The organism is Undibacterium sp. TJN25, from assembly GCF_049339885.1.
GTDB lineage: Bacteria > Pseudomonadota > Gammaproteobacteria > Burkholderiales > Burkholderiaceae_D > Undibacterium.
In genome coordinates this window covers 226976-284646 of sequence record NZ_JBMPPM010000003.1, presented here as the reverse complement: position 1 = coordinate 284646, position 57671 = coordinate 226976, and the positions used below count along the sequence as shown (strand labels likewise).

45 protein-coding genes and 1 tRNA gene (1 of these 46 cut by a window edge) are annotated in these 57671 nt (G+C 57.8%); 33 read left to right on the top strand and 13 right to left on the bottom strand.

Features of this window, described 5'->3' with window-relative positions; translation table 11 throughout:
* Window positions 1-358, top strand: the final stretch of a protein-coding gene (locus ACO0LO_RS08265; RefSeq protein WP_422963730.1) for an urea transporter. The gene continues 554 nt to the left of window position 1, outside the view; only the last 358 of its 912 coding nucleotides appear in the window; its start codon lies beyond the left edge, outside the window; it ends in the stop codon at window positions 356-358.
* Window positions 359-381: 23 nt separating this feature from the next.
* Here ACO0LO_RS08265 and ACO0LO_RS08260 read toward each other — a convergent pair whose 3' ends face one another.
* Window positions 382-2079 (bottom strand): methyl-accepting chemotaxis protein, encoded by a 1698-nt coding sequence (locus ACO0LO_RS08260; protein ID WP_422963729.1) that lies wholly within the window; start codon window positions 2077-2079, stop codon window positions 382-384.
* Between the two features lie 396 nt (window positions 2080-2475).
* Here ACO0LO_RS08260 and ACO0LO_RS08255 point away from each other — a divergent pair, with 396 nt between their 5' ends.
* The 7 genes from ACO0LO_RS08255 to ACO0LO_RS08225 all read left to right on the top strand — a co-directional run bounded on the left by ACO0LO_RS08255 (window position 2476) and on the right by ACO0LO_RS08225 (window position 8579).
* Complete coding sequence (locus ACO0LO_RS08255; protein ID WP_422963728.1) at window positions 2476-4050, top strand: ABC transporter ATP-binding protein; 1575 nt, start codon at window positions 2476-2478, stop codon at window positions 4048-4050.
* A gap of 10 nt (window positions 4051-4060) precedes the next feature.
* A complete protein-coding gene (locus ACO0LO_RS08250) occupies window positions 4061-5164 on the top strand; it encodes an ABC transporter permease (protein WP_422964112.1) in 1104 nt (367 codons plus the stop codon).
* Window positions 5165-5193: 29 nt separating this feature from the next.
* On the top strand, window positions 5194-6108 hold the full coding sequence (locus ACO0LO_RS08245) for an ABC transporter permease (protein ID WP_422963727.1): 915 nt from the start codon (window positions 5194-5196) through the stop codon (window positions 6106-6108).
* Window positions 6109-6176: 68 nt separating this feature from the next.
* Window positions 6177-7328 (top strand): BMP family ABC transporter substrate-binding protein, encoded by a 1152-nt coding sequence (locus ACO0LO_RS08240; protein WP_422963726.1) that lies wholly within the window; start codon window positions 6177-6179, stop codon window positions 7326-7328.
* Window positions 7329-7433: 105 nt separating this feature from the next.
* Complete coding sequence (locus ACO0LO_RS08235) at window positions 7434-7667, top strand: hypothetical protein (RefSeq protein ID WP_422963725.1); 234 nt, start codon at window positions 7434-7436, stop codon at window positions 7665-7667.
* A 61-nt stretch (window positions 7668-7728) separates the two neighbouring features.
* Window positions 7729-8298 carry a DUF5655 domain-containing protein gene (locus tag ACO0LO_RS08230; protein ID WP_422963724.1) on the top strand — a complete coding sequence of 190 codons (570 nt, stop codon included), beginning with the start codon at window positions 7729-7731 and terminating at the stop codon, window positions 8296-8298.
* A gap of 26 nt (window positions 8299-8324) precedes the next feature.
* A complete protein-coding gene (locus ACO0LO_RS08225; RefSeq protein WP_394778163.1) occupies window positions 8325-8579 on the top strand; it encodes a DUF2164 domain-containing protein in 255 nt (84 codons plus the stop codon).
* A gap of 11 nt (window positions 8580-8590) precedes the next feature.
* On the opposite strand, the gene ACO0LO_RS08220 is transcribed toward ACO0LO_RS08225, so the two are convergent.
* Window positions 8591-9802 (bottom strand): LysR family transcriptional regulator, encoded by a 1212-nt coding sequence (locus ACO0LO_RS08220; protein WP_422963723.1) that lies wholly within the window; start codon window positions 9800-9802, stop codon window positions 8591-8593.
* Between the two features lie 256 nt (window positions 9803-10058).
* Between ACO0LO_RS08220 and ACO0LO_RS08215 the strand changes: the two genes are divergently transcribed.
* From ACO0LO_RS08215 to ligK, 6 genes are all read left to right on the top strand, one after another.
* Window positions 10059-10931, top strand: a complete 873-nt coding sequence (locus tag ACO0LO_RS08215; protein ID WP_422963722.1) for an amidohydrolase family protein — start codon at window positions 10059-10061, stop codon at window positions 10929-10931.
* Window positions 10928-11836, top strand: coding sequence for a hypothetical protein (locus ACO0LO_RS08210; protein WP_422963721.1), 909 nt, complete (start codon window positions 10928-10930; stop codon window positions 11834-11836). Before ACO0LO_RS08215 ends, ACO0LO_RS08210 begins: the two co-directional genes overlap by 4 nt.
* A 95-nt stretch (window positions 11837-11931) precedes the next feature.
* On the top strand, window positions 11932-13272 hold the full coding sequence (gene dctA / locus ACO0LO_RS08205) for a C4-dicarboxylate transporter DctA (protein ID WP_422963720.1): 1341 nt from the start codon (window positions 11932-11934) through the stop codon (window positions 13270-13272).
* A gap of 124 nt (window positions 13273-13396) precedes the next feature.
* Entirely contained in the window at window positions 13397-14419 is a 1023-nt protein-coding gene (locus ACO0LO_RS08200; RefSeq protein WP_422963719.1) for a porin, read from the top strand.
* A gap of 23 nt (window positions 14420-14442) precedes the next feature.
* A complete protein-coding gene (locus ACO0LO_RS08195; protein ID WP_422963718.1) occupies window positions 14443-15471 on the top strand; it encodes an amidohydrolase family protein in 1029 nt (342 codons plus the stop codon).
* A 2-nt stretch (window positions 15472-15473) separates the two neighbouring features.
* Window positions 15474-16169, top strand: a complete 696-nt coding sequence (gene ligK, locus ACO0LO_RS08190) for a 4-carboxy-4-hydroxy-2-oxoadipate aldolase/oxaloacetate decarboxylase (protein WP_422963717.1) — start codon at window positions 15474-15476, stop codon at window positions 16167-16169.
* A 16-nt stretch (window positions 16170-16185) separates the two neighbouring features.
* Here ligK and ACO0LO_RS08185 read toward each other — a convergent pair whose 3' ends face one another.
* On the bottom strand, window positions 16186-17172 hold the full coding sequence (locus ACO0LO_RS08185) for a LysR family transcriptional regulator (protein WP_422963716.1): 987 nt from the start codon (window positions 17170-17172) through the stop codon (window positions 16186-16188).
* 210 nt (window positions 17173-17382) lie between these two features.
* Window positions 17383-17481, bottom strand: a complete 99-nt coding sequence (locus tag ACO0LO_RS08180) for a hypothetical protein (protein ID WP_422964111.1) — start codon at window positions 17479-17481, stop codon at window positions 17383-17385.
* Between the two features lie 889 nt (window positions 17482-18370).
* On the opposite strand from ACO0LO_RS08180, the gene ACO0LO_RS08175 reads away from it, so the two are divergent.
* The 4 genes from ACO0LO_RS08175 to ACO0LO_RS08160 all read left to right on the top strand — a co-directional run bounded on the left by ACO0LO_RS08175 (window position 18371) and on the right by ACO0LO_RS08160 (window position 24524).
* Window positions 18371-19054, top strand: coding sequence for a hypothetical protein (locus ACO0LO_RS08175; RefSeq protein WP_422963715.1), 684 nt, complete (start codon window positions 18371-18373; stop codon window positions 19052-19054).
* A 460-nt stretch (window positions 19055-19514) separates the two neighbouring features.
* A complete protein-coding gene (locus tag ACO0LO_RS08170; protein ID WP_422963714.1) occupies window positions 19515-21773 on the top strand; it encodes a type I secretion system permease/ATPase in 2259 nt (752 codons plus the stop codon).
* A complete protein-coding gene (locus ACO0LO_RS08165; RefSeq protein WP_422963713.1) occupies window positions 21770-23107 on the top strand; it encodes an HlyD family type I secretion periplasmic adaptor subunit in 1338 nt (445 codons plus the stop codon). Before ACO0LO_RS08170 ends, ACO0LO_RS08165 begins: the two co-directional genes overlap by 4 nt.
* 37 nt (window positions 23108-23144) lie before the next feature.
* Window positions 23145-24524, top strand: coding sequence for a TolC family protein (locus ACO0LO_RS08160; RefSeq protein ID WP_422963712.1), 1380 nt, complete (start codon window positions 23145-23147; stop codon window positions 24522-24524).
* Between the two features lie 122 nt (window positions 24525-24646).
* Here ACO0LO_RS08160 and ACO0LO_RS08155 read toward each other — a convergent pair whose 3' ends face one another.
* On the bottom strand, window positions 24647-25417 hold the full coding sequence (locus ACO0LO_RS08155; RefSeq protein ID WP_422963711.1) for a class II glutamine amidotransferase: 771 nt from the start codon (window positions 25415-25417) through the stop codon (window positions 24647-24649).
* A 403-nt stretch (window positions 25418-25820) separates the two neighbouring features.
* Between ACO0LO_RS08155 and ACO0LO_RS08150 the strand changes: the two genes are divergently transcribed.
* Window positions 25821-27122: an NCS2 family permease gene (locus tag ACO0LO_RS08150; protein ID WP_422963710.1), complete on the top strand. Its 1302-nt coding sequence runs from the start codon at window positions 25821-25823 to the stop codon at window positions 27120-27122.
* A gap of 89 nt (window positions 27123-27211) precedes the next feature.
* Here the strand turns inward: ACO0LO_RS08150 and ACO0LO_RS08145 are convergent, their stop codons facing one another.
* Both ACO0LO_RS08145 and ACO0LO_RS08140 read right to left on the bottom strand, forming a co-directional pair.
* Window positions 27212-27565 carry an energy transducer TonB gene (locus ACO0LO_RS08145; protein ID WP_422963709.1) on the bottom strand — a complete coding sequence of 118 codons (354 nt, stop codon included), beginning with the start codon at window positions 27563-27565 and terminating at the stop codon, window positions 27212-27214.
* An 84-nt stretch (window positions 27566-27649) separates the two neighbouring features.
* Entirely contained in the window at window positions 27650-29419 is a 1770-nt protein-coding gene (locus ACO0LO_RS08140) for a methyl-accepting chemotaxis protein (protein ID WP_422963708.1), read from the bottom strand.
* 618 nt (window positions 29420-30037) lie between these two features.
* Between ACO0LO_RS08140 and xdhA the strand changes: the two genes are divergently transcribed.
* The 5 genes from xdhA to ACO0LO_RS08115 all read left to right on the top strand — a co-directional run bounded on the left by xdhA (window position 30038) and on the right by ACO0LO_RS08115 (window position 36352).
* On the top strand, window positions 30038-31519 hold the full coding sequence (xdhA, locus tag ACO0LO_RS08135) for a xanthine dehydrogenase small subunit (RefSeq protein ID WP_422963707.1): 1482 nt from the start codon (window positions 30038-30040) through the stop codon (window positions 31517-31519).
* 18 nt (window positions 31520-31537) lie between these two features.
* Window positions 31538-33910 (top strand): xanthine dehydrogenase molybdopterin binding subunit, encoded by a 2373-nt coding sequence (gene xdhB / locus ACO0LO_RS08130; RefSeq protein WP_422963706.1) that lies wholly within the window; start codon window positions 31538-31540, stop codon window positions 33908-33910.
* 189 nt (window positions 33911-34099) lie between these two features.
* Window positions 34100-35407, top strand: coding sequence for a guanine deaminase (gene guaD, locus ACO0LO_RS08125; protein ID WP_422963705.1), 1308 nt, complete (start codon window positions 34100-34102; stop codon window positions 35405-35407).
* An 18-nt stretch (window positions 35408-35425) separates the two neighbouring features.
* On the top strand, window positions 35426-36154 hold the full coding sequence (locus ACO0LO_RS08120) for a class II aldolase/adducin family protein (RefSeq protein ID WP_422963704.1): 729 nt from the start codon (window positions 35426-35428) through the stop codon (window positions 36152-36154).
* Window positions 36155-36163: 9 nt separating this feature from the next.
* Window positions 36164-36352: a 4-oxalocrotonate tautomerase gene (locus ACO0LO_RS08115; protein WP_422963703.1), complete on the top strand. Its 189-nt coding sequence runs from the start codon at window positions 36164-36166 to the stop codon at window positions 36350-36352.
* Between the two features lie 62 nt (window positions 36353-36414).
* Here the strand turns inward: ACO0LO_RS08115 and ACO0LO_RS08110 are convergent, their stop codons facing one another.
* From ACO0LO_RS08110 to ACO0LO_RS08100, 3 genes are all read right to left on the bottom strand, one after another.
* Entirely contained in the window at window positions 36415-37569 is a 1155-nt protein-coding gene (locus ACO0LO_RS08110; RefSeq protein ID WP_422963702.1) for an MFS transporter, read from the bottom strand.
* A gap of 60 nt (window positions 37570-37629) precedes the next feature.
* Entirely contained in the window at window positions 37630-38028 is a 399-nt protein-coding gene (locus tag ACO0LO_RS08105) for a cupin domain-containing protein (RefSeq protein WP_422963701.1), read from the bottom strand.
* A 175-nt stretch (window positions 38029-38203) separates the two neighbouring features.
* Window positions 38204-39352, bottom strand: coding sequence for an alpha-D-ribose 1-methylphosphonate 5-triphosphate diphosphatase (locus tag ACO0LO_RS08100; RefSeq protein WP_422963700.1), 1149 nt, complete (start codon window positions 39350-39352; stop codon window positions 38204-38206).
* Between the two features lie 163 nt (window positions 39353-39515).
* Between ACO0LO_RS08100 and ACO0LO_RS08095 the strand changes: the two genes are divergently transcribed.
* From ACO0LO_RS08095 to ACO0LO_RS08085, 3 genes are all read left to right on the top strand, one after another.
* The gene (locus ACO0LO_RS08095) at window positions 39516-40847 is read left to right on the top strand and encodes an alpha-D-ribose 1-methylphosphonate 5-triphosphate diphosphatase (RefSeq protein ID WP_422963699.1); all 1332 of its coding nucleotides are present in this window, start codon (window positions 39516-39518) and stop codon (window positions 40845-40847) included.
* A gap of 26 nt (window positions 40848-40873) precedes the next feature.
* On the top strand, window positions 40874-42166 hold the full coding sequence (locus tag ACO0LO_RS08090) for a DUF1045 domain-containing protein (protein ID WP_422963698.1): 1293 nt from the start codon (window positions 40874-40876) through the stop codon (window positions 42164-42166).
* 458 nt (window positions 42167-42624) lie between these two features.
* A complete protein-coding gene (locus ACO0LO_RS08085) occupies window positions 42625-45201 on the top strand; it encodes a TonB-dependent receptor (protein ID WP_422963697.1) in 2577 nt (858 codons plus the stop codon).
* A 109-nt stretch (window positions 45202-45310) separates the two neighbouring features.
* Here ACO0LO_RS08085 and ACO0LO_RS08080 read toward each other — a convergent pair whose 3' ends face one another.
* Window positions 45311-46237: a LysR family transcriptional regulator gene (locus ACO0LO_RS08080; protein WP_422963696.1), complete on the bottom strand. Its 927-nt coding sequence runs from the start codon at window positions 46235-46237 to the stop codon at window positions 45311-45313.
* Between the two features lie 323 nt (window positions 46238-46560).
* Here ACO0LO_RS08080 and ACO0LO_RS08075 point away from each other — a divergent pair, with 323 nt between their 5' ends.
* The 3 genes from ACO0LO_RS08075 (at window position 46561) to ACO0LO_RS08065 (ending at window position 51791) form a co-directional block, all read left to right on the top strand.
* Window positions 46561-46941, top strand: coding sequence for a DUF4148 domain-containing protein (locus ACO0LO_RS08075; RefSeq protein ID WP_422963695.1), 381 nt, complete (start codon window positions 46561-46563; stop codon window positions 46939-46941).
* Window positions 46942-47390: 449 nt separating this feature from the next.
* Complete coding sequence (locus ACO0LO_RS08070; protein ID WP_422963694.1) at window positions 47391-49382, top strand: alpha/beta hydrolase family protein; 1992 nt, start codon at window positions 47391-47393, stop codon at window positions 49380-49382.
* 414 nt (window positions 49383-49796) lie between these two features.
* Window positions 49797-51791 (top strand): alpha/beta fold hydrolase, encoded by a 1995-nt coding sequence (locus ACO0LO_RS08065; protein ID WP_422963693.1) that lies wholly within the window; start codon window positions 49797-49799, stop codon window positions 51789-51791.
* Between the two features lie 136 nt (window positions 51792-51927).
* On the opposite strand, the gene ACO0LO_RS08060 is transcribed toward ACO0LO_RS08065, so the two are convergent.
* Window positions 51928-52494, bottom strand: coding sequence for a c-type cytochrome (locus ACO0LO_RS08060; RefSeq protein WP_422963692.1), 567 nt, complete (start codon window positions 52492-52494; stop codon window positions 51928-51930).
* Window positions 52495-52817: 323 nt separating this feature from the next.
* On the opposite strand from ACO0LO_RS08060, the gene ACO0LO_RS08055 reads away from it, so the two are divergent.
* The 3 genes from ACO0LO_RS08055 to ACO0LO_RS08045 all read left to right on the top strand — a co-directional run bounded on the left by ACO0LO_RS08055 (window position 52818) and on the right by ACO0LO_RS08045 (window position 56558).
* Window positions 52818-52892: transfer RNA gene (locus ACO0LO_RS08055), tRNA-Arg, on the top strand.
* A 260-nt stretch (window positions 52893-53152) separates the two neighbouring features.
* Window positions 53153-55948, top strand: a complete 2796-nt coding sequence (locus ACO0LO_RS08050) for a M16 family metallopeptidase (RefSeq protein ID WP_422963691.1) — start codon at window positions 53153-53155, stop codon at window positions 55946-55948.
* Between the two features lie 244 nt (window positions 55949-56192).
* On the top strand, window positions 56193-56558 hold the full coding sequence (locus tag ACO0LO_RS08045) for an RcnB family protein (protein WP_422963690.1): 366 nt from the start codon (window positions 56193-56195) through the stop codon (window positions 56556-56558).
* Window positions 56559-56662: 104 nt separating this feature from the next.
* On the opposite strand, the gene otnI is transcribed toward ACO0LO_RS08045, so the two are convergent.
* Complete coding sequence (gene otnI / locus ACO0LO_RS08040) at window positions 56663-57433, bottom strand: 2-oxo-tetronate isomerase (RefSeq protein ID WP_422963689.1); 771 nt, start codon at window positions 57431-57433, stop codon at window positions 56663-56665.
* Window positions 57434-57671 lie beyond the last annotated feature (238 nt).

Here is a 57671-nt window from a genome sequence, read left to right as displayed (position 1 = left end):
GCTGGTGCTGGCCGCTGTAACGCGACGGCATAGGCAGGCAGCAGTCTGGGCAGTGGCAGCGGGTTTGTCCGTATGGTGCGCCAGCACGCCGGGTACGGGGCTGGATGCCTACCTGACGGGCATTACGCTCAACTGCATGCTGAGCGCCATCTGCCTGACTGAAAACCGGCGCGGGTTGAATGGCCGTATCGGCGGTATTGCCGCCACAGCCGGCATCGGCCTGTTGTGCGCAAGCCTTGAGCTGCGGGTATTTACCTTGCCGTTTGTCGCCGCATGCTGGGTTGTATTAAGAAGCACGCGCGAAGAACGGGCATTCGCAGCACTGCCGGAGCAGCCGCATGCGGCACAGCTCCGGTAGCTGACACCAAGGCTGGGGAAAGATCAGAACTCTTCCCAATCGTCGCTGGAAGCCTTCGTACCGGCAGTTTTTACAGGCGCTGCCTTGGCTGCGGGGCGGCTCGCGGCCAGCATGGGCTGTTTCAGTTGCACCGGCGGGCTGACGCGGGCACTCGCAGCCCTGGGAGCGGCTTGCACATTCTGCACCAGCTTGAATACGCTGACGACCTCCGCCAGCTTGGCAGCCTGTTCCTGCATGCTGGCGGCTGCGGCAGCGGCCTCTTCGACCAGCGCCGCATTTTGCTGCGTGACCTGGTCCATCTGCGTGATGGCCTGGTTCACCTGCTCGATGCCGGTGCTTTGTTCGCTGCTGGCAGCGGCGATCTCGCTCATGATGTCGGCCACCTGCTTGACCGATGTCACGATCTCATTCATCGATACGCCGGCATCGTCCACCAGCTTGCTGCCGACATCGACTTTTTCCACCGAATCGTTGATCAGTTCCTTGATTTCCTTGGCTGCACCCGCTGCGCGTTGCGCCAGGTTACGCACTTCGGAGGCCACCACGGCAAAGCCGCGGCCCTGCTCACCGGCGCGTGCCGCTTCCACGGCCGCATTCAGCGCCAGGATATTGGTCTGGAAGGCAATCCCGTCGATCACACCGATAATGTCGACGATCTTGCGCGAACTTTCCTTGATCGAGCCCATCGTATCCACAACCTGCTCTACCACCTTGCCGCCCTTGGTCGCGTAGTCGCTGGCGGACACCACCAGCTGGTTGGCCTGCCGCGCATTATCGGCATTCTGGCGCACGGTGGACGTCAGCTCTTCCATCGAGGACGCGGTTTCTTCCAGGCTGGAGGCCTGTTCCTCAGTGCGCTGCGACAGATCCAGGTTGCCGCTGGCGATTTCGCCGGATGCGGTCGCAATGGTGTCGGTGCTGAGGCGCACTTCCGATACGGTCGTGATCAGGCTGTCGTTCATTTCCTTCAGCGATTGCAGCAGCTTGCCTGTCTCGTTGGTGGAATCGACGATGATATCCTGGGTCAGGTCGCCGCCGGCGACAGTTTGCGCAATACGGACCGCATAATCGAGCGGCTCGGAAATACTGCGTATCAGCCAGTAGCCAACTACCACGCCCAGCAACAGGCCCAGCGCAATGGCAGTAATGGACAGCATGCGGAAGGTGCTGAAGTTCTGCTGCGATTTCGTATATTCGCTCTGGCCCACGTCCAGCTGCACCTTGATCAGCGCATCCATATTGCTAAACAGCGGCACGGCCAGCCGGCTCATGGTGCCGTTCATCAATTCGATGGCCTTGGCGACGTCCTTGCCATGCATCGCGGCCAGCGCGGGCTTCAGACCCTCGCTGGAAAATTTATTGCGGCCTTCCGTGTACTGGTCGGCCAGTTTCTTTTCTTCCGGCGTCAGGTAGGTGGCCAGATATTCAGCCCATATCTTGTCGCCCTGCTCCATCAGTTTCTCTACATCGCCGGCGTGCTGGTCCAGCATGGCCGGATCTTGCGTCATCGCCTTGGCCACGCCCAGCTGCTCGCGGTTCATCAGCCGCGCGACCGCATCCAACTGGCCGAGCGCAATCAGGCGGTCTTCATACAGGGTTTTCAGCGACGCATTGGTCGTGCCCAGGCTGTACAGGCCGCTCAGACCGATAGCAGCAAGCAGCACAGACAGGAAGGCAATGACAAAAATGAGGCGGGATTTAATGGTGGTATTTTTGAACATCCGGGTCACCTTGTTGGCTGGCGTTACGAAATCGGCGGGTGGGGCGACAGAAAACTATGCACGGGACGTGCCAGAGACGATACATTGCTATGGCACAACCATATCACGCAGCCTCCGGCATGCTTTTCTATTTATCGATTTTTAACAATCAAACCCACACAATGTAAAGATTTTGCCTGGAGCAATTCTTGCTCTTGTTCTGTTTTCGGCCAGCAGGCCTATCCAGGCGCGGCAGGTTCACAACTATCTTATGAATCATTTAGCGTATTTACCTGGTAACAGCCTTGCACAACTTATAATGGAATGAGCATATTGAGCATCATGTATCGATGACGGCAGGTGCACCGCTTGCCCCTACTCTCAACCCTAAACAGACCTGAAAGTCCCATACCCGTCATGTCCGCCACGTCCAATACGACGCTTCCGCCCCGACTGCAACTGTCCGGCATCTGCAAGAGCTATCCGGCCGTTGTCGCCAACGACAATGTGAGCCTGACGGTCGCTCCCGGAGAGATCCACGCGGTGCTGGGCGAAAACGGCGCCGGCAAATCGACGCTGATGAAAATCATCTTCGGCGCCGTCAAGCCGGATGCGGGGACGGTGCGCTGGAATGGTGCTGAAGTACATATCGCCACGCCGCAGGATGCACGCAAGCTGGGCATCGCCATGGTATTCCAGCATTTTTCACTGTTCGATACGCTGACAGTGACGGAAAACATCGCGCTGGGCCTGCCTGCGGGCGTCAATATGGCGGAACTGGCGCAGCAGATACAGCAGACCGGCAAGAACTACGGGCTGGAGCTGGAACCGCACCGGCACGTGCATACATTGTCGGTCGGCGAACGGCAGCGGGTGGAGATCGTCCGCGCGCTGCTGACCCGGCCGCAGCTGCTGATCCTGGATGAGCCGACGTCAGTGCTGACGCCGCAGGCAGTGCAGAAGCTGTTTGTCACGCTGCGCAAGATTTCGGATGAAGGCTGCAGCATCCTGTATATCAGCCACAAGCTGGACGAAATCCGCGAACTCTGCCATACCGCGACCGTCATGCGCGGCGGCAAGGTGACCGGCCAATGCGATCCATCGCAAGAAACTGCCGCCAGCCTGTCTCGCCTGATGATAGGCGCCGAACCCGAACAGGAAGCGGCCCCCGCGCCGCATGTGCCCGGCGAAGTCCGGCTGCAGCTCAGCCGCCTGAGCCTGCCACGCGCGCATGCATTTGCGACGCCGCTGGATGGCATCAGCCTGGAAGTATGCAGCGGCGAGATTGTCGGCATCGCCGGCGTATCCGGCAACGGCCAGCAGGAGCTGCTGGCGGCGTTATCCGGTGAAGACCGGCGCGCCAGCCCGGGCATGGTCGTGCTGAAAGGCAAGGCAGTAGGTCACCAGGGGCCGAACGCGCGCCGCGCACTGGGCCAGAGCCTGGTGCCGGAAGAACGCCTGGGCCGCGGCGCCGTGCCGGACATGAGCCTGGCCGACAATATGCTGCTGTCGCACCAGAGGCCACCCTTCGTCGTCAACGGCATGATACGGTTCCGGCATGCAGTGCAGGCAGCCGGCGACATCATCAGCCGTTTTCGCGTCAAGGCCTCCGGCCCGGCGGCACTGGCTCGCAGCCTGTCCGGCGGCAACCTGCAAAAATTTATCGTCGGCCGTGAAATCATGCGCCGACCGGATGTCTTCATCGTTGCCCAGCCTACCTGGGGCGTGGATGTCGGTGCGGCGGCGCAGATCCACCACGAGATACGCCTGCTGAAAGAGGCCGGCTGCGCGGTACTGATCATTTCTGAAGAGCTGGATGAGCTGTTCCACCTGTGTGACCGGCTGCATGTCATCGCCAAGGGAAAGCTATCGCCGTCCATCACCAGCCGGAAAGCAACGCGGGAACAGATAGGATTATGGATGAGCGGACTGTGGGACGCGGAAGGCAGCAGCATGAGCACCGTTGCCGGGGAGCTGGCCAGTGCTGAATAAATCGTCTGCAATGTCGTCCGTGCTATGGCCCGCCAGGCTGGAACTGCGCGCCAGCCCTTCCCGCCGCATGGCATATCTGTCGCCGTTGCTGGCGCTGGTGCTGACCTTGCTGTTCGGCGCCCTGCTGTTCCTGGCGCTGGGCAAGAATCCGCTGACCGGGCTGCAGGTTTTTCTGCTGGAGCCGCTGAAGAGCCGCGCCGCCATCTCCGAACTGCTGCTGAAGACCACGCCGCTGGTGCTGTGCGCGCTGGGCCTGTCGGTATGCTACCGCGCCAACGTGTGGAATATAGGCGCGGAAGGCCAGCTGATTGCCGGTGGGCTGGCGGCAGGCAGTACGATACTGTTTTTTGACAATGGTTCGTCTGTGCTATCCGGCGCTGCAGTGCTGGTGCTGGCCAGCCTCGCTGGCATTGTCGGCGGCGCGCTGTGGGCCGGCATTACCGCGCTGCTGCGCGACCGTTTCAACGCCAATGAAATCCTGGTGTCGCTGATGCTGACCTATATCGCGCAGCTACTGCTGATGTATATGGTCAACGGCCCGTTGAAAGACCCGCACGGCATGAATTTTCCGCAGTCGCGCGTGTTCTCGGCAGAGTTCCTGCTGCCGCGGCTGTTCAGCGGCAGCAGGCTGCATATCGGTTTTGCCGTGATGCTGGCCGCCACCGCGGTGATGTCGGTTTTCATGTTCCGCAGCTTTGCCGGCTACCGGCTTACCGTGGGCGGGTTGGCGCCGCTGGCGGCTCGGTATGCGGGATTTTCCAGCCGCCGCGCGCTATGGACGTCGCTCCTGATTTCCGGCGGCTTTGCCGGCATTGCCGGGGCGTTTGAAGTGGCCGGGCCGATAGGCCAGGTACTGCCGTCGATCTCGCCGGGCTACGGCTTTGCCGCGATCATCGTCGCTTTCATCGGCCGGCTGAACCCGGTGGGCGCGATCTTCGGCGGCCTCGTGATGTCGCTGTTCTACCTGGGTGGCGAGATGGCGCAATCGCGGCTGGGCCTGCCTTCGGCCATTACCGGGCTGTTCCAGGGCATGCTGCTGTTCCTGCTGCTGGCCTGCGACACACTGATCAATTATCGGCTGCGGCGGACTCCGCGCATGCCCGGCATTTCCTGAGAAGTAGAACAGACAGAGAAAAGACAGACATGGAAAATATTGCAGCGCTGGTCGCCGCCTCCATCAACTCCGGCACCCCCTTGCTGATCGCCGCACTCGGCCTGCTGATCAATGAGCGTGCAGGCGTACTGAACCTGGGCGCTGAAGGCATGATGCTGGTCGCCGCCATTGCCGGTTTTGCAGTGGGCTACCATACGCACAGCCCGCTGCTGGGTTTCGCCGCCGGCGCACTGGCCGGCATGCTGATGTCCAGCCTGTTTGCGTGGCTGGCGCTGGTGCTGGCAACCAATCAGGTGGCGACCGGGCTGGCGCTGTCCATCTTCGGCGCCGGCTTGTCGGCTTTTGTCGGACAATCGTTTGTCGGCATGTCGCTGGCGGGCAAGCTGACCCCCATTCCTTACCTGTCCGGCCTGCCTTTTGTCGGCACGGCGCTGTTCAGCCATCACTGGATCGTGTATTTCAGCCTGCTGCTGTGCGCGGCCATTGTCTGGTTCCTGTACCGCACACGCGCCGGCCTGATATTGCGCTCGGTCGGCGAATCGCCGGAATCGGCGCATGCACTGGGCTACCCGGTGCGCAGCATACGCTTTGCCGCGCTGCTGTTCGGCGGCGCCTGCTGCGGCATTGCCGGCGCCTATCTGTCGCTGGTGTACACGCCGATGTGGGTCGAAGGCCTGGTGGCCGGGCGCGGCTGGATCGCGCTGGCGCTGACCACTTTTGCCACCTGGCGCCCCGCGCGGGTCTTGCTCGGCGCGCTATTGTTTGGTAGCGTAACCATATTGCAATTCCATTTCCAGGCGATAGGCATAGCGATACCCTCGCAGATCCTGTCGATGCTGCCGTATGTCGCTACTATCGTGGTGCTGGTGCTGATCTCGCGTAATCCCGACTGGATACGCCTGAATATGCCGGCTTCGCTGGGCAAGCCTTTCCGTCCGGGTTAGGTCCCACTCCTTTTTGAGTCCGTCGTACATTTGGGTAGTCCCATTTATCTATTACAAGGAAAGCATCCATGAAATTCACCCGTCGACATACGCTGGCAGCCGCACTGTCGGTCGCCGCGCTCAGCCTGTTCGGCTGCGGCCAGAAAGAGGAAGCCAAGCCTGCCGCTTCCGCCGCGCCGGCCTCTGCTGCCGCTGCTCCCTCCGATAAAAAAGCCGAGCCGCTGAAAGTGGCCTTCGTCTATGTCGGCCCGGTGGGCGATGCCGGCTGGACCTTTGCGCATGATGCCGCGCGCAAGGCTGTGGAAGCCAAGTATGGCGACAAGGTGCAGACCTCGTTCGTGGAAAATATCCCGGAAAGCGCGGCCGATGCGGAACGTGTGATGCGCGATCTGGCCAGCCAGGGCAACAAGCTGATTTTCGGCACGACCTTCGGCTACATGGAAGCCATGCTGAAAGTGGCCAAGGATTTCCCGGACGTGAAGTTCGAGCATGCCACCGGCTACAAGACCGCCGACAACCTGGCGCAATACGATGTGCGTACCTATGAAGGCGCCTACCTGGCCGGCGTGGCCGCAGGCAAGCTGACCAAGTCCAACAAGCTGGGCATCGTCGGATCGGTGCCCATTCCTGAAGTGCTGCGCAATATCAACTCCTTCACGCTGGGCGCGAAATCAGTCAATCCAAAAGTGACAACACGGGTGGTCTGGGTCAATAAATGGTTTGATCCGGGCAATGAGCGCGAAGCGGCGATCACGCTGATCGGCCAGGGCGTGGACGTGTTGATGCAGAACACCGATTCCGCCGCCGTGGTGCAGACCGCGCAGGAAAAAGGCGTCTATGCCTTCGGCTGGGACAGCGACATGAGCAAGTTCGGCGACAAGGCCCATGCGGCGGCATCGGTCATCGACTGGAGCGTGTACTACAACAAGCGCGTGGGCGAAGCACTGGCCGGCACCTGGAAAAGCGACACGACGTGGTGGGGCCTGAAGGAAGGCATGATAGACCTGAAAGCCTTTAATGCCAGCCTCAGCGAAGACATCAAAAAGAGCATCGCCAACAAGCGCCAGGGCGTCATCGACGGCAGCGCGCCTATCTGGAAAGGCCCGATCAAGGACAATACCGGCAAGGAAGTGCTGCCCAAGGATAAAGTCGCCGACGACAAATTCCTGCATGACATCAATTTCTACGTAGAAGGCGTGGAAGGCAAGGTACCGGGCTGATACCAGCTGCTTGTTTACCGGAACGGCCGGCTGTTGCAGCCGGCCGTTTTTGTTTGCCGGCCTATCGTTTATACTGCCCATATGGCAAGCCAACAGGAAAAAATAATGTCAGACAATGAAGCAGCAACGGAACAGGCCCGGCAAACCCTGATTGAATACCATCAGTTGCTGCTGGCACAACTGCAGCACGAACGCGCACGCACCAGCCCCGATGACGAGACCCTGGCCGAGCTGGAGGAACACCAGCAGGAAGTGCTACGCGAACAAGAGTCGCTGACGCCGGCCGTCATCAAGAAAGCGCTGACCGTGTATGCGCCTTTCCTGCAGGCCATGCAGTAAATAGTCTGGATAGTCTGAAGATTAATTCGCAGAATAATTTAAGATTCACAGGGAGAACAGCATGGGAAAAGTAGAAGACGCCGTCGCCACGCAACTCGCCAATATCCAGCAGCGCACCGGAAAATCGCTCGCGCAACTCAGCAGGATCGCCAAAGACAGCGGCTATGCCAAACACGGCGAAATACGCGATTACCTGAAGACCACGCTGGGCCTGGGCCACGGCGACGCCAACACGCTGACCCACCATGTGCTGAAGGCGGATACCGCATCCGCTGAGGAAAGCGGCGGCAGCGACAACTCGGCCGACGAGCTCTACATCGGCCCCAAGGCAGCACTGAGGCCCATCCATGATGCTGTCATGGAAAAGCTGGCGGCATTCGGGGAATTTGAAATCTCCGCCAAGAAAACCTATCTGAGCCTGCGCCGTAAAAAGCAGTTCGCCATGCTGGGACCCGCCACCAATACCCGCGTGGAACTGGGCCTGAACATCAAGGAACTGCCACCCAGCGAACGGCTGGTGGAACAAGCCGCCGGCGGCATGTGCAACTACAAGCTCAGGCTGGGTACGCCTGAAGAAGTGGATGCAGAGCTGGTCGCATGGATGAAGCAAGCCTACGCGAATGCAGGCTAAACCGATCACCCATTACCTTTATACCAATGAGCATCAAACTTGAAAAAGAAGTCGAAGATCGCCTGATCGCATCGATACAGCGCTACGTCGGCGAAAACATGGACGAACGCATAGGCGAACTCAAAGCCCGGCTGTTGCTGGATTTTTGCGTCAGGGAGATAGGCGCCAGCGTCTACAACCAGGCGATCCGCGATGCGCAGTCGCATATGCAGGACAAGGTCGCCGAGATGGACGGCAACTGCTATGAAAGCGAATTTTCCTATTGGAACAAGAAGTCCTAGTCCGTTCGATGTCAGTGATCCCGCCGGCACTGCTCCTTCAGGTATTCGATGAAGGCATGCTGCACCGGCGTTGCCAGCCAGTCTGTCCGCGTAGTGTAGCCGACGGTGCGCTCTGCTTCGGGCGTGTCGATATTCAGCGCCACCACGTCGTTCCGGTAGCTGCCATACAGGATGTGCGAGCGCGATAACAGGGAGATGCAATCGTTTTCTTCCAGCATTGCCATCATCATCGCCAGCGAACTGGTTTCCACGACGACGCGCGGCCGCTGCGGCAAGGTTGCCAGCATCGTTTCAACAACGCGACGGCGCGGCATGTTCTTTTGGGGCACGACCCAGCCGTAGGCAATCAGATCCTTGGCACTGATGCGCGCGCGGCCGGCAAGTGCATGGCCACGGCGCACGACCACTGCATAAGGGTCGGTGAACAAATCGGATTCGACCACGCCTCCCTGCAGCCGCGGCTCGCGCAATGCACCGACGATGACATCGATGGCGCCGAACTGCAGATCGTCCATCAGCCGCGCGTGCGAACCTTCATGGATGGTCACCGCGACATCGGGGTAATCCTCGCGCAGCCGGCCTATCACGCGCGCCAGCAAACGCTGCGGCAACAAGGGCAACATGCCTACCGACACCTGGCCGCTGGCAAGGCCGCGTGCCGACGCCAGGTCGCTGACGGCCTGGCCGATCTCCTGTAGCGCCAAGCTGAGCCGGCGGGCAAATTTCACGCCGACCGGATTTGCCGCAACGCTCTGCACGCGCCGCCGGTATAGCGTCACCCCGACCGTCTCTTCCAGTTCGCGCGCCGCCTTGTGCACGGCCGGCTGTGAAATGCCCAGCTTGCGCGACGCCTCCACCGCCGAACCCAGCTGGGCAATGGCGATATGGCAGCGTATCTGCGCATCCGTCAGGTGCCGGCACACCGCGCCGGCGTCCAGCGCACGCGCCTTGGCCCCGCTCAGCAAATCAGCCACGGCGGCCTCCATCTGGTCCAGCATCCTGCGCACCCGGCGATGCAGCAAGGAACCTTCCATCGTCAGTTCGCTGCCGCCGTAACCGCGTTCAAACAAGACCGCGCCAAAGCTGTCTTCCAGTTTCTTTATGGCCAGACTGACGGCCGGCTGGGTCAGCCCTATCGCTTCAGCCGCATGGCTGATTCCCCCTTCGCGGCATACGGCATCGAAAAAAAACAGGCGCCGCAGGCGAACACCTTCATCGTTCATATCGCTCTTCCTTGTCGTACAAGCTACTGACACAAAATATAAGCTTAACTTAAATTTATGCCAAATGGCGTAGTTAAAATTGGTTTAAAAAATGTAGCTCACATACACTCCACTGCAATTTATAAGAAGCTGCAGCAAAACCACGCTGGCTAGGCGCAACGACGAAGACGGTAGGCTAGTACGGCTAGGAGAAGCAACAACGCCAGCGTGGTTTTGCTGCAGCTTCCACGTGAAAAATTTATGGGAGCTTCACAATATGTACGACATTATCGACACTCACACCCATGCGATTTCACCCGATCATGTGCGTTTTCCTCTGGCCCCGGTCGGCGGACACCAGTCGGACTGGTCGGCACACCGTCCAGCGGATTACGACACGCTGCTGGCGGCAATGGATGAGGCAGGAATCGCACGCGCCATGGTAGTGCAGGCGTCCACTGCCTACGGCAACGACAACCGCTATGTTGTCGAAGCGATAAAGGCCCATCCAAACCGTTTCAACGGCGTATTTTCCATCGACGTGCTGGCGCCCGATGCGGTGACAACATTGAAATACTGGCTGGACCAGGGCCTGAGCGGGCTGCGCCTGTTCACCACCGGCACGACAATGCCGGGCCAGGCTGGCTGGCTGGACGATGAGCGTTCATTCCCTGTGTGGGAATATGCGCAGGACAACAACGTGTCTATCTGCCTGCAAATGACAGCAGCCGGCATCCCCAAGCTGCTGAACATGCTGACCCGCTTTCCGCGCAGCCGTGTACTGCTGGATCATCTGGCCCGTCCCGACCTCGCCGGCGGCCCTCCTTACGACGCAGCCGCACCGCTGTTCAGCCTGGCCAGCCATCCCGGCGTCCACCTGAAGCTGACCAACCGCACCATTGCCGAATCGGCACGCGGCGCATCCACGCCGGAAGCTTTTTTCCCGCGCGTCCTTGCCGCCTTCGGTGCGCAGCGCATAGCCTGGGGTTCCAATTTCCCGTCTGCCGAGGGTTCACTGGTCTCGCTGCTGGCGGAGGCCAGGGCCGGCCTGGCAATGCTGTCCGATGCAGACCGTGCCTGGATCTTCGGCGACACCGCCCGCGCGATCTACCCTGAACTGAAACGCCCATGGGCAGGAGCGCGGCCATGAGGATGGACAATGGCGTATTGCACCTGGACACGGCGATCAAGCATTATGCGCATACGGACAGGCTGATTTCGGGCGCAATCAGCGATCCGCTGGTGAAGCTGGATTGCGTCAAGGTAGAGCCCATCCACCGTGCATTTGCGCCGATGGCGCGCAAGCAGGCGTATGACGTGAGTGAAATGGCAATTGTCACCTACCTGCAGGCGAAAGCCTATAACAAGCCGCTGATCATGCTGCCCACCGTGGTTGCCGCGCGCCTGCAGCAGGGTTGCATCGTGTACAACGCCAAGCGCGGCCACATGGATATCTCCGACCTGGCCGGCGCCAGGGTGGGCGTGCGTGCTTACACGCAGACCACCGGCATGTGGGTGCGCGCCATCCTGGCGCAGACCTACGGCATGTTGTCGGAGAACATCAACTGGATTACCTTCGAGGGCAGCCACCTGGCGGAATACGAAGATCCGGCCTTCGTCACCCACGCTCCGGAAGGCAAAAACATGCTGGACATGCTGCTGGCCGGAGAGCTGGATGCCGCCATCTTCGGCAACGACCTGCCCGGCAACGAAGGCATTGTGCCGCTGATTCCCAATCCCGTGGAGGCAGACAGGATATGGTATGAACAGCATCGTTTTGTGCCGATCAACCACGTCATCGTCATGCACCGCGAAGTCGCTGAAAAAACCCCGCACAGCGTAAAATCGGTGTACCGGATGTTCAAGCAGGGCAAGGCCGACGCCAAGCCTACGCCCGGAATACCGAACAAGCTGCCCGATGGCATAAGCGGAATACGCCAGCCGCTGGAAATGATCCTGGATTTTTGCAATACGCAGCAATTGTTGCCGCGCAAACTGGGACTGGACGAAATTTTTGCAGACAGCATCGCATTCCTGGGCGAAGACGCACAGTAAGCGCCCCGCCGCCCCCGGCATGCAGCCTGCGCAGTAAAAGCCGCCATTCAAGAGCGGTGCAGCAATACAATTAAATTATTCGAGGAGAATTCAACATGGACATGCAAGTTACGCCCGTCCTGCGTTCCAAGCGACGACGGCCGTTTTATCAGGACTTGTCCTTCCAGGTGTTTTTCGGCATTGCTATCGGTATCGCACTAGGCCACTTTTATCCCAACGTCGGCAAGTCCATGCAGCCGCTGGGCGATGCGTTCATCCGCATCATCCAGATGGTCGTCGGCCCCGTCATATTCTGCACCGTTGTCAGCGGCATCGCCAACGTCGGCGACATGAAAAAAGTGGGCCGGGTCGCCATCAAGGCGCTGATCTATTTCGAGGTCATCACCTCGCTGGCGCTGGTGCTGGGATTGCTGACAATCAATATCCTGCAACCGGGCGTCGGCATGAATATCGATGCGGCTTCGCTTGATACCACTGCAGCCAGTTCGTATATCTCCCACGCGAACCAGTTCGTGTCGATGAGCGAATTCCTGCTGAACCTGATCCCCAAGACGCTGGTATCCGGTTTTGCCAGCGGCGATATCCTGCAGATCCTGTTCTTCTCGGTGCTGTTCGGTTTTGGCCTCGCCGCCGCCGGCGACCGTGCCAAACCGATGCTCAACATCATCGACAGCTTTTCGTCGGGACTGTTCTGGATTATCGGCCTGGCCATGAAGATTTCCCCGATTGCCGCCTTCGGCGCAATCGCTTTCACTGTCAGCAAGTTCGGCGTCGGCTCCCTGCTGTCGCTAGGCAAGCTGCTGGGAGAGTTCTACCTGACCTGCGGCCTGTTTTTCATCCTGATCCTGTTGCCGATCACGCACTTCAGCGGTTTCAGCCTGTTCAAGCTGATGCGCTATATCCGGGCTGAACTGCTGCTGGTCATCGGCACCAGTTCGTCTGAAAGCGTATTTCCGCAGCTGCTGCAAAAACTGGAACAGCTGGGCTGCGAAAAATCGGTGGTGGGCCTGGTGCTGCCGGCCGGCTATTCGTTCAACCATGACGGCACCTGCCTGTACTTTGCCGCGGTGGCAGTGTTCCTGGCGCAGGCAACCAACACCGCGCTGGGCTGGGAACAGCAACTGTCGCTGCTGGTTGTGCTGCTGATTACCTCAAAAGGCGGTGCGGGCGTGGCGGGATCCGCAATTGCGGTGCTGGCGGCAACGCTGGCGGCAACCAATACAATACCGGTATCGTCCATCGCGCTGATCCTGGGCATACATCGCCTGCTGTCGGCCGGATTTGTGTTCGTCAATATCACCGGCAATGCAGTGGCAACCGTTGTCGTTGCAGGATGGGAACGGGCGCTGGACCGCGACAAGATGCGCGCCGAACTGGACTCCGGCTACAAGGAACCTGAAATCACGATCCACAAAAAAGTAGTTATCGGCCAATAAGTTACTAAGCACGGCCTTCTTCACAGCAAACCATGCCGGATCCGCCTTCAAGGGATTCGAACAAGGTTTCGAGACCACATTACAACAACATTTAATGTCATTCCGATATGACAGGAGACTTCTCATGAAAAAATTTGCTCACACCTTCGTTTTGCTGGCTTCCGCAGCAGGCTCAAGCGCCTATGCACAGTCCAACGTCACCATCTACGGCGACCTTGACGGCGGCATCCGCACCCAGACCAACGCCAACGCTGTCGGCGGCACCAAGGTTTTCATGGGCTCCAACGGCTTCTACAATTCGAACAAGCTGGACTTTGCCGACCGCGAAGACTTGGGCGGCGGTCTGGAAGCGCACTTCCTGCTGGAAAGCGGCTTCAACCTGGCGACGGGCTCCTACGACAACACGACCGGCACGCCATTCCAGCGGCAGTCCTACATGGGACTGAAGGGTTCGTTCGGCTCCATCGATTTCGGCCGCCAATATACGATTTCGCACGATTTCATTCTTGAGTACGACCCGTTCGGTTTCCGCTACACGCCGCTGATCCCGCTGACGCAGGCTTCCAGCGGCACGCGCTTTTCCAATGATGCCAAATACACCGGCAAATTCGGCCCCTTCAAGCTGGAACTGGAAAACTCGTTCGGCGAAACCGCCGGCAGCTTCAACGACGGCTCGGCGCGCGGCGTCGGTCTGCAATACTATGTCGGCGACCTGACCATAGGCGCCTCGTATAACCGCCGCAGCATCGCGTCCGGTACCGCATTCTTCAACGAGAACTACTATCTGGTCGGCGCTGCCTATAACATCGGCGCCTTGAAAATATCGGGCGGTTACATGTCCGACACCCTGAAGAACAAGGTGCCCGCGCCCGACCAGGTCACACACAACACCTTCGGCGGCGTCAGCTGGAACATCACTGAGCTGATGAACCTGACCGGCGGCTACTACCAGACCAGGGTGTCCACCGACAAGGCAAGGCGCAAGGGCCTGACCATTGTCGGCCTCGATTATTCGCTGTCCAAGCGCACCAAGCTGTACATCGAGTTCGACAACACGCAATACAGGAACGCCGTTGTCAGTACGCTGAATGCCTTCGGCGTGCCGGATTCGAATGCATTCACCTTCGGCGTCAACAGCAGGTTTTAGGATTTGTAAAAAAGGAGTTTTTCATGATCATCGACTGCCACGGCCACTACACGACAGCGCCCAAGGCGCTGGAACAGTGGCGCAACCGTCAGATCGCCGGCATCGCGGACCCGGTATTGATGCCGGCTGTTTCGGAACTGAAAATCAGCGACGACGAGTTGCGCGAGTCCATTGAGTCCAACCAGCTGCGCCTGATGAAGGAACGCGGCTCGGACCTGACGATCTTCTCGCCGCGCGCCAGTTTCATGGCGCACCACATCGGCGATTTCAGCGTGTCGTCGACGTGGGCAGCGATCTGCAATGAGCTATGCCACCGCGTGGCGCAGCTGTTTCCCGAGCATTTCGTCGGCGCCGCCATGCTGCCGCAGTCGCCGGGAGTCGATCCGCGCACGAGCATCCCGGAGCTGGAAAAGTGCGTCAAGGAGTATGGCTTTGTTGGCATCAACCTGAACCCGGACCCGTCGGGTGGCCACTGGACCTCGCCTCCGCTGTCGGACCGGCACTGGTACCCGATCTATGAAAAAATGGTGGAATATGATATCCCGGCGATGATCCATGTCAGCACCAGCTGCAATGCCTGCTTCCACACGACCGGCGCGCATTACCTGAACGCCGACACAACCGCCTTCATGCAATGCCTGACGTCGGACCTGTTCCAGGACTTTCCCACGCTGAAATTCCTGATCCCGCATGGCGGCGGCGCGGTGCCCTACCACTGGGGCCGTTTCCGCGGCCTGGCGCAGGAAATGAAAAAACCGCTGCTGCAGGATCATCTGCTGAAGAATATTTTCTTCGATACCTGTGTTTACCATCAGCCGGGCATCGACCTGCTGAGCAAGGTCATCCCTGTAGACAATATTCTGTTCGCCAGCGAGATGATAGGCGCGGTGCGCGGTATCGATCCCGAGACCGGCCACTATTTCGACGATACCCGGCGCTACATCGACAACACGCCCCATCTGGACGCCGCAGCGCGCCACAAGGTGTACGAGGGCAATGCCAGGCGGGTATTTCCGCGCCTGGATGCAGCACTCACATTGAAAGGACTGTGATCATGACTACTGCGATGAACAACCTGGGCATCGTCAAGCGCAATATCGTGCGCGCCGACCGTGCAGCAGTGGACAAGCTGGCGCGCTTCGGCGTCGCCACCATCCATGAGGCGATGGGCCGCGTGGGCCTGATGAAAACCTATATGCACCCGGTGTACACCGGCGCCGCCCTCTGCGGCACCGCTGTTACCGTCTTGCTGCAGCCGGGCGACAACTGGATGCTGCACGTGGCAGCGGAACAGATACAGCCCGGCGATGTGGTCGTTGCGGCTTGCACGACCGACAATGAAGATGGATTTTTCGGTGACCTGCTGGCCACGTCTTTCCGCGCGCGCGGCGCGCTGGGCCTGGTTATTGACGGCGGAGTGCGCGACGTCAGCGAACTGGCCGACATGGATTTCCCGGTGTTTGCGCGTGCGGTCAGCGCCAAGGGCACCGTGAAGGCGACCCTGGGTTCTGTCAATATTCCGGTGGTTTGTGCGGGTGCGTCCATCCATCCCGGCGATGTCGTCATTGCCGATGCGGACGGCGTGGTCGTCGTGCCCGCAGCCATAGCACAGCAGGTGGCCGACGCGGCGGAAGCGCGTGAAAATAATGAGACGGACAAACGCGCCAAGCTGGCATCCGGCGTGCTTGGACTGGATATGTACAATATGCGCGGCGCGCTGGCCGCCGCCGGCCTGACCTACGTAGACTAGCGAACTGAAACAGCCGCTATTTCCACCATGCGGCTTTCAGTTCATTCAGCATGCCGCCGGTCAGCTCTTCGGCCGAGCGGCCCATGATTTCCCGCGACGAATCCGATACCAGCTTGCGCAGCCATTGCACCTCGGCCGCCGCATGCGAACGTTCATGCCACAGCATGAAGAAGCGCATCTTCGGCATGGGTACCGGCATCGGCAATACCGCAATCGGCCACTGGCCGGCGAAGTGCATCGCAAAGCTGCGGCTGGTGGTAAAGATCAGGTCGGTCTTCGACAGCACATAGGGCACCATGCCAAAATACGGGATCGTCATCTTGATCTGCCGCTTCAGGCCCTGTTCGGCCAGCGCGCTGTCGATGATGCTGCGGTGGCCCATCATATAGGGCGTCGGCGCCAGGTGCGCCATCTCCAGGTAGTATTTCAGCGACAGCCCTTTCTTGACGACCGGATGCTCGCGGTTCAGCATGCAGACCAGCTCGTCTTCAAACAGGTGCGCCAGGTGCAGGTGCTGCGGTAAGTCCGGCCAGTTGCCGATCACCACATCCAGTTCGCCGCCTTCCAGCGCTGAAGAATAATCGAAGCCGGCATTCAGCGAGTGCACGACCAGCCCTGCATGCGGCGCCTGCTCACGCACTTTCTCCATGATCAGCGGAATCAGCAGCACGCTCAGGTAATCAGGTGCGCCCAGGTGGAACACCCTCTGCGTCTGCGCCGGCAGGAAGGCCGGCGCAGGGCTGGAAATGCTTTCCATCACACTCAGGCCCTGCTTGGCCAGCAACAGCAACTCTTCACCACGCTCGGTGGCCGTCATGCCGTTCTTGCCCCTGACCAGGATGGCGTCGCCGGTAATCTCGCGCAGGCGCTTCAGCATATTGCTGATCGCCGGCTGCGATTGCCCCAGCTTCATCGCGGTGCGGGTCACGCTGCGCTCCACCAGCAAAGTGTGCAGCACACGCAGCAAATTGGTGTCAAGATGGTCGTGCGGTCGGTTGCTCATTATTCAGGTGTGTCGGTTGATGGGCATTCAGCCCAACAAACACAGATTTATGGGGCAGATGAAATATGTACTAATTAGCCTAAACCAAATTTCTGCATGTGAACAGCCTTAATTGCAACGTCGCTAGGCCAACGATGCAGGCACAGGGAGGAACTACTACATCATTTTCCGTGTCAGGTATGACAACACGAAAAATGCGTCAATCCAGACTCATATGGCGCACGCCGCTCCATCCACGAACACCTTCAGTTCGCAGGGCTGGAACTGGGTCCAGCCTTCATTGATGGCCAACGGTTCGGCGACAATCACAACCACACAGTTGCATTTCGCGGATCACACAGGAGCCGTCGTAACCCCTTCACGTTCAGCATGAACGGCACAGACCACTCCCAGAATTTGAAGGCTGGTGAGTCACTTGAGATCAAACTGTCGCCGCGTTTCCATACCCGGTAATCGCTGAGACCGGTGTCAAAATCCGGTATCCGTTTCGGTTATCGAAAATACCTTCGTCTGTCCACCTAGACCTATTTCACAGAACATTCCTCGCTAGGCGCAACTCTACTTTCGTTATAATTTAGCTCTCCTTTTTCGTAGCTACTTTGCGATCGTTACCTTTAAGCTAGCCCCCATGCACCGCGTTTATTATTTACGCAACGTAAGTCATTCAAGCCCATTCCTTCACGATACTTTTCTTCGATTTGCGATCCATTCAATGGCAAGCCCCTTAAGCTCAAAGGCGTCGGATTTAGGTTCCACCGCGACAAACGTGACGTTTGTTACGGCGACCGATTTCGGATACAAGAACCGATGCATATGCGTCGGCCTTTCAGTTCAATCGAGTTTTTATGCTCGAAACAAAAACCGTTTCCCGATGACAAACTAGCGAATGTTTCTTTCCACCTGCTTTAACAGAAATCGACATTTGCACAGATTCCATTGCAAAAAATTATTTGTTTATTACGTTTTATTTACTTTTAAAATTTTGTTTATTAACGATTTAAGCTTTGTTGTCAAAAATTGTACTGGCACACTACGTTACATTTTGTTAATTGATTTTCTTTTAACACAATATATCATTCAAACGTTAAAGATTATTAATTTGATAATCCTTAATGCCTCATGCGCCGCATTGTGCATATACGCGATGCTTCTGCACTAGTCACTTTAACTGATTCAATTATCTTATTTCGGAGGAACAATGCCTGGATTCACCGATTACTTTACGGAGAATATGCAAACCTTAGGAATGCCAGTGCCATCTTCGGTATTCACCTCGGTAGCCGCAACCCTTTCCAATGCTGCAGCCATCACCAATGGAATCAAGACTTTCGGCCCAGATGTAACAATCCAAGAGCTGATAGGTGCTGGCTTTCTCTCAGATGCACTCTCAGCGGCAGCAGCATATACCGCCGCTGCCTACGTCGGGGCGGTCATCGGAAGCACTGCAGTCGCTATCGGAAGAGTGATAAGCGGAGGCACTTCGTTATCCGATGTGCTGCTAGGTGTTGCTGATCTGCCTGACCAAGTACCACCGTGGTGGCCTTCTGCACAGTACCCGGGGGGCTATGCAATCGCGGAGGCAGGCGCGGGTGGTGGTGGTGGTGGTGGTGGTGGTGGTGGTGGTGGTGGTGGTGGTGGTGGTGGTGGTGGTGGTGGTGGTGGTGGTGGCGACGGTGGAGGTGGAATTATTCAAGATCCCTACCCGATAGAGGAAGCGGTCATCATCCGTAAAGGCGGCTTTACGGAAACTAGTGTCAAGCAAACCAATCCTGAGCAATTGGTGCATGCAATGGCCAGCTTCGCCATACCGGCCAGCACAACTGTAGCCGCTGCACATCCACTACATGTCCCCGTAACGCTCATAGCACACTCGGTACAATAATCTGAGTCTTGCAAACGATATTTTGTTTGCAAGATTTTCTTCTAAAGAAGAGGCCATATGAAAATGAATTCGACTTTTAAAGACAATGCATTGCTATTAACTATTGCTGTCATTTGTGCAATCTCTTCCTGGATTTTCTGGGCGTATTTTAAAACCACCGGATTCGACATTCTTTATATATGTAGCATTGCTGCCCTATTTCTTGAAAATAGGAAATTACGCACCGCCTTACGAAAAAAAGAGAAAAATATCCAATAAAGACAAATACGTGGAAGATGAAACATGACTGACCAAAGTTAGAAAAAGCTTACAGCGCGAACTTTTAACGCTTTCATAATAAATAACTAATATTTATTTCCGATTTTTACGTTAGTAAATTCATGGTTTTTCTCCAGTTGATTTCTCTATTTATGGAATGTGGTTTTGCTTGCCGAAATGTTAGTAACCTGCTCGGATATCAATGAATAATTACGGAGATAGTAGCGCGCTCGGCACAGAATCAACCGTAACAGACCAGCCTCCGGGCGGCGACAGCGGCCTGCTATCGCTAATTTTAATGTCCAGCTTGCATGGAATCGCCGCCGATGCCGATCAATTGCTGAACGCATATGGCCATGAGCCCTTTACTAACCAGACAATAGTACTGGCAGCAAGAAAACTGGGAATGACAGCCAAGGTAGTGCTGCAGGAAACTACCCGTCTGCTTTTTGCACCCCTACCGGCTATCGGCATCGACGATCACGGCAACTATTTTATCGTCGCCAAATTCGACGACGCCAACAAAGATGCGATCCGGGTTTTGATTCAGCGGCCGTTGCAACCTCCTGCCGTACTAGGTTTAGACGAGTTCCTAGCAGCCTGGAATGGCTATCTGATCTTATTTAGCAGCAAATCTACCTTCGCCGGAGAAACAGCAAAATTCGACTTTACGTGGTTCATTCCCGCCGTTGTCAAATACCGTAAGTTGCTTGGCGAAGTATTAATGATTTCGCTAGTGTTGCAGCTAATCGGCTTGGTCACGCCCATGTTTTTCCAGGTAGTCATGGACAAGGTACTTGTCAACCAAGCGATGAAGACCCTGAACGTTATCGCTACCGGGCTAATCTGCGCCACTGTCTTTGAAGTGACACTAAACGCCATCCGCACCTATGTATTTTCTCATACCAGCAGCAAGATCGACGTCGAACTTGGTGCTCGACTATTCCAGCATCTGCTGAACTTGCCGATCGCGTATTTCGAAGCACGCAAAGTAGGCGACTCTGTGGCGCGCATCCGCGAACTAGAAAACATTCGTACTTTCCTGACCAGCAATGCCATGACTTTGCTGTTGGACGTGGCATTCTCCTTTGTCTACTTGGTGGTAATGCTGTGGTATAGCCCATGGCTAACGCTGATCGTCATCGTCTCCATTCCGGTGTATATCGCACTGTCACTAATATTCACACCAATACTACGGTTGCGCCTCAATGAAAAATTCAACCGAAACTCCGAAAACCAAGCATTTTTAGTTGAATCTATAAGCGGTATTAGCACAATAAAATCAATGGCGGGTGAGCAGCGTTGGCAACAACGCTGGGAAAAGCAACTGGCAGCCTATGTCGCCGACGGCCTGGCCGCGACCAATATTTCCACGGTCGCCAATGGGAGCGTCACACTTATTAGCAAGTTAGTGACCGCGGGTATTATGTGGCTTGGAGCAACCTTAGTCATTGATAGCAAGATGACCGTCGGAGAACTGATTGCCTTTAATATGCTGGCGGGCCAAATTTCCTCGCCCATCTTGCGTCTGGCGCAGCTTTGGAATGACTTTCAGCAAGTAGGAATATCTATGAGCAGGCTGGGCGATATCCTCAACACTCGGACCGAAATCGCCAGTCAGAAAACACATATCCCGCGCATCGAAGGCACGATTGAATTCGAACATGTGTCGTTCCGTTATCGTCCCGACACCATCGATGTCATCTGTGACTTGCAACTGCACATAGGACGCGGCGAAGTGATCGGCATTGTCGGTCGCTCGGGTTCCGGCAAGAGCACACTAACCAAACTGGTACAGCGCCTTTATGTCCCCGATCGTGGACGGGTACTGATTGATGGCCAAAATTTAGCCATCATTGACACTACATCCTTACGCCATCAGATCGGTGTCGTGCTACAGGAAAATACACTGTTTGCACGTTCAATACGTGACAACATCGCGATAAACAATCCAGCATTGCCGCTCGAAGCGGTGATCGAAGCAGCTAAGCTGGCTGGCGCCCACGACTTTATCTGCGAGTTGCCGCAGAGCTATGATACCTTGGTCGGCGAAAACGGTGCTGGCCTTTCCGGCGGGCAAAGGCAGCGCATTGCTATCGCACGCGCGCTGATCATGAATCCGCGTATCCTAATTTTTGACGAAGCCACTAGCGCGCTGGACTATGAATCCGAAAAAATAATTCAGGACAATATGCGCAGCATCTGCGCCGGCCGGACAGTGCTAATCATTGCGCATCGCCTATCGGCCGTGCGCGACGCCAGCCGTATTGTTGTCATGGAGCGTGGCCGAATTGCCGAAATTGGCAACCACCACGAGCTGCTGATGAACCCGCAGGGTATTTATTTCCATCTATATCAATTGCAAGCAAATCACGGCGGCCAATCCGTAAACGAGCAGGTCGGTGCCGCAAAATCCATCCCTCCCCATCTTGCGCTTACGGTTTCGGCTGGTCTGATATGACCCATCGCTATGCCGCCTACTATGTGCTATGGCAACGATATCGCGACGTGTTTGCCTACTTCTGGCGTGAGCGCGCCCGGCTAGACGGGCGACTGCTGACTGAGCACGAGGCGGAATTTCAGCCGGCCGCGCTGGCCATCCAAGAAAAACCGTTATCACCTACTATTCGCCTGACCGCACGCATTCTTATGCTATTAATTTTGATCCTGCTGTTATGGTCTGTGTTTGGCAAGATCGACATAGTGGTCAACGCCAAGGGCAAGGTCATCCCTCAGGCTTATACAAAGGCAGTCTCAGCGATCGAAGTATCCGCCGTCCGCGCTCTGCACGTGGTCGAAGGACAAAGTGTACATGCTGGTGATAGTCTGGTTGAACTCGACTCCAGCAGCGCCCAGGCTGAGCATGACAAGGCTACTGGCAACCTGAATCTAGCTCGCCTGCAGATCGCGCGTTCCCAAGCGTTGCTGATGGCCATCGAGCAACGACATAAACCTCAGTTACAGCGCGTGGGAGGCACGCCTGACGAACTGTGGCACGATGCGCAACAGCATGCTCAGGCCCAGTATGACGACTATATAGCTAAGCTGGCACGTTTCGACGCTAACATTGTCCGCTACTCCAGCCAATTATTATTGGCGACGCAACGCTCCGATGATTATAAGGCGCTGCTGGTCAATCATGACGTGACGGAACATGCGTGGATGGAAAAGCAGCAAGCCTATCTGGAACTGAAGGGCCTGCTTACAGACATGCAACGACAGCGTCAAATACTGATCAGTGATACATGCAAAGAGGCACGCGACGCCATGGTCGAAGCGATCAGACTGGCAAGTGAAAGTGCGCAGGATGCGAAACGCAGCGCCGATCACGCCAAATTACTAACCCTAAGGGCACCAGTAGATGGCACCGTCCAACAATTGATGCTTCATACAGTAGGCGGGGTAGTGCCAGCAGCCCAGTCCTTGATGCTGATAGTCCCTAAAGACAATCAAGTCGAAATTGAAGCACGTATGGAGAACAGGGACATCGGCTTCGTGCAGGAGGGCCAAGCAGCTGCGGTAAAGATCGACACATTCGAATACACCAAATATGGCACCATTCCAGCTCATGTCGCGCATGTGTCGCGTGATGCCGTCGAGGATGAGAAAAAAAACTTGCTGTATGTAGTAAAAATTCAGGTCGACCGTTCTAACATCGTGGTGGACGGCAAAGATCTGCCGTTGTCGGCCGGCATGTCGGCCAACGTGGAAATCAAAACCGGAGAGCGCCGTATTATCGAATATATCTTGTCGCCACTTCTGCACCACCAGCGAGAGACTTTACGTGAGCGTTAAGCCATCCGTTGGACGTCTAGCGCTCATGGCGGTGATCATGGCACTGCATCCAGCCATCGCGATCACCGCCGACTTGTCTGACAGTGATCCGCTGCATAGTCGCCCAACTTTTCTGGCAACTGGTGTGCTACTGCCCGGGGATACGCTACTGCCGCCTTGCGGTAGCGTGCTCAAACCCGTGGGCGCTCTGAGCTTGGTGCAAGCAGTGGATCTAGCGCTGTGTAACAATCCGCATATCAAAGGCGCCTGGGCACTGACCAAAATCCAGGCAGAGGCGCTCGGCGAAGCCAAGTCAGCCTATTTGCCGACACTGTCCACCAGCATCGCCACGCTCAGCGATCGTACTTCCTATCCCGGCCATCCAGACAGCGACAACCACCTGACAGGGCTAGCACCGACGCTGGGTATAACTTGGCGGCTGTTCGATTTCGGCGAGCGCGACGCTAACCGTCGCTCGGCACAGGCCACGCTCAATGCGGCATTGTCCAACCACGAAGCAGTGCTACAAAAAACCTTGTCCAGTGTAATTTCCGCTTACTTCGACGTGCAGACGCAAATGAGCTACTGGCAGACTAGGCAGCAGAACGAAGAGCTCGCGCACCAGACACTGACTACGGTAAAACGGCGCGAAATGCGCGGCACCGCTGCGCAATCAGATACTTTACAGGCGGAGACTGCGCTAGCTAAGGCCGGACTTGAACGCAACCGTGCATACGGAGGCTACCAGAAATCCTTATCGGTATTAATTTATTCAATGGGGATCACGCCCGACGCGCAAGTCACGGTTCTGGAAGACGCGCCAGACACCAGCGAGGGGGTGCGGCAAGAGTTACGGGACTGGCTGTGGCAGGCGCGGCAGCATCCCGCGATTGCCGCGGCACGCGCTAGCGTAGAAGCGGCACAACAAAAAATGACGGCCTTGCGTTCGCAAGGGTTACCTACAGTGGATTTTGCCGGTAATATCTACCAAAATGGCAGGCCCAACCAAGGTCTGTCACCAGTGACGTCGCGCGAAACCATCTTTAGTATAACGCTTACATTACCGCTGTTTGACGGCTTTGGTAATGCCTATCGGCTGCGTGGCGCGCAGGCACAGGTCGAACAAAAGGAAGCGGACCTGGAGAATACCGAGCACGAAATTTTACTAGACGTCCTCAAGGCTCACTCCGATGCTAACGCCGCGTTCGATAATTTGACCGTCTCCCAGCTGCTGCTCAGCTCCGCCGAAGCAGCGCTGAATAGCGTGCAACGCAAGTTTGACAAAGGCGCGGCCGACATCCTCGACATGCTCTCAGCACAAGCGGCGCTGTCCGATGCACGCCAAGAGCGTGTACGTTGCCAAGCGGACTGGCGTTCGGCACGCCTGACATTAATGGCAGCGGCCGGGGCACTCGGCAGGCAGGCGCTGAAGCCATAGTGCGCCAGCCCCGGCAAAATATGGCAATCAGGGCTACCATTATTTAAAGTATCAAATTATTGCTTTCCGCTGCATCGTTCATTAGGTCGCCACGACAAAAATTTATCGACGAAAGCCTTAACTCACGTCAAGCAAGCCTCGCCATCCACAAACACCTTCAGCTCGCCAGGCTGGAACTGAGTCCAGTTTTCATTCGTCGTCAACGGTTCGGTGACAATCACGGCTACCCGGTCCCTGGGCGTGGTCAGCTCGGAAAAGTCTACTGACACATCCTCATCAGACAGCTTGGCCATCGTAAACGGATATTGCCGCACGATGTAGTGCAGCTTGGTCGAGCAATGTGTGAACAATGCCTCGCCATTCGACAGCATCATGTTGAAAGTGCCGTAAGTGGCAATCTCGGCGGCCGCCTGCCGCAGGAAGGCCGTCAGCTCAGACAGCGCCGGCAATACCTCGCCGAAATGCCTGCGCATCTTTTGCAGCAGATAGCAGAATGCACGTTCGCTGTCGGTATTGCCGACCGGCTTGTAGGGCCCGTCCAGCGCGGGGTCGAATTCCTTGAGGTCGCCGTTATGTGCAAATACCCAGTAGCGCCCCCAGCATTCGCGCACGAAGGGATGGCAGTTTTCCAGCGTCACCTGGCCCTGGGTTGCCTTGCGGATATGGGCAATGACGTTTTTTGACTTGATCGGATAATTCTTGATCAGCTCGGCAATCGGCGAGGCGACCGCCGCCTGGTGATCGACGAAATGGCGTACGCCGTTGCCCTCAAAAAACGCAATGCCCCAACCGTCCTTGTGCTCGTCGGTGCGGCCGCCGCGCGTGGCAAAGCCGGTGAAGCTGAACACGATGTCAGTCGGGGTATTGCAGTTCATTCCGAGTAGCTGGCACATGGCTTGACGAGGAGAAGCTGGGTAACGGCACCATGTTACTACCTTTCGGCGCCATGCCGAAAAGCCACATGGACGCATCTATATACAAAATGCTACACAACAGGCAAACCAGCCTTTGCGCTACGACGTTCAGGGAATTATCATCAAAACTGAATAACCATCATGCCGGCTTGCGGCATCTGCGTGCGTATTTTATGAACGACATTACATCACCCGAATTGCGAATATCAACAGCTTAAATGGTGGGAAGCACTCCGACAAACAGTTAAGATGCGGCCTGCTGCAGGGGAACAGACCTTGGGGGAAACGGATTTTTGTCTATGCGGTCTATAAGATAGGCAGCAGGATAGACAGGGTGGAGTTGAAGGATTTCATAATAATGAAGCGAGGAGAGAGGAACAAAATGTTATTTCTGGAGAAGTTTTTTAAACTGAAGGACCATGGGACCGATGTACGCACCGAGCTGCTCGCCGGTCTCACCACCTTCCTGACGATGGCTTACATCATCTTCGTCAACCCGTCCATCCTCGGCGATGCGGGCATGCCCAAGGATTCCGTGTTTGTCGCCACCTGCGTTGCGGCGGCGCTGGGCACACTGATCATGGGGCTTTATGCGAACTACCCGATCGCGCTGGCGCCCGGCATGGGCCTGAACGCCTATTTTGCCTATGTAGTGGTCAAGGGCATGGGCCTGCCATGGCAAGTGGCGCTGGGAGCGGTATTCATTTCCGGCTGCCTGTTCCTGTTCGTCAGCATTTTCAGGATACGCGAGATGATCATCAACGGCATCCCGCATTCGATACGCACTGCCATCACGGTGGGGATAGGCCTGTTTCTCGGCATTATCTCGCTGAAGAGCGCCGGCATTGTGGTCTCCAATCCTGCCACCTATGTCACGCTGGGCAACTTGCACGAGTCCGGCGCCATCCTGGCAATCTGCGGCTTTTTCCTGATCGTGGCGCTGGACAGAATGAAGGTTCGCGGCGCTATCCTGATCGGCATCCTGGCAGTCACCGTGGCCAGCTTTGTATTCGGCGGTAATAAATTCATGGGTGTGGTGTCGGCGCCGCCTTCGCTGGACCCAACACTGTTCAAGCTGGACATCATGGGTGCGCTGTCGGTCGGCATCCTGAACGTGGTGCTGGTGTTCTTCCTGGTGGAGTTGTTTGACGCTACCGGCACACTGATGGGTGTCGCCAACCGCGCCGGCTTGCTGAAAGCAGGCAAGCTGGACCGCATGAACAAGGCCCTGCTGGCCGACAGCACGGCGATTGTCGCCGGCGCTTTTCTCGGTACGTCCAGCACAACCGCCTATATAGAGAGCGCCGCCGGCGTGCAAGCGGGCGGCCGCACCGGCCTGACAGCGGTGACCGTGGCCGTATTGTTCCTGGCCTGCCTGTTCATCTCGCCGCTGGCGGGCACCGTACCGGCCTACGCGACCGCGCCTGCCTTGTTCTACGTTGCCTGCCTGATGCTGCGCGAACTGACGGAAATCGACTGGGATGACACGACAGAAAGCGTGCCCGCCGCCGTGACCGCGCTGCTGATGCCTTTTACCTATTCGATCGCCAACGGCGTCGCATTCGGCTTCATTACCTATGTAGTGCTGAAGCTGCTGACTGGCCGCGTCAAGCAGGTTTCCGCCGTGGCGGGCATCATTTCGGGCGTATTCCTGTTCAAATTCATCTATCTCGGCGCCGGCTAGCTAAGTAGTCGATCCAAAGACAAAAAGGGAGCCGAGGCTCCCTTTTTTGTCATTGCAGCACGCTGCTTATACCCGATACGAAGAAAAGCTTATTCGAGCTTCCATACGAAATCGATCTTGGCCCAGACCTGGTCGGCCTTGCCGTCCTTGGTGCCCGGCTTGAACTTGCACTGGCTGTAGGCAGCCAATGCAGCCTTGTCCAGGCTCTTGGAACCGCTGGATTTTTCTACCTTGGATTCAACGACCTTGCCGTCGGGACCCACCAGCAGGCCCATGCTGACCGTGCCGGTTTCTTCATTCATCAGCGCCGCTTTCGGGTATTTAGGCTGGTCGCAGGATTTGCTGTCCAGTACGGGTGCGCTGTCAGCGGCAAACGCGGAGGCGGCAGCTGTCAGCAATACGGCTGAAACCAGAGTGGAAAGCGTGGTAAAACGGGCGTTCATAGTCAGACTCTTTCAGATTATTTATCAAACTGCAGCCAGTTGTGCCGGCTGCATTCCTTCTTTGCGACCAATTCGCTATATTGCTTAAAACTCGACCCATTCGTCACTCGCAGCGCTTTTGCCCGCTGTTTTAGCGGACGCGGCAATTTTGCGTGTTGCCGGCCGCGCCGCAGCCGGCTTGGCCGCTATTGCTTTCGGCCTGGACTTGATGGCCACCGGCCTGGCTTCAGCGCGCTGTACCACTGGCGCTGCCGTCGCTGCAGAAGTGAGCGTGAACTGGTCGCCGGCACTGAGCCTGAAGATGCTGACAACCTTGGCCAGTTCCGCAGCCTGGTCCTGCAGGCTTTGGGCGGCGGCGGCCGCTTCTTCCACCAGCGCGGCATTCTGTTGCGTCACGCCGTCCATTTCAATGATCGCCATGTTCACCTCTTCAATGCCCACGCTCTGTTCCTGGCTGGCGGCGCTGATTTCGGCAATGATATCGGTCACATGTTTCACACTGGTGACGACCTGGTCTATCGTGATACCGGCCTGGGCCACCAGTTTGCTGCCGACTTCCACCTTCTCGGAAGAGTCGCCGATCAGCGTCTTGATTTCTTTCGCGGCGGCGGCGCTGCGCTGCGCCAGGTTGCGCACTTCGGCGGCTACCACGGCAAAGCCGCGTCCCTGCTCACCGGCGCGCGCCGCTTCCACAGCGGCATTCAGCGCCAGGATGTTGGTCTGGAAGGCAATGCCGTCGATGACGCTGATGATGTCGACGATTTTCTTCGCCGATTCGTTGATGGAGCCCATCGTGTCCACCACCTGCGCCACAACCACGCCACCCTGACGCGCTACTTCCGATGCGGAGGCTGCCAGCTGATTCGCTTCGCGCGCATTGTCGGCGTTCTGCTTGACCGTGACCGTCAATTCCTTCATCGACGACGTGGTTTTTTCCAGCGAGCCGGCTTGCTGCTCGGTACGGGAAGACAGGTCCAGGTTACCCGTGGCGATTTCGCTGGAGGCCGTGGCAATAGTGTCCGTACCTACACGGACCTGGCCGACAATATTGACCAGGCTGTCACGCATTGCCTTCATTTCCGCTACCAGGCTGGTGGTGTCGCCGGTTTTGGTGTCTATAATCGTGGACAGGTCGCCTGCGGCGATCTGGCTAGCGATGCGGGCGGCATAATCAGGCTCGCCGCCCAGCTGGTTCAGCAGGCTGCGGGTGATTGCCCATGCAGCGGCAATGCCGACCAGCAGCGCCAGCGCGCCGAGCACCAGCATCATGCTGCTGGCAACGCCGAATGCGGATTTCGCATCGGCAGCGACTTGTTCATTGATTTTATCCTGCAGCGTCACCATCTCATCCAGCGCATCCAGCCATTTCTTTTGCACTGGACGGATTTTCTTGATCAACGTAATGGTTCCGGCTTCTGCGTCGTTGGCCATGCCCAGCGCCTGCGCTTTGGCCGGCAGCGATGCGGAGGCGTTTTCCTGTTCCTTCAATTTTGCCAACAGGGATTTTTCTTCCGCCGACGTGCCGGCTTCGCTGGCAAACATGCCGGCCAGCTTGCTTTCAAATTCCGTATATTTCTTCGACTGTTCCTTGATCTTGGCCAGTTCCGGTTCCATGTCGCCGGCATCGTTCAGCAAAGTCAGGTTGCGCAGCGACACCATGCGGTCGTACACGATGGCGCGCATGTCGATGATGAGACGGCTTTCCACGTTGCTGACGCTGATGACTTTTTCCAGGCGGTTCTGGATTTGCGACATGCGGGCGATGCCCAGCGCGGTAACGGCAATCAGCAGCGCCAGCACCAGAGCGAAGCCGAGGCCCAGGCGCTTGCCTACCTTCATTTTTGCTAAGTTCATTTAGTTTCTTTTATAAATAGTGTAAAAATTGAAACGTGTCATGCAATTTGGCTGTCAGCGATCCGCTCTCCGTCGGTGCGCCGCGCCTGTTTTTATTGCACGTTCTTTCATCGGGATATCGGATAAGGCGAACACTGAATTAAAAGGCTGTTTCCCATTCTTCTCCCATGATTGAAGTGGCGCAAAAGTGATAGAGATTAGCGACATCCGACCGAGAATATACTTGATTTTTTCCGTATAGCAAGGATTTCTCCAGGAAACTTTCTACTAATATCGAGCAATATTCTGCGAAAAAATGCAAAGCGTTTTCAATACCTTAAGCTGCCGAAAATGCATAAAAATTGTGCAAACAAACTAATGCAGCAATTTAACAATTGAACAGAATTTTCTTTGCCTGAGCAATCAAATGTCCTCACATTGATATTGCGCATCATCATTCTCGTATGGTCATTTTCTACACGGGTGTTAATCTCAAACCGTGGGAGGATGCCATTGCCGTTGCAATGACTGGACGCAACATTCGTGCCAATTAACAACATTGTGTGACCGCCGCCGTGGCGGCATGTCAACAATGGCAAGGATATTGCTCCTCCTGAAGAAAATCATGATGGAGAATTCATGTCGGAACCGATTCGTTTTTATTACCGTGGCAGCACCCATAGCGTGGACCGCTCGGCAGCGACGCAGACCGTGTTGCAGCACCTGCGCGAAGATTTGCACTGCACCGGCACCAAGGAAGGCTGCGCCGAGGGCGATTGCGGCGCCTGCACCGTCGTCATCGGCGAGCTGCAGAATGGCCAGGTGCAGATGAAGTCGGTCAACTCCTGCATACAGATGCTGCCCACGCTGGACGGCAAGGCCTTGTTCACGGTAGAAGACTTGAAAAACCAGGACGCGCTGCACCCGGTACAGCAGGCAATGGTGGAATGCCATGGCTCGCAATGCGGTTTTTGCACACCCGGTTTTGTCATGTCGCTATGGGATCTGTACCTGAAAAACGAAGGCTCGGCACAGGCGCCGCAACGCAAGCAGATAGATGAAGCGCTGTCCGGCAACCTGTGCCGCTGCACCGGCTACCGCCCGATTATCGACGCAGCCAAACGCATGTGCGAGCTGCCCAGGCAAAGCTTTGACCGCGCGGCGCTGGCCGGCGCGCTACAGGCGCTGCAAAGGCAGGAATCCTTTACCTACCGCTACCAGGGCCAGAGCTTCCATGCGCCGCGCACGCTGGCGGAGCTGCTGGCACTGAAAGCAGAGAAGCCTGCCGCCTGCGTACTGGCCGGCTCCACCGACGTCGGCCTGTGGGTCACCAAGCAGATGCGTGACCTGGGCGACATCATTTACCTGGGCCAGGTGGCTGAGCTGAAACAGATGAAGCTAAAAGACGGCATGCTCGAAATCGGTGCGGGCGTCTCACTGAACGATGCTTACAAAGCCATCTGCGAACACTATCCGGAACAGCTGGACGAGTTGTGGAAGCGCTTCGCTTCACTGCCTATCCGCAATGCCGGCACACTAGGCGGCAACGTCGCCAACGGTTCGCCGATAGGCGATTCCTCCCCCTGGCTGATCGCGCTGGGCGCGGAAGTGGTGTTGAACGGCGGCCGCGGGCGGCTGGTCATGCCGTTGGAAAAACTGTACCTGGCCTACCAGAAAAAAGACATGCAGGCCGATGAAATCGTCGAAGCAGTGCGCGTGCCGCTACCGCACAAGAACCTGGTTTTCCGTACCTACAAGCTGGCCAAGCGCTTCGACCAGGATATTTCCGCCGTGTGCGCAGCGTTCTCGGCCACGCTGGAAGACGGTGTGCTGACCAGGGTCCGCATTGCGTACGGCGGCATGGCGGCAACCTCCAAGCGCGCTGCCCAGGCGGAAGCCGCACTCGAGGGCCGTGCCTGGAACCAGGCCAGCCTGGACGCCGCGGTGGTGGCGCTTGCCGAGGACTATGCACCGCTGTCCGACATGCGTGCTTCCGGCGAATACAGGATGAAGACCGCACAAAACCTGCTGCGCCGCTTCTGGCTGGAAACCCGCGCCAATGCGCCGCTTGCCGCCAGCGCAGTCAACGCCTTTGCCCAGCCGGCTGCCAGCCTTGCTTAAGAATTAACGGAGATTACGATGAACAAGCAAGTCGATCCCTTCCTGATGCCGGAAACCGGCAAGGCCGCCGGACCTATCGCCTGGGCCGAAGTGGGCAAGTCGCACCCGCATGAATCCGCCATCCTGCACGTACTGGGCGAAGCCACGTATACCGACGACCTGCCGGAGCTGCACGGCACGCTGCACGCCGCGCTGGGCCTGTCGCAAAAGGCGCACGCCAGGATCGTGTCCATCAATTTCGATGCGGTACGTGCCGCTGCGGGCGTGGTAGCAATATATACGGCCGCCGATTTTCCCGGCACCAACGACTGCGGTCCCATCATCCATGACGATCCCATACTGGCCGACGGCCTCGTCGAATATGTGGGCCAGCCCATGTTCATCGTCATCGCCGAAAGCCACGACATGGCGCGCCGCGCGGTACGAAAAGTGGAAGTGGCCTACGAAGAGCTTCCGGCGATCCTGACGCCGGTGGAAGCACGCGCAGCACTATCCTTCGTGCTGCCGCCGATGTCGCTGAAGCGCGGCGATGCGCAGCAGGCCTTGCTGAATGCGCCGCAGCGCGTGCAGGGCCAGTTGAACGTCGGAGGCCAGGAACAGTTTTACCTCGAAGGCCAGATCTCGTATGCAATCCCGACCGAAGGCCGGGGCATGCACGTGTACTGCTCTACCCAGCACCCGAGCGAAATGCAGCATGTGATTGCGCACGCGCTGGACCTGCATTCGCACAATGTGCAGGTGGAATGCCGCCGCATGGGTGGCGGCTTCGGCGGCAAGGAGTCGCAATCTGCACTCTGGGCGGCGGCCGCCGCGCTGGCGGCGATGCTGCTGAAGCGCCCGGTCAAGCTGCGCGCCGACCGCGACGACGATATGATGGTAAGCGGCAAGCGGCACGAGTTCTATTATGAATATGAAGTCGGCTACGACGATCGTGGCCTGATCCTGGGCGCCAGGGTGGAAATGGTATCGCGCGCCGGCTTCTCGGCCGACCTGTCCGGCCCGGTGGCCACGCGCGCGGTCTGCCATTTCGACAATGCCTATTATCTGTCCGATGTGGACATCAAGGCCATGTGCGGCAAGACCAATACGCAGTCGAATACCGCTTTCCGCGGCTTCGGCGGGCCGCAGGGCGCCATCGCCATCGAATACATCCTCGATGAAATCGCCCGCAATTTGGGCAAGGATGCACTGGATGTGCGCAAACTGAACTTTTATGGGCGCAATGATGCCGAAGGTCGCAACATCACGCAGTATGGCCAGAAGGTTGCCGACAACGTCATCCACGAGCTGACGGCCGAACTGGAGAACAGCAGCGGCTATCGCCGGCGCCGTGCCGAGATCACGGCGTTCAACGCAGGCAGCCCGGTGCTGAAAAAAGGCCTGGCCCTGACGCCGCATAAATTCGGCATCGCCTTCAACGTCACCCACCTGAACCAGGCGGGCGCGCTGGTGCATGTGTATGTAGATGGCTCGGTGCTGGTCAACCACGGCGGCACCGAGATGGGCCAGGGCATCAATACCAAGGTGGCCCAGGTCGTCGCACATGAACTGGGCGTATCGCTGGGCTCAGTGCGCGTCACCGCGACCGATACCAGCAAGGTCGCCAATACCTCTGCCACTGCGGCATCCACCGGGGCCGATCTGAACGGCAAAGCCGCGCAGGATGCGGCGCGCAAGATACGCGAACGGCTGGCCGAGTTTGCTGCAAAAACCTACGGCAATGAAACGAGCAAGGCCGCCGACGTGCAATTCTATGCGCAGCAGGTACAGGTCAACGGCCAGACCATTCCCTTCGCGGACCTGGTGGGAAAAGCCTACCTGGCCCGCGTGCAGCTATGGTCGGACGGCTTTTACGCCACGCCGCACCTGCACTGGGACAGCAAGACCATGACCGGCAGCCCTTTCTCTTATTTTGCGTATGGCGCCGCCGTTTCCGAGGTGATTGTCGACACGCTGACCGGCGAATGGAAACTGCTGCGCGCCGACGCGCTGTACGACGCCGGCAATTCACTAAACCCAGCCATCGATATCGGCCAGGTGGAAGGCGCATTCATCCAGGGCATGGGCTGGCTGACAACCGAAGAGTTATGGTGGAACAAGGCCGGCAAGCTGATGACGCATGCGCCGTCCACGTATAAGATACCGGCGATCTCGGATTGCCCGGAAGACTTCCGCGTGGCGCTGTTCAATAACCGCAACGTTGCGGACAGCATACACAGGTCCAAGGCCGTCGGAGAGCCGCCGCTGCTGTTGCCGTTTTCGGTATTCTTTGCGATCCGCGACGCCATTGCCAGCGTGGCGGATTACAAGAAGAATCCGCCCTTGCAGGCACCGGCAACCGGCGAAGCGATTTTAAAAGCGGTGGAAGCAATATCGCCCGGCTTCCTGTAGTGCGACCCCCGAATGAACCGCGCCTGTAGCCGGATGGAGCGCAGCACAATCCAGGTTTTCTGCCAGACGGACTGCACTCGCAATTTTCACCGCCCCGGATTGCGCTGCGCTCCATCCAGGCTACGTCTCATTTAAGAGCAGGATAAGCAAGGCCTGCCCTGCAAACTACGCAACGACAAAAAATTGAATATGCCCACACCAAGTTCTACGCAAGCCTACCGCGCCAGCCTGCTGCATTTTACCGGCGACCCTTTGCACAACGAGCAGGCCATGCAGTGGTTCGAAGACGGCCTGCTGATCATCCAGGATGGCCGTGTCCTCGCAGCGGGCGACTATGCGCAGCTGAAAACCAGCCTGCCTGAAGGCGCCGATATAGCGCATTTCCCCGGCAAGATCATCACGCCGGGCTTTATCGACAGCCACATCCACTATCCGCAGACCGACATGATCGCGTCGCCTGCGCCGGGCCTGCTGCCATGGCTGGAAAAATATACTTTCCCTACCGAGCGCCAGTTCCAGGATCCGGTGCATGCGGGCGAGGTGGCATCTTTCTTCATCGATGAGCTGCTGCGTTGCGGCACCACGACGGCGATGGTGTATTGCACCGTGCATCCGGAATCGGTGGATGCCTTCTTCGGCGAGAGCGAAAAACGCAATCTGCGCATGGTGGCGGGCAAGGTATTGATGGACAGGAACTGCCCGGAATTCCTGCGCGACACCGCCGAGAGCGGCGCACGCGACAGTGAAACGCTGATACAGAAATGGCACAAGCGCGGCAGGCAGATGTACGCGATCACGCCGCGCTTCGCACCAACCTCCAGCGACGCGCAGCTACAGCTGGCCGGCGAGCTGGCGCAGAAATATCCGGACACCTTCATCCAGACCCACGTCGCCGAAAACAAGGATGAATGCAAATGGGCCAGGGAATTGTTTCCGCAGGCGCGCAGCTACCTGGACATCTACGACCGCTACGGCCTGATGCGTGAACGCGCGATGTATGCGCACTGTATCTGGCTGGACGACACCGATCGCCAGCGGATGGCGGAAACGAAGTCGGCAGTATCGTTGTGCGCAACGTCCAACCTGTTCCTGGGCAGCGGCCTGTTTGATTTTCCGCGCGCGCAGCAGGCCGGCGTGCCGCTGTCTCTGGCGACCGATGTTGGCGGCGGCACCTCGTTTTCCATGCTGCAGACGATGAACGAAACCTACAAGGTCGCCCGCATGGGCGGCACCTACCTGCCGGCGGCGCGCATGTTTTACCTGGCCACGCTGGGCGGCGCGCGCGCGATGCAGCTGGAAGGCACCATAGGCAATTTTGCACCGGATGCCGAAGCCGACTTCATCGTCCTGGATCCGCAGGCCACGCCTTTGCTGGCGCGCCGCAGCGCGCGCACCGATAATGTGGAAGAGTTATTATTTGCACTGGCCCTGCTGGGCGACGACAGGACCATCGCCGCGACGTATTCCGCCGGCAAGTTGGTACATGAACGCAAATAAGGCAAATAACGGAGCCTGATGAACGACAATGAATGGCAAACCCGCGTCGACCTGGCCGCCTGCTACCGCTTGTGCGCGCTGAACGGCTGGGACGACCTGGTGTATACCCACATTTCCGCAGCGTTGCCGGATCAGCCCGGCCATTTCCTGATTAACCCGTTCGGCCTGCGCTTTGATGAAATCTGCGCCTCCAGTCTCGTCAAGATAGACCTGCAGGGAAACATCGTCAGCGGCAGCCACCATAAAGTCAACATCAGCGGCTTTGCGATTCACGGTGCGGTGCACGCGGCACGCCCGGATGCCGTCTGCGTGATGCATTTGCATAACGTCAACGGCATCGCAGTCGGCATACAGGAACTGGGGCTGCTGCCGCTATCGCAGCATGCGCTGCGCTTTTACGGCCGGCTCGCTTATCACGATTACGAAGGCCTGGCGCTGTCGGCGCTGGAACAGGGCCGACTGACGGCAACGCTGGGCGACAAACCGGCGATGCTGTTACGCAACCACGGCACGCTCACCTGCGGGCGCAGCATCGCCGAAGCCTATGTGCTGATGGACACGCTGGACAAGGCCTGCGCGATACAGTTGAAAACCCAGGCCGGCGGCGGGAAGCTGCACCAGCCCGCGCCGGACATCTGTGACAAAACTTATACAGAGCTGATCGGCAACGGCTCGCCGGAAGGTATACTGGAGTGGCCGGCGCTGCTGCGCAAGCTGGATCAATCCAGCCCTACTTACCGAACCTGAGGAAACGATATGCCCACCATTAGCGTACAAATGTTTGAAGGCCGCACGCTGGAGCAGAAACGCGCCTTTGTCAAAGCCATTACCGAAGCAGCATGCTCGACATTGGGCTCGTCGCCGGAATCGGTGGACGTGATCATTACCGATGTCAAAAAGCAGGACTGGGCTACCGGCGGCGTGCTGTGGGTGGACAAGAAGTAGCTCATGCAACAACGGCCCTGGTGCTTTCTGGCCACGGCAAAACGGTCGCCACTATGCCGCCATTACCCCGCTGCCGTCCTGCGGTACATCCTTGAGGCGAGGTGAGATACCAGCATTGCCAGCGCCAGCAGCACTGCGCCGACCACTGACAACTCTGCCAGATGCCCGGCGCTGATCATGGCGCCGCCGGCCAGCGCACCCAGCGCCTGGCCCAGGTAGATGGCGGAAGAGTTCAGCGACACCGAGGCCGGCGCCAATGCAGGCGCCATTTCCACCAGCCGCGCCTGCTGCACGCCATTCAGCGTAAAACAGCCCAGCCCCCATAACAGCACCAGCAAGGTCGTCACGGCCAGCGAATCGCGCGTCAGCGGCCAGAACAGCAGCGCCAGGAACATGCAACCCATCGCATACAGGCCGACCCGCGTCGTGCCCAGCCTGTCCATGAAACGGCTGGCCAGCAGGTTGCCGAGTACTCCGGTAACGCCGAAGCACAGGAACAGCATGCTGATCGTGGCCGGGCCGGCCTGCACAAATTCTTTCAGCACTGCCGCGATATAGGAAAACAGCGTGAACTGGCCCACGCCCTGTATTGCCGTCACCGAAATCGCCAGCAGCAAGGGCTTGTTTGCATATAGGGATTTCCATGCGGCCTTGTCCATGGCGGGCACAAACAGGCGCGGCGGTATCTGCAGCCACACCCATAGCGCAAAAACGGCGGACATCGCGCCCACCAGTGCGATCGTCAGCCGCCAGCCTATGTGCGCACCCAAGTACGCGCCCAGCGGCATGCCCACCACGGCAGCGATGGACCAGCCCAAAAAAACCAGCCCGATTGCCTTGCCGCGCTGCTCGGCCGGCACCAGCAAACCCGCCGTGGCAGCCGCCTGCGCGGTGAACAACGCAGCTCCCACCGCGGTGACGACGCGTATTCCCACCAGGCTCAGATAGCCGGGCGCAAATGCGGCCAGTGTATGCGTGACGGCATACAGCGCCAGCGCGGCAGTCAGCAATACACGTCGCTCGATCGCGCTGGTCCAGCCGGCCAGGAAAGGGCCGCCTATACAGATCGTCATGGCAAACGCAGAAATGATGACGCCTATCGCCGCCGGCGCCACCTCCAGATCGGACGACAGCTCGTTGAGCATGCCGGGCACGATCAGCGCACCGGTGCCGATGGCAAAATTGCCCAGCGTCAGCGACCACAGCTGGGTTTTCATCGAGCGCTACAGGACTGCGTCCACCGGCTCCGGGGAAGAATTGGACGCCTCAACATCAACTTACTTGGCCGCCGGCGTTGCCATGGGCTGGCCTTTTTCCACCACATAGGTGCCAACCAGTTTCATGGTGACGGTGCCGGTACCCCTGGCCTCATGTACTTTGCCAGCTGGAACGATGAAGGCGTCGCCGGCCTTGATCTTGCGCGGCGCTTCGCCATCTATCAGCAACTCGCCCTCGCCCTCCATCACATAGCTGATTTCGTCGCCGGGGTGCGTATGCCTTCCGGACGTGACACCGGGATCCACCTCCACGCGGGCAACCACCGCTTCGCGGTTGGGGACAGACACGTCGCCTTTTTGCACGACAGTGCGGCGAAAACCCGGGGCTTGCGCAGATGCGGCAGTACAGAAGCCGACAGCGGCAACAAGCACTAGTGTGGATAAGGAGTTCGGCTTCATGGCATTCCTTTCAGGGACGCGGATACGTCAGCAGATGATGGCTCGCGTGGGCCGGTAAATATCAGCCGGGATCATGCGGGTGCTTGCCATTAAAGCACCGTGCAGGCCTTACTGCAAGCCGCCGTGATGCTGCATGGCGGCATTGAGCTCATTATGGTGATTGCGGTGGCAGACTTCAGGCGATCTGCAGGCCGGCCTTCCACACACCCAGTACCACCGGGATGCCCTGCACCACCCGCACGCGCAGATAATCGGCGCGCAAACCCTGTGCAATTTCGCCCCTGTCGGTCAGGCCCACCATCTGCGCAGGATTACGGGTGACCGTGGCAACCGCCCGCGGCAGGTCGTAGCCTTCCTCCAGCAGCAGAAATGCGGCGTGCAGCAAGCTGGCCGGCACATAGTCGGACGACAGCACGTCCAGCAAGCCGGCACGCGCCAATTCCGCCGCCGATACGTTGCCGGAATGAGAGCCGCCACGCACCATATTCGGCGCACCCATGATGATGCCCAGGCTGTGCTCATGCGCGGCGCGCGCCGCCAGCAGCGTAGTCGGGAATTCGGAAATGGAAACGCCGTCTTCTACCCCCTCGGTCACGTGCTCCAGCGTGGTGTCGTCATGCGTAGCCAAAGGTATGGGACGGCTGCGGCGGTTGCACAGTTCAATAACGTCGCGCCGGTTGGCGGCGGCATAGGTTTGCTGCCTGTGCAGCAGGCCTTCCAGCATGCCGTCCACTTTTTGTTCGCTCCAGCCGCGTTTGCCGGTCACATAGGTGCGGTAATGGCTGATGTCGGTCCACTGGCGCTGGCCGGGCGTATGGTCCATCAGCGATACCAGCTTCAGGCCATCGTCATGCACATAAGGCTCAAACCAGCCGAGCAGGTTCTGTTCCGCCAGCTCCAGCCGCAGGTGCAGGAAATGGTCGGCGCGCAGGATATCGGCAGCGGCAGCCTGTTTCAGCCCGTCTATGCAGGCGATCAGCGTCTGCGTGCGCAGGCTGTCGGCATCGAGATCGCCCACCGAAATTGCATCCAGCACGGTGGTGATGCCGGAAGCGGCAATCTGCGTATCATGAGCGACGATCGCCGGCAGCGTCGGCCAGCTGACCTTGGGGCGCGGCATCAGGTGTTTTTCGAGGTTGTCGGTATGCAGTTCCACCATGCCGGGCAGCAGGTAGTCGCCTTGCCAGTCTTCCCCGGCCAGGCCGAACAGGCCGCTATTGCCGCGCGCCACTTCGCCGAAAACGGCGCCGTCTATTTCGGCCGAGCCGGTGAATTCGCTGTCGGCGGTGACGATGCGGGCATTGCGTATGGTTTTTATCATCATGCTGGAATTGTTATGGCCCTGGAATGAGCAGTACCCTGCCTAGCTTTCGCCGCAGCAAATACGGTATCACGATTCACCTGCCGCGGTGAAGCCCGATGTCAAGCTGTAGTCATATTTAAGGCTTAGCATGTGCTGACTCAAGTTACCAGACGTCAGGCTCAGGATGACTACCCATCTACTGATACAGAACGGCATCGCACTCACCCATGTTGCGGGAGCCCAGCCGGAATGCAGCCACAGCGACGTGCTGGTGGCGCATGCCCGCATAGAACGGATAGAGCGCGCTTCCACGGCCGGCACGCCCTCCAGCCTCTCCGTGCAAACTCCTGCGCCAAATCTTTCCCATGAGAATCAGCAGCAGGCAGTAACGGTACTGGACGCTGGCGGCTTGTTCGTGCTGCCCGGCATCGTCGACCTGCACGGCGATGCATTCGAACGCCAGATACAGCCGCGCCACGGCGCCGTGTTTGGCCACGACATCGCGCTGCAGGACACCGACCGGCAATTGATCGCCAACGGCATTACCACGGCTTGCCACGCACTGACTTATTCCTGGGAAGGCGGCCTGCGCGGCAAGGAGGCCGCCATCGCGCTGCTGCACATGATCAAGCTGCGCGGTCATTTCCAGGCCGACCACCGTATCCACCTGCGCTTTGAGACGCACCATGTGGACGGCCTGCAGGACGCGCTGGACTGGATCAACCAGGGCTGGGTGGATTTTTTCTCGTTCAACGACCATCTGCCGGCCATCGCCAGGAAGTGCCATCTACCGGAAAAACTGGCCGCCTATGCCGAGCGTGGCCGCTGCGCGCCGTCCGTGTTCAGGCAGAGGCTGCAGCACGCGCTGGCCAATGCACACCAGATCGGCCATGTGCTGGAAGCGCTGGCGCAGGCCTGCCGCAAGCAGCGTGTGCCGATGGCCTCGCACGATGACCAGAGCGCGCACGACAGGGAGCGCTTCCAGGCACTGGGCGCGCGCATCAGCGAGTTTCCGCGCACGCAGGAAGCGCTGGATGCGTCGCTTGCGCTGCATAACCCGATCATCATGGGCGCGCCGAACGTGCTGCTGGGTGGCAGCCACTGCGGCAGCATCTCCGCCGCCGACGCGATCCATGGCGGCGCCTGCGATATCCTGACTTCAGACTATTACTACCCTTCGCTGCTGGCGGCGCCATTCCAGTTGGCGCACCAGGGTATCTGCACGCTGACGCAGGCCTGGCAACTGGTGTCCGCCAACCCGGCCCAAGCGCTGGGCCTGGGCAACCGCGGCCGGCTGACCGGCGGCTACCGCGCCGACCTGCTGCTGGCAGAATCGCTGCCGGGCGGCAAAGTCAAGCTGGTGGCGACGGTTGCCGCCGGCAAGCTGGCCTATTGCAGCGAGCCGGAGCGCCTTACAATACACGCTGGCCGCAGCGGCACGCCGGACATTGCGGAAGCCGCGGTGTCCGCTGCCGGCGCGGCCAACCAGGACGGCGGCTATATTGCCGCTGCATGATCTGACCCAGCCATAAGGTCCGCCCCATGACCCGATACGCCCTTTATTACGCTCCCGACCAGAATTCAGCTTGGTGGGCAACCGGCTGCCGCTGGCTGGGGCGCGATCCGGTCACCGGGCAGGATCTGCAACAGCCGCTTATTGAAGGCATGCCTCCGCTGGTATTGCAAAAATTAACCGGAGATGCCAGACGATATGGCTTCCATGCGACGTTAAAAGCGCCGTTCCGGCTAGCCGAGGGATTTCGCGAAGAACATCTGCTGCATACGCTGGCCGCCTTCTGCGCAGCGCAGACCAGGATCACCGTGCAAGGGCCGGCCGTATTGCCCATGGGCGATTTCCTGGCATTGCGCGCCGCGGAGGAATCGCGCGACATCCATGCACTGGCAATGCGCTGCGTCAGCTATTTCGATTTCCTGCGGGCGCCGCCCAGCGACGCAGAACTGAACAGGCGTCGCAGCAACCAGCTATCGCAAAGACAGGAGCAGCTATTACAGCGCTGGGGCTATCCATATACAGAGGAAGAATACCGTTTCCACATGACGCTGACGGATAAGCTGCAGGATGTAGACGCCGATGTCGGCTACCGGCTGCGCAAGGCGGCGGAGAACTTCTTCCGCATCGACGCACCGCTGCTGATCAACGGTATTGCGCTGTTTCGCGAAGATGCGCCGGGGGCGCCGTTTTCGCTGCTGCGCCGTTTCGATTTCGGCCTGCACGCGCTGGAGCACCACGCACGGCAGCTGCCAACGCCCGGCCGGCTGTTTTTTATTGTCGGGCCGTCCGGCTCGGGCAAGGATGAGCTGCTGAACTGGGTCAGGCAGCATCTGGCGGAAGACAAGGCTATGGTATTCCCACAGCGCACCATCACCCGCCCCGCCAGCCATGCGGAAGAACACGAAGCCGTGTCATCCGAGCAATTCTGGCAACTGGCCTCAGCGGGCCACTTTGCGATGACCTGGCAATCCTATGACCTCTGCTACGGCATCCGGCGCAGCTTTGAGGCCGAACTGAAAGCCGGCCGCGATGTCGTCATCAGCGGCTCGCGGGAATTTGTGCCTAGGCTGATACAGGCTTATCCCGAAGCGCAGGTGATATGGATAGAAGCCGATCATGCACTGATACGCCAGCGCATCGAAGCGCGCCTGAACCTGCATGAAAAGGGTAATAACGGCAATAACGGCGCCGCGCTGCTGAAGCGTGTGCAGAGGAATGAACAATTCTCGCGGCCGGAGTTGCCAGAGATCATCAAACTGGATAATACCGGTTCGCTGGAAACTGCAGGCAGGCGCCTGCTGGACATCCTCACCGCCTCCTGATCCACGACAATACCACCGTCACTCCGCATTGACCCAGCCTGGGTAAATGCCGCCTGAGCACCGCTTTGGAGTGTGTGGCGCTTTTACATCACTTTTCCGCTTTCCCCCGCAACGGGGTGCATAAGATACACCGTATTTTCCGGATTCCACGGCTGCGAAAACGATTTTTATTATTTTGTTGTTTTCGCTACAAATCTTTCTTGTAACAAATTGCATACTTACTTCTGAAATGTTTTGATACATGGATCAAGGAATTGTATAGACAAATACCCTCTCCTTCGATGCGCGCCCACATCAGCCCTTACCGGGCTGATTGCATTCAACAGTTTCTTTAACGCGTTTTATATTGACCCAAGAAGAGGTAAGCAATGATCAAGGAAACAGTGTTGTCCCGATCCCTACGCCTGACATTTTCAGGCGGTGTCGCGATCGGGCTAGGACTTATGGCGCACACAGCCATGGCCCAGGAAACCGACGACTCCAGAACGCAAAGGGTGGAAATCACCGGTTCGTCGATCAAGCGTATCGCCTCTGAAACATCGGCGCCGCTGACCGTGATCAAGGCAGAAGAATTCGTCAAGCAGGGCTTGACCACTGCAGCAGAAGTGTTGAGCAAAATCCCCGCCAACCAGTCCACTGTGGGCCTGGGCAATGCCGTGGGCGGCAATACCAGCGGCCTGCCTACCGGCGGCCAGGCCAGTGCCGACTTGCGCGGCCTGGGCGGCGACAAAACCCTGGTGCTGCTGAACGGCCGCAGGATCGCCAACCATCCCTACGATGGCGCCAGCGTCGACCTGAACATCATCCCTATCACTGCGCTGGACCGCGTAGAGGTGCTGCGTGACGGCGCCTCCGCGATCTACGGCACCGACGCCATTGGCGGCGTCATCAACTTCATCACCAAACGTTCCGTGACCGGCGCCACCATCACCGGTGAGGTCGTGGAACCGAAAATGGACGGCGGTGGCGAAAAACGCTTTAACATCGTAGCCGGCTACGGCGACCTGAACAAGGACGGCTACAACGTCTTCGGCGTCGTCGATTACCACAAGCAGAAAGTCATTACCTCGCAGGACAGGTCTTTCTCCAAGACCGGCGTGATCCCCAGCCGCGGCCTGAGCCTGACCAGCGGCACGACCTTCCCCGGCAATTATTTCGACCCGACATCGGGCGCTTCCGGCAACCCCGGCTTTGCGACAGGCTGCAACCCGCCGTTCTCGGTGCCCAGCACCAGCAACACGACCTGCCGCCAGGATTACACCCGCCAGATCGACGATATTCCTGAGAGCGAACAAACCGCCTTCTTCGGCAAGGGCACGATGAAGCTGGGCGAGAACCATACCGGCACCATCGAATACCTGCACTCGGAAAGCAAAGTCGTTTCGCGCACGGCACCGCCGCCGCAGACCGGCCTGATCCTGCCAAAGAGCAGCCCTTACTACCCTGGCAATTCGGGAGGCGTTCCAGCACAGCCTGGCTTGTCCGGCGATCCTCTGTCGGTCAACTGGCGTCCACTGGAAGCCGGCGAACGCCAGATCAATTCCAAAGGCACGGCTGACCGTGTTGTCATCGCGCTGGAAGGCGAGCTGGCCGGCTGGGACTACAAATCCGGCCTGACTTACTCCGTCAGCAAATCCGCTGAAAACTTCACCGGCGGCTACGTGCAGGATGCTTCTTTTGCAGCCGGCGTGCTCAACGGCGTGCTGAATCCTTTCGGCCTGCAAAACGCCGCGGGCAAAGCCTATCTGGACAGCACCGCGCTGCGCGGCCAGGTGCAGGATGCCAAAGTCACGACAACCGGACTGGACTTCAAGGCCAGCCGTGAGCTGATGGCCCTGGCAGGCGGTCAGCTGGCCATTGCGGTCGGCGCCGAACTGCGCAAGGAAAAGGCGGATTTCAACGTCAACCAGGCTATCGCATCGCAGGCATCGAGCTCCGGCCTGTCCGGCTCGCTGCCCAAGACCGGCAGCCGCGACATCGAAGCGATCTTCTCCGAGCTGAATATCCCTGTCATCAAAGACCTGGAAATCCAGCTGGCGGCCCGCATGGATAACTACAGCGACGTCGGCAACACCTTCAATCCGAAGATCGGCATCCGCTACCAGCCAACCAAGGAACTGCTGTTCCGCGGCTCGGCCAGCACGGGTTTCCGCGCACCGACGCTGTTCGAGAAAAACGCACCGCGTTCCAAGAACGATACCAACGATTCCTATGACGATCCTGTGCTGTGCCCAGGCGGCGTACCGCAGCCGGGCGCCAACCCGCTGCGCGACTGCGACCTGCAACAGTTCAAGCTGCAAGGCGGCAATCCTAACCTGAAGCCTGAAAAATCCCGGACTTACTCGGTAGGCGTGGTAGTGGAACCGATCAAGGACGTTTCCGTGGCGCTGGACTACTGGCATATCCACCTGAGGGACAAGATAGGCGCGTTGCCGGAGCAATCCATCTACGCGAACTATGCCAAGTACAAGGACCTGTTCCTGCGTAATCCGGACGGCTCGCCGTTTGCAATCCTGGATCTGAACGACAACCTGGGTGAAGTCAAAACCGAAGGTATCGATCTGAGCTTCTCGGCCCGCCTGCCTAAAACCGACTTCGGTGTATTTACGCTGACAGTGGACGGCACTTACGTCATCAAGTACGACTACCAGAACGAGCGTAACGGCCCATTCCTGAGCAGCGTAGGCCAGTATTCGGACAACAATCCGACTTTCCGCTGGAGGCATAACGCCGCGCTGAACTGGGTCTACGGCCCATGGGGTGCAACGATTGCCAACTCCTACAATGCCGGCTACCACGACCAGAACCAGGTGGATGACCAGTTCAAGCAGGACGTTTCTTCTTACTCGCTGTGGAATGTGTCGGCCAGCTACACCGGCTTCAAGCACATCGCTCTGACAGCCGGCATCAAGAACCTGCTGAACACAGACCCTCCATTCTCCAATCAGGGTACGCTGTTCCAGAAAGGCTATGATCCACGCTATACCGACCCAGTAGGCCGCGCCTACTATGTACGCGGCAGCTACACGTTCTAAGATGCGTTGAAATCAGGCGGCGGAAGTTACCTGGTTCAAAACCAACAAAGCCCGGTAAGAGCGATCTTCCCGGGCTTTGTTCATGGTGCGGCATTTCTGCCGAAAAACCTTAGCGCCCGAGCCAGCGGTCTTCCTCCGGATGGGGAAACTGCCCGGCGATGAAATTGACAAAGTTCCGCACCTTGGCCGATAACAGGCGGCGGCTCGGATACACCATGGAGATGGACACCGTGCCGAGGTGGAATTCCGGGAACAGCCGCACCAGGCGGCCGCAGCTGAGGTCATCGCCCAGCGTGAAGGAAGGCCGCAGCACCAGCCCCATGCCGGCAATCGCGCATTCGCGCAGCACGTCCGAATTATTCGAAATGACGCGGCTATGGATCGGTATCTGCACCGGCGCGGACGGCGCATCGCGCCTGCCCTGCACCGTCCAGTAGTTGCGCATGAAGTCCCAGCCGAAGTTCAGGCAATGGTGCTTGGACACGTCTTCCGGCGTGCGCGGCTCGCCGAACTGGCGGATATAGTCGGGCGACGCGCACAGCAGCACTTCGGACGTAGCCAGCTTGCGGGTGATCATCGTTGCATCGACTTTTTGCAGATCGATGAAAAAGCCGATATCGAAACCGTCTTCCACCAGATCGACGGTGCGGTCGGAAACCGTCACATCCAGCACCACGTCCGGGAATTCCGTCGCGAATTTGGGCAGCATCGTCGCCAGCTGCCATTTGCTGAAGCCCAGGTGAGAGTATATACGCAACGTACCGCTGGGTTTGCGGGCCGAATAGGAGGCAATCGCATCGGCGTCATCCACGTCGGACAGGATTTGCCTGACCCTTTCGAGGTACATCTGGCCGGTTTCGGTCAGCGACAACTTGCGCGTGGTGCGGTTCAGCAAGCGGGTGCCCAGATGGGTTTCCAGATCGGCGACGTAACGCGTGACCACTGCGTTCGACATATCGAGGATCTCCGCCGCGCGTGCAAAACTCCCTTGCTCGACGACTTTGGAAAAGATGCGCATGGACTGCAGGCGATCCATAAATAAGGCTCCCGTTTCTTGGCAATGAGGTCGCCTGTTGCATTAGAGAAATGCACCAGGAAAATCAAGCGATATTGATTGTTCCGAATACTGCAATAGTATATTCCGTCAAGACATCTTTATGCTGCGACGCAATAGGCTTACAATGCATCCATCGATAAGCAAGACAGCAATGCCAGCTTAAAGAGGCCGAACCCGACGGGTGTGTCTAGTTCGTATTAGAAGTAAGTACCTGCCAACCGGTATTACTTCTCATGCGAATTGGAATACCTTTCCGCCGAGCCCGGAATACGTCCAACAAATACTTTATCGAAAGAAATAAAATGAATGCGAAACAATTCTTTGTAGCCGCCACCCTGATCGCTGCCGGCACCAGCGCTGCTTTTGCTGCAGATACAGGCAAAACCCGCGCAGAAGTACAGGCTGAACTGGCCCAGGCACGTGCAAACAACAGCTCTTACATCGTAGGCGGCTCTGAATTCGTTGCCTTCACTAACACACCAAGCACTTCGACCAAAACCCGTGCAGAAGTCGCCGCAGAACTGAAACAGGCACGCGAACAAGGTCTGTTGGCAACCCGTGAAGGCACTTACCCAATGGAAGTAACGGCCCAGACTGCACGCAGCCGCGCTGATGTAAAAGCAGAAGCCGTACAAGCCGCAAAAAACCATACTTTCAATACCGACTACGATATTGGCGGTTAATAGTATAAAGAACCGATACTTTGTATCGGTTCTGCCGCTTGCCGACAGCATCTAAGCACAGCCGGTAAGCTGCACAACAGCATCAAAGCCACCGCCAGCGGTGGCTTTTTGCGTATGCGCCATCGCTTTGCAGTATTTTCCGCTATCCCCGTCTTTCATGCAGCAAACTCTTTGCTGCTTTGCACCATCGGTTTATGCTCTAAAGTGCACAAATCGGAAAAACATTCCGCCTTGCATGAAATAGCCTGCCATTTTTGCCTTTGCCGATCAGCTTTGTGGCTTTTTGACATGCCTTAACAACAATTTATGCTTGTTAATTCTTTCTGCTGGTCAAGTTTATAAATAATTTGATAATATCCAGGTGATAACTTTTTTGCTACCCGCCAGAAAGTTATAGCCCACCGCCTGCATCCATCGAATAACCCGTAAAAGAAAGAGCAGATCAGGAAATGCAGAATGTTCTCCTCAGGATCATCCTTCCGCTGGCAATTGCGTGCAGCATGGTTTCTCCCTCCGTCTCCGCCGCAGAGCAAACTTTGCCTAGCGTTGAAACTTTTTTTCAACCGCCCAAGCTGTCGAGTGTTGCCTTTTCCCCGGATGGACTCTCTATCGCGCTGCTGATGAACGCCAGCGACAACCGGCGCATGCTGGCAACAATGGATGTCGCCACGCTGGCGCCGAAGGTCGTTGCGCATTACAGCGACGCCGACGTCAGGACGTTCCATTGGGTGAACAACCATCGGCTCGTCTACGATTTAAATGACGACAAAATAGGAATAGGCAACAGCTTCTTCGGCGCCGGACTATTCGCGGTCGATAAAGACGGAAGCAGCCAGCGCGAACTCGTGGGAAGAACCGGAGCACAAGACACGGTCGGCTCTCGCATCATCGTCAAATCACTGCCGTGGTATACCTACTTCGCCGCTACTGTGGACAGCGGCGATTCCGATGACATCTTCGTCATGCGCGACAACGCACCGTTCAAGCCTTACGAGAGGACTTACGACCTGCTGCAACTGAATACCGTCACCGGCCATGCCGAAGCTATCCGGCGCCCCGGCGAAGTGGCCTCCTGGCTCATCGACGGCAACGGTGTTCCCCGCTTCGCGACGACAAATGACAAATCAAATTCCCAGGTGTATTACAACGATCCCAAGGACGGGAACTGGCAAAAGCTGACGGAATTCCCAAAGTTTTCATCTGAGAGTTTCAAGCCCATGGCAATCACGCCTGACGGCCGCCTACTGGTCAGGGCCAATAATGGCAAGGACACGAGCGCCGTCTATTTCTATGACCTGGAAAAAAAACAGCTGGACAGCAAACCCCTGATATCGCTTCCCGGCTACGACTTCAGCGGCAGTATCCTGTTCGACAGGCAAAACAAAAAAATCCTGGGTATACGCTACGAGACGGATGCACGGGCAACTACCTGGCTCGACAGCCGGATGAAGCAGATACAGCAAAAAGTGGATGAACAAATACCCGGCCTGTCCAATGTCATCTCCGTACCAGAACGAGGCAAGACCGAAACGGTACTGGTGTTTTCCTACTCGGATACCTACCCTGGCGTCTGGCAACTGTATAACACGGCAAGCAATAGCTTCACGCCCATCGGCACCAGGATGCTGGGCATCGACCCCAAGCAAATGGCCACCAAGGACATGGTGCGCTACAAGGCGCGCGACGGGCTGGAGATACCAGCCTACCTGACGCTGCCGAAGGGCAAAAAGAAAGACCTGCCCATGGTCGTTCTCGTGCATGGCGGGCCGTATGTAAGGGGTGGGCACTGGGAGTGGGACGCGGAAGCGCAATTCCTGGCATCGCGCGGCTATGCAGTGCTGGAACCCGAGTTCCGCGGCAGCACCGGTTACGGCAGCAGATTATTTTCGGCTGGATTGAAACAGTGGGGCCTCGCGATGCAGGACGACATCGCCGACGGCACCAAGTGGGCGATAGAAAAAGGCTACGCCAACCCCGACCGCATCTGCATTGCCGGCGCCAGCTACGGCGGCTACGCCACGCTGATGGGCTTGATCAGGAATCCTGAGCTGTTCCGCTGCGGCATAGACTGGGTCGGCGTCACCGATATCAATTTGCTCTATAACATCGTCTGGAGCGACCTGGACAGCCAATCGGAAAAATACGACATGCCCCTGCTGGTAGGAGACCAGATCAAGGATGCAGAACAATTGAAAGCCACATCTCCGCTGCGCAACGCCGCCAAAATCACCCAACCGCTGCTGCTGGCTTACGGCGGCAGCGACACGCGCGTGCCCATCGATCACGGAACTGCATTCTACAGGGCAGTTAAGGCCACGAATTCCAGGGTGGAGTGGGTAGAATATCCCGAAGAAGGCCATGGCTGGCGGCTACTGAAGAACAATGTGGACTTTTGGACCCGGGTAGAGAAATTTCTTGGCCAGAATATAGGCCAGCCCTGATGTTGCGATCCCCGGCCTGCGCATGCGGGCGGGGACAAGGTCTTGCCGCCAAGCCCCCCGGCGTATCCGCCGAATGGGGTGTCGATCCGCAGGCCGTCCGCAATGGCGGGTTGGTCGAGGCCCCGCAGCGCAAGACCAGCAAGGTCGGCGCCGGACTCGGCGCTGCCCTGGCGACATAACTGGATGCCAAGCGGGCGATGCATGAAGGCGCGGTGCTTGCTGCAGCTTTGTAACGCAAAGTAAAAAACGGCACAAGCCCTGTGTGCCATTCTTTCTTCGCTGGTCAATTCAATAAGCCATTTGATAATATTGATATACCGACAACCGGTCTCCCGGCAGACGGCAACGGGAAGCAGCCCGGCTGCATCCATATCAAAGACCAGCATACCGATAAGAAAGAGCAGAGCAACAAGCATGCGGAATATATTCGCCACCCTTGCACTACCTATATTACCTATCGCCATCGCCTGCGGCATGATCAGCCCACAGCTTGCGTACGCCGCCGAGCCGTTGCCGGACACCGCCTCTTTTTTCCAGCATCCCAAGCTGTCCCGCATCGCCTTTTCACCGGATGGAAAAAGCATTGCGCTGCTGATGAACGCTGCCGATAACCGGGTCATGCTGGCGACGATGGAGGTGGCGACCCTGGCGCCGACCATCCTTGCCCATTTCAAAGACATCGACGTCTCCAGCTTCCATTGGGTAAATAACCGCCGGCTGGTCTACGAAGTCGGTGACCAGCAGATAGGCGTGGGAGACAACTATAGCGCGCCCGGCCTGTTTGCCATCAACAAGGACGGCAGCGAACAGCGCATCCTGGTGGAGAGATCCACCGATTTCGTCAAGGAAGCCAAGAACAGCAGGGTGCTGCCGTGGTACACCTATTTCCTGGATACCGTGGAAACCGGCGAGTCCGACGATGTCTTCGTCATCCAGGATAATAATCCCCGATCCGCGCACCGCAGGACTTACGACCTGCTGAAGCTGAATACGCTGACAGGCCACGCGGAACCGGTGCGGCGTCCGGGTGAAGTCGTCTCATGGCTGATCGACAGCCAGGGTGTTCCGCGTATCGCCACCACGGTGGAACAATCTAATTCGGCCGTTTTTTACAATGACCCCAAGGACAATAACTGGCGCAAGCTGGCGGAGTTTCCAACCCGCTCTTCGCGGGGCTTCCATCCCATCCTCTTCATTCCGGATGGACGTCTTCTGGTCACCACCAACAACGGCAAGGACACCAGCGCCGTCTATGTCTACGACATCGAGAAAAAAGAGCTGGATAGCAAGCCGCTGATTTCCCTGCCGGGCTATGACTTTAGCGGCCAAATACTGCTGGACAGGGAAAACAAGAAAATTCTCGGCATCCGGTATGAGACGGATGCGCTGTCCACCACCTGGCTGGATGGCGGCATGAAGCAGATGCAGCAGAAAATCGATAACCAGCTGCAGGGACTGGTGAACCTGATTTCTGTTCCTGAGCAGCACCGCGGGGATACCGTGCTGGTTTACTCGTTTTCCGATACTTTCCCAGGCATGTGGCAGCTCTACAATGCGGCCACCGACAAATTCACGCCGCTCGGACAAATCATGCAGGGAATAGACCCCGCGCAGATGGGCACCAAAGACATGGTGCGGTACAAGGCACGCGACGGCCTGGAGATACCCGCATACCTGACCTTGCCGAAAGGGAAAAAGAAAGATCTGCCCATGGTCGTGCTGGTGCATGGCGGCCCCTACCTGCGCGGTGTTCACTGGAGCTGGGATGCGGACGCACAATTTCTCGCTTCCCGCGGCTATGCTGTGCTGGAGCCCGAATTCCGCGGCACCACCGGCTACGGCAGCAAACTGTTTACAGCAGGCTGGAAACAATGGGGCCTGGCCATGCAGGATGACATCGCCGACGGCACCAAATGGGCGATAGAAAAAGGCTATGCCAATCCCGGCCGCATCTGCATTGCCGGCGCCAGTTACGGCGGCTATGCAACGCTGATGGGCCTGATACGGAATCCCGAACTGTTCCGCTGCGGCATAGACTGGGTCGGCGTCACCGATATCAATTTACTGTATGACGTTGTCTGGAGCGACCTCGACGACCAGTGGGGCAAATACGGGATGCCGGTGCTGGTCGGCGACCAGGTCAAAGATGCGGCACAGCTGAAGGCCACATCGCCACTGCTGAATGCCGCCAAGATCACCCAGCCGCTGCTGCTGGCTTACGGCGGCAGCGACAGGCGCGTGCCCATCGTACACGGAACCGCATTCTACAAGGCGGTGAAAGCCACGAATCCCAAGGTGGAGTGGGTCGAATATCCAGAGGAAGGCCATGGCTGGCGGCTGTTGAAGAATAATGTCGATTTCTGGAATCGGGTGGAGAAATTCCTGGGCCAGAACATAGGCCAGCCTTGACGATAAGTTCCCAGCCTGCGGGCGTGGGCCGGGATGGGAGCTCTGCCGTCAGCCTTGCGTACCCACGCACTTGCCTGAAAAATGCACGTAAAAAAAGCCAGTCCTGAGACTGGCTTTTTGCTATTCCGGAGAAAGCTTATTTTGCTGGCGCGCTGGCTGCGGAAGCTGCTGCGTCGGCTGCCGGAGCGGCAGGCGCCTTGACTTCCGGTTCCTTGAATTTACCGCCGGAGGCATTGGCCATGTAGACCACGGCACGCGCTACTTCAACGTCGTCCAGGTCAGGATTGCCGCCTTTTGGAGGCATCGCGCGCAAACCGCCGATTGCATGTTCCAGCACTTTATCAAAGCCTTGCGCAATGCGCGGCCCCCAGGCTGCAGCATCGCCGAACTTGGGAGAGCCGGCAGCGCCGCTACCGTGGCAAGCAACGCAGGTTGCCTGGTATACCGCTTCGCCGGATTGCAATTGCTTGGGCGCGTTGGCATCTTTCAGCGTGTAGCCGTCTGCAGCGACCGGGCTGATGCGGGCAGCAATCGCTTCAGGCGTCAGCGCGGAAGAACCGGCGCCTACTTTGTGTTCAGAAGTAACGAATTGCACCAAAAGCACAATCGCGATAATAGGGACGATAAACCCTGCTGCAACCGCAACGATGAGTTGCTTAGGTGTCTTAATCGCTGATTCGTGTTCGTCGTGGGCGTCGCTCATAGTTTCCTCGGTGCAATTCTAAGATAGCTAAATGTGTTGAAGCTGCTGCTGGCGGACTACTCTGCTGGCTTGTCGTAGAGCATCACCGCATCAAACCCTTGATTATAGAGCTAAAGCAAGTAACTGGGAACGGGTATTTATTGTTAACAGTTGCGAAAAAGGACAATGCGACACTGTGATTTATATCCAAAAAGATAATATTGAGAGATTTTACAGCCGATTGTATTTGGCTCTGCCAGATAGGCTGTCGATAATCGGCTGCAATAGGTTAAAATAGCTGACTATTCAGGCAAGTCCAAAAATCTCCGGACCTGCCTACCAATGCGACCGTCTTCCAACGGATAGGATACGGGCCTCCGAAGCCCGCAATACAGGTTCGATTCCTGTCGGTCGCACCATTTCATTTCAGCCTGTCATTCTTGCTTGTCGGAATGACAAATCAGCAGATCAGTCAAACTCTCTCCCGGCAATTCTCTGTGATACAGCTGCTAGTCTCAGGCCGCGATCTGCACGCGTAGCGCGCCACAAAAAACCGGCTGCATAATGAACCGCGTATGATCAGCCATGGCAGCAGGCAATCTTGCTATGATGGTTGCTACCCGGCTTGCGGTTACTAATAATCTTACTAATAACAATCCCCTCTTGGACGGCCATCGCCATGAAACCATCCCGCTCCAAGCTCTCCTTTTTCAGTTCCTCGCTGACGCTGATTTTTATCACAGGCGGCTATAGCCTGCCTGCGCTGGCAGCCGAAGCTGCGGCCCCCGTCGCCGCCATTACCACGCCGGCCGTGACTGCGCCCGCTTTCTTGCCACCCGGCGTAAAGCTGGTGCGCAGCGTGGAAGGTATACAGGAATACCGGCTTTACAACGGCCTGCAGTTGCTGCTGGTGCCGGATTCCAGCAAACCCACGACGACGGTCAATATTACTTACCGCGTCGGCTCACGCCATGAAAACTATGGCGAAACCGGCATGGCGCATTTGCTGGAACACCTGATGTTCAAGGGCAGCAAGGCGCATCCGCGTTTGTGGGAAGAGCTGGCGCAGCGCGGCGTCAGCTTCAACGGCAGCACGTGGCTGGACCGCACCAACTATTACGAAACCTTTGCCGCAAAACCGGAAACGCTGAACTGGGCCATTGCGATGGAGGCGGACCGCATGGTCAACTCGCGCATTTCCGGCGAAGACCTGAAGACCGAGTTTTCGGTCGTCCGCAATGAAATGGAAAAGAATGAAAACTCCTTCACTTCCGCGCTGATCGCACATGTCACTTCCGCCGCCTACCAGTGGCACAACTACGGCAAATCGACGATAGGCGCTCGCACCGATGTGGAGAATGTCAACATCCCACGGCTGAAAGCCTTCTGGCGCAAATACTACCAGCCCGACAACGCCACGCTGATCATCGCCGGCAGCTTCGATAACAGCCAGGCGCTGACGCAGGTGTCACAACAGTTCGGCAGGATCGCCCGCCCGCGGCGCACGATAGAAACTACCTATACGCTGGACCCGGTGCAGGACGGCGAGCGCGATGTCACCGTGCGCCGCGTCGGCGAATCGCAGGGCATCGCCGCGCTCTATCATACGGTGCCGGCAGCGCACCCGGATTATGTCGCCACCGAAGTCCTGGCGCTGATCCTGGCCGATTCGCCCGGTGGCAGGCTGTATAAGGCGCTGGTGGAGAAGAAGAAAGCGACCGATGTCTATCCGTGGGCCGCCAATATGGAGGAACCCGGTTTCCTGCTGCTGGGCGCCAATCTGCGCAGCGAGCAAAATCTGGCTGAGGCCAAGAAGACCATGCTGGACACCATAGAGGGTTTCGCCGCCAGCCCGGTCACGCAGGAGGAACTGGATCGTGCCAGGGCCAAGCTGGAATCCGACCTGGAACAGGTCTATAACGACCCGGAAAAATTTGCCGTGTCGCTGTCCGACAGCATAGGCAACGGCGACTGGCGCCTGTTCTTCATGTTCCGCGACCGCCTGCAGGCGCTGAAACTGGAAGACGTGCAGCGCGTCGCCGTCACCTGGCTGAAGTCCAGCAACCGCACCAGCGGCAGCTTCATCCCCGATGCGCAGCCGGACCGCGTGCCGGCACAGGCCAAGGTCAATATTGCAGAGCAGGTCAAGACTTTCGTGCCGGGTACGGCAATGGCCCAGGCGGAAAACTTTGTCGCCACGCCGGAGAATATAGACCGGCGCACGCAGACAGGCCGCCTCAACAATGGCATGAAGTATGCGCTGCTGCCCAAGTCCACGCGCGGCGGCACGGTAGTGATGAATTTCACGCTGAACCTGGGCAACCAGGATAATCTGAAAGGCAAAACCGGCGCCGCCGAGCTGGCTGCGGAAATGCTGGGGCGCGGCACGCAAAGCCTGAGCCACCAGAAATTCACCGAGGAACTGGACAAGCTGAAAACCAAAATGCTGATCGACGGGTCGGCTACCTCCGTCAACGTCAGTGTGGAAACCATCAGGGCCAGCGTGCCGCGCGTACTGGAACTGATGCACGACGCACTGCGCGCACCCGCATTTGATACCACGGAATTCAGCCAGGTGGTGGAACAGGATCTGGCCCAACTGGAAGAGTCGCGCAAGGACCCACAGGCTGTCGCCGTCGATGTCGCCCGCAAGCAGATGAATGCCTGGCCTGTGGGCGATACGCGCTATTACCGCAACACCGAGGAGCGCATCGCTGAACTGAAGGCTGCGCAGCTGGAAGACGCCCGAAATTTCTGGGCGGAATTTTATGGCACGGACCACGCCGAACTTGCCATCGTCGGCGATTTCGATCCGCTTGTCGTCGAAGAGATATTACAAAACAGCTTCGGCGACTGGAACGCAAAGCAAGCCTACCAGCGCGTGCCCAAGCCCTACCGCGAAAGCCGGCCGCAAAGCACAACACGCATTACGCCGGACAAGGCCAATGCCTTTTTCTTTGGCACGATGGCCATTCCGGTCAGCGACCACCATCCCGAGTATGCGGCACTGAGCCTGGGCAATTACCTGCTGGGCGGCAGCACCAATTCACGCATCCTGGAGCGCATCCGCCAGAAAGATGGCATCAGCTACGGCGGCGGCTCTTACCTGAATCCTTCGCCGGTGGATGAATCGGCCAACTTCGTCGTTGTCGCCATCTTTGCGCCGCAAAATCGGGCGAAACTGGAGATGGGATTACGGGAAGAAATAACGCGAGCGGTGCGGAACGGCTTCACCGCCGCCGAAATAGAAGATGCGAAGAAAAGCTTGGCGCAGCAATTCCAGCTATCGCGCAGCCAGGACAATGAGCTGGCGGCAGAAATCAGCCGCAACCTGCATCTGGGCCGCAGCATGCAGTTCGATGCTGAGTATGAGCAAAAACTGATGCTGCTGACGGCGGCCGAGGTCCGGGCGGCAATGCTCAAGTATCTGGATTACAGCAAGCTGCTGACTGTCACCGCGGGCGACTTTCAATAAATTTGCCCTGCCCTGAAGACGCGCCGCTGCAACCGGCGCATTTTTTTGCTCATGCCGTACTTGGGACACTTTGTATCAAGCTGTTACACAGGCTTACACAGCACCGCATCCGCATCTGAGATCATCTATGTTCGTTGCCGTACAGACCTAAGGTCATCATTCTTTTATGTTAGGGTTTTACAATCCTGATGACGCGGGTTCGCCGCCGTCAAAAACAGGCGCTTCACACTTTTAAGGGGCTCACATGAATTACAAGGCACTCATCTCCGCGGCCATGGTCGCCTCCCTGAGTCTGGGGAATATGGCTTACGCTTATGATGATCACGACCATAGGGGTCCGGATCGCCATGATGACCGTCGCGGCGACCGCGATGGCCCCCGTTTTGCAGAAGGCAGCCACAATGACCGCGATAATGTTCCAAGGCACCGCTTCCAGAAGGGCGACCGCCTGCCGCCGGAATACCGCGGCCGCCAATATGCGGTTGACGACTGGCGCGGTCACCACCTGAGCGCTCCTCCGCGCGGCTACCACTGGGTGCAGTCGGGCGGCGATTATGTGCTGGCAGCAATTGCCACCGGCATTATTGCAAGCGTGTTGCTGAATAACTGATCACGCCATCGGGATACGGCGCATGTTGCTTGCGCCGTATCCCTTCATTCTGCCATTCAATCATTATCATCATCGCCGGGCCTGGCGGCGGGTGTGCAGTGCACTCAAAATTTCATCCAATTCAGCCCTTCCACCGTGCCCTTCGCCGGCCTGTATTCGCAGCCTACCCATCCCTTGTATCCCAGCTCATCCAGCAGCCTGAATAAATACGGGTAGTTGACTTCGCCTGTATCCGGCTCATGCCGGTCCGGCACGCCCGCAATCTGCACATGGCCTATATGTGGCAGGTAATGGCGCAGCTTGACGGCGATATCGCCCTCCATGATCTGCACATGATAAAAATCCATCTGCACCTGCAGGTTGGCTGCGCCGACCTGCTCGCGCAGCGTATGGGCCTGCGCCTGCAAGCTGAGAAAATAACCGGGCATGTCACGTGTGTTGATCGGTTCTATCACACAGCCTATGTCGTGTGCAGCGGCCTCGGCGCATGCATGGCGCAGGTTCTCCACATAAATCTGCTGGCATTGCTGCAGATCCGCGCCTGCCGGCACAATGCCGGCCATGACGTGCAGCCGTGGCGTGCCCAGCACACGGGCATAGTCCAGCGCCTGCCGCACGCTGTCACGGAATTCCTGCTGCCGGCCCGGCAGACACGCCAGGCCGCGCTCCCCTGCCGCCCAGTTGCCGGGCGCCAGGTTGAACAACACGTTTTGCAGGCCATGCTGCTGCAATTCGGCGGCAATATCCTGCGCCGCAAATTCATACGGGAACAAAAATTCCACCGCTTTAAATCCCGCGTCAGCTGCCACGCGGAAACGTTGAATAAAGGGCACTTCATTGAACTGCATGGTCAGGTTGGCGGCAAATTGTGGCATGTGGGTCTTATTGAAAAGGAAATGAATATGAAGTGAATATGAAATAAACGATTAAAAACGATTTCTTTTGCGTGCGTTCGGGCAATATTGCGTCTTTTTATATTACACTTTATTCCTCCCCTGGCCATTGGCCGTAATAAATCGGCCACACCACCGCGGCCACGCAGCATCCAGTGTAATGATCAGAATCCAGCATGTCCTGCTCGCAATAGCAGTTTCCCTACTCACGCAATGGCCC

Coding starts and splice junctions, on each gene's coding strand:
- ACO0LO_RS08260 (WP_422963729.1), bottom strand. CDS start 2,079: ATGTTCAAAAATACCACCATTAAATCCCGCCTCATTTTTGTCATTGCC.
- ACO0LO_RS08255 (WP_422963728.1), top strand. CDS start 2,476: ATGTCCGCCACGTCCAATACGACGCTTCCGCCCCGACTGCAACTGTCC.
- ACO0LO_RS08250 (WP_422964112.1), top strand. CDS start 4,061: ATGTCGTCCGTGCTATGGCCCGCCAGGCTGGAACTGCGCGCCAGCCCT.
- ACO0LO_RS08245 (WP_422963727.1), top strand. CDS start 5,194: ATGGAAAATATTGCAGCGCTGGTCGCCGCCTCCATCAACTCCGGCACC.
- ACO0LO_RS08240 (WP_422963726.1), top strand. CDS start 6,177: ATGAAATTCACCCGTCGACATACGCTGGCAGCCGCACTGTCGGTCGCC.
- ACO0LO_RS08235 (WP_422963725.1), top strand. CDS start 7,434: ATGTCAGACAATGAAGCAGCAACGGAACAGGCCCGGCAAACCCTGATT.
- ACO0LO_RS08230 (WP_422963724.1), top strand. CDS start 7,729: ATGGGAAAAGTAGAAGACGCCGTCGCCACGCAACTCGCCAATATCCAG.
- ACO0LO_RS08225 (WP_394778163.1), top strand. CDS start 8,325: ATGAGCATCAAACTTGAAAAAGAAGTCGAAGATCGCCTGATCGCATCG.
- ACO0LO_RS08220 (WP_422963723.1), bottom strand. CDS start 9,802: ATGAACGATGAAGGTGTTCGCCTGCGGCGCCTGTTTTTTTTCGATGCC.
- ACO0LO_RS08215 (WP_422963722.1), top strand. CDS start 10,059: ATGTACGACATTATCGACACTCACACCCATGCGATTTCACCCGATCAT.
- ACO0LO_RS08210 (WP_422963721.1), top strand. CDS start 10,928: ATGAGGATGGACAATGGCGTATTGCACCTGGACACGGCGATCAAGCAT.
- dctA (WP_422963720.1), top strand. CDS start 11,932: ATGGACATGCAAGTTACGCCCGTCCTGCGTTCCAAGCGACGACGGCCG.
- ACO0LO_RS08200 (WP_422963719.1), top strand. CDS start 13,397: ATGAAAAAATTTGCTCACACCTTCGTTTTGCTGGCTTCCGCAGCAGGC.
- ACO0LO_RS08195 (WP_422963718.1), top strand. CDS start 14,443: ATGATCATCGACTGCCACGGCCACTACACGACAGCGCCCAAGGCGCTG.
- ligK (WP_422963717.1), top strand. CDS start 15,474: ATGACTACTGCGATGAACAACCTGGGCATCGTCAAGCGCAATATCGTG.
- ACO0LO_RS08185 (WP_422963716.1), bottom strand. CDS start 17,172: ATGAGCAACCGACCGCACGACCATCTTGACACCAATTTGCTGCGTGTG.
- ACO0LO_RS08175 (WP_422963715.1), top strand. CDS start 18,371: ATGCCTGGATTCACCGATTACTTTACGGAGAATATGCAAACCTTAGGA.
- ACO0LO_RS08170 (WP_422963714.1), top strand. CDS start 19,515: ATGAATAATTACGGAGATAGTAGCGCGCTCGGCACAGAATCAACCGTA.
- ACO0LO_RS08165 (WP_422963713.1), top strand. CDS start 21,770: ATGACCCATCGCTATGCCGCCTACTATGTGCTATGGCAACGATATCGC.
- ACO0LO_RS08160 (WP_422963712.1), top strand. CDS start 23,145: ATGGCACTGCATCCAGCCATCGCGATCACCGCCGACTTGTCTGACAGT.
- ACO0LO_RS08155 (WP_422963711.1), bottom strand. CDS start 25,417: ATGTGCCAGCTACTCGGAATGAACTGCAATACCCCGACTGACATCGTG.
- ACO0LO_RS08150 (WP_422963710.1), top strand. CDS start 25,821: ATGTTATTTCTGGAGAAGTTTTTTAAACTGAAGGACCATGGGACCGAT.
- ACO0LO_RS08145 (WP_422963709.1), bottom strand. CDS start 27,565: ATGAACGCCCGTTTTACCACGCTTTCCACTCTGGTTTCAGCCGTATTG.
- ACO0LO_RS08140 (WP_422963708.1), bottom strand. CDS start 29,419: ATGAACTTAGCAAAAATGAAGGTAGGCAAGCGCCTGGGCCTCGGCTTC.
- xdhA (WP_422963707.1), top strand. CDS start 30,038: ATGTCGGAACCGATTCGTTTTTATTACCGTGGCAGCACCCATAGCGTG.
- xdhB (WP_422963706.1), top strand. CDS start 31,538: ATGAACAAGCAAGTCGATCCCTTCCTGATGCCGGAAACCGGCAAGGCC.
- guaD (WP_422963705.1), top strand. CDS start 34,100: ATGCCCACACCAAGTTCTACGCAAGCCTACCGCGCCAGCCTGCTGCAT.
- ACO0LO_RS08120 (WP_422963704.1), top strand. CDS start 35,426: ATGAACGACAATGAATGGCAAACCCGCGTCGACCTGGCCGCCTGCTAC.
- ACO0LO_RS08115 (WP_422963703.1), top strand. CDS start 36,164: ATGCCCACCATTAGCGTACAAATGTTTGAAGGCCGCACGCTGGAGCAG.
- ACO0LO_RS08110 (WP_422963702.1), bottom strand. CDS start 37,569: ATGAAAACCCAGCTGTGGTCGCTGACGCTGGGCAATTTTGCCATCGGC.
- ACO0LO_RS08105 (WP_422963701.1), bottom strand. CDS start 38,028: ATGAAGCCGAACTCCTTATCCACACTAGTGCTTGTTGCCGCTGTCGGC.
- ACO0LO_RS08100 (WP_422963700.1), bottom strand. CDS start 39,352: ATGATGATAAAAACCATACGCAATGCCCGCATCGTCACCGCCGACAGC.
- ACO0LO_RS08095 (WP_422963699.1), top strand. CDS start 39,516: ATGACTACCCATCTACTGATACAGAACGGCATCGCACTCACCCATGTT.
- ACO0LO_RS08090 (WP_422963698.1), top strand. CDS start 40,874: ATGACCCGATACGCCCTTTATTACGCTCCCGACCAGAATTCAGCTTGG.
- ACO0LO_RS08085 (WP_422963697.1), top strand. CDS start 42,625: ATGGCCCAGGAAACCGACGACTCCAGAACGCAAAGGGTGGAAATCACC.
- ACO0LO_RS08080 (WP_422963696.1), bottom strand. CDS start 46,237: ATGGATCGCCTGCAGTCCATGCGCATCTTTTCCAAAGTCGTCGAGCAA.
- ACO0LO_RS08075 (WP_422963695.1), top strand. CDS start 46,561: ATGAATGCGAAACAATTCTTTGTAGCCGCCACCCTGATCGCTGCCGGC.
- ACO0LO_RS08070 (WP_422963694.1), top strand. CDS start 47,391: ATGCAGAATGTTCTCCTCAGGATCATCCTTCCGCTGGCAATTGCGTGC.
- ACO0LO_RS08065 (WP_422963693.1), top strand. CDS start 49,797: ATGCGGAATATATTCGCCACCCTTGCACTACCTATATTACCTATCGCC.
- ACO0LO_RS08060 (WP_422963692.1), bottom strand. CDS start 52,494: ATGAGCGACGCCCACGACGAACACGAATCAGCGATTAAGACACCTAAG.
- ACO0LO_RS08050 (WP_422963691.1), top strand. CDS start 53,153: ATGAAACCATCCCGCTCCAAGCTCTCCTTTTTCAGTTCCTCGCTGACG.
- ACO0LO_RS08045 (WP_422963690.1), top strand. CDS start 56,193: ATGAATTACAAGGCACTCATCTCCGCGGCCATGGTCGCCTCCCTGAGT.
- otnI (WP_422963689.1), bottom strand. CDS start 57,433: ATGCCACAATTTGCCGCCAACCTGACCATGCAGTTCAATGAAGTGCCC.